Consider the following 56732-nt stretch of genomic DNA (forward strand, 5'->3'; position numbering starts at 1 on the left):
TCCAGCGAGACGCCCTTCGCATCCAGCTGCGCCTGCAGTTCGACAATAAACTTGTCGACCACCTGCTGGATCACCTCGGTAGACAGATGGTTGAACCAGATGATGTTGTCCAGACGGTTGCGGAACTCCGGCGTAAACACCTTCTTGATCTCTTCCATCGCGTCGGTGCTGTTGTCCTGCTGCACCAGGCCGATCGATTTGCGTTCGGTTTCCCGCACCCCGGCGTTGGTGGTCATCACCAGGATCACGTTGCGGAAGTCCGCCTTGCGGCCGTTGTTGTCGGTCAGCGTGCCGTTGTCCATCACCTGCAGCAGCAGGTTGAACACGTCCGGGTGCGCCTTCTCGATCTCATCGAGCAGCACCACCGCATGCGGATGCTTGATCACCGCATCGGTCAGCAGCCCGCCCTGATCGTAACCGACATAGCCCGGAGGCGCACCAATCAGACGGCTGACGGTATGCCGCTCCATGTACTCGGACATGTCGAAACGCAGCAGCTCGATATCCATCGCCTTGGCCAACTGTACGGTGACCTCGGTTTTCCCGACCCCGGTCGGCCCGGCGAACAGGAAGGAACCGACCGGCTTGCGCTCGTGGCCCAGGCCGGCGCGGCTCATCTTGATCGCTTCGGTCAGCGCTTCGATCGCCTGATCCTGGCCGAACACCAGCATCTTCAGGCGATCGCCCAGGTTTCTCAGCACGTCGCGATCGCTGGCCGACACGGTTTTCTCCGGGATACGAGCGATGCGCGCCACCACGGATTCGATATCGGCCACGTTGACGGTTTTCTTGCGCTTGCTGGCCGGCATCAACCGGCTGCGGGCGCCCGCCTCGTCGATCACGTCGATCGCCTTGTCCGGCAGATGACGATCGTTGATGTATTTCACCGACAGTTCCACCGCGGCGCGGATCGCCTTGGCGGTATAACGCACGTCGTGGTGCGCTTCATACTTGGTCTTCAGGCCGTTGATGATCTGAACGGTCTCTTCCGCCGTCGGCTCGGTGATGTCGATCTTCTGGAAACGGCGCGCCAGGGCGCGATCCTTTTCGAAGATGTTGCTGAACTCCTGGTAGGTGGTCGAGCCGATCACCCGGATCTTGCCGCTCGACAGCAGCGGTTTGATCAGGTTGGCGGCATCCACCTGCCCACCGGAAGCCGCGCCGGCGCCGATGATGGTGTGAATTTCATCGATGAACAGAATGCTGTTCTGATCCTGCTCCAGCTGCTTGAGCAGCGCCTTGAAGCGCTTCTCGAAGTCGCCGCGGTATTTGGTGCCGGCCAGCAGTGAACCGATATCCAGCGAATACAGCGTGCAGTCCGCCATCACTTCCGGCACGTCGCCCTGCACGATACGCCAGGCCAGCCCTTCGGCGATGGCGGTCTTGCCGACGCCGGATTCGCCGACCAGCAGCGGGTTGTTTTTACGACGGCGGCACAGCACCTGAATCGCGCGCTCCAGCTCACGATCGCGGCCGATCAACGGATCGATGCCGCCCACACGGGCCAACTGATTGAGGTTGGTGGTGAAGTTTTCCATACGGTCTTCCCCTCCGGACTGCTCTTCGTTCACCGGGTTTTCCGCATTCGGCGCTTGGCCCGGCTCGTCTTTACGCGTGCCATGTGAAATGAAGTTCACCACGTCGAGACGGCTGACGTCGTGTTTGCGCAACAGATAGGCCGCCTGCGACTCCTGCTCGCTGAAGATGGCCACCAACACGTTGGCGCCGGACACTTCGCTGCGGCCGGAAGATTGCACATGGAAGACCGCGCGCTGCAGCACGCGCTGGAAGCTGAGCGTCGGCTGAGTGTCGCGCTCTTCTTCGCCGGCGGGCAGCGTCGGTGTGGTTTGTTCGATGAAGGCTTCCAGCTCCTGGCGCAACGCGGCCAGATCCACCGTACATGCCTCAAGCGCTTCTCGCGCGGCAGGGTTGCTCAGCAACGCCAGCAACAGGTGCTCCACGGTCATAAACTCGTGTCTGTGCTCACGCGCCCTGGCGAAAGCCATGTTGAGACTGAGTTCCAGTTCTTGATTGAGCATAAGCACCTCCCCAATAGATTGCCTTATTCAGGCTTTTTCCAGCGTACAAAGCAACGGATGCTCGTTCTCCCTTGCGTACCGGTTCACATGGACGACTTTGGTTTCCGCCACCTCGGCGGTAAAAACACCACAGATCGCCTTGCCTTGATAGTGGACCGTGAGCATCAGTTGCGTTGCGCGTTCAATATCATAAGAAAAGAACTTTTGCAGAACGTCAATCACAAATTCCATCGGTGTGTAATCGTCGTTGTTAAGTATAACTTTATACATAGACGGCGGTTTTACCGCATCGATTTGTTTTTCTTCGGCCAAGTGTTCAAAGTTTAGCCAGTCGTTGTTATTGCCCATCGCTGCTCATCTTCTCTGCTCTGCCCTCAGATATGGGGGCAGGTTTCGGTTATTCAAAGTGGGGATAGTTACTATTTTATCATCTTCGGCTTCGTCCCGCCGCACTGTAACGTGCGCAAAAAAACGGGCCAATTGTGACTGAATCGTGGCAATAGCGTTACCTGCTTCAAACTTTGGTGAACTGCTCCCCGCCGACAAAAGCCGATCCCTTGACGCCCCGATCATTTGCTCTAGAGTGTAAATTCGTGGCTGGTGGTCTTTTAACCACCCCTTGTCCACCCTGCTACCCGCCCACGGCGGGTGCGAAATCAGTTATTCATCTCACTTAAAATAGCGTTGCGAGGGATGTAAAAGCATGGAGACGGGTACTGTTAAATGGTTTAACAACGCCAAAGGTTTTGGCTTCATCTGCCCAGCCGGCGGCGGCGAAGATATTTTCGCGCATTATTCCACCATCAAGATGGATGGTTACAGAACGTTGAAGGCGGGCCAGCAGGTCAGCTTCGACGTGCATCAAGGGCCGAAAGGGAACCATGCCAGTCTTATTGTGCCGGTGGAAAGCGAGGCGCTGTCCTAAACGCTTCCGGCAAAGTCGCGCTGCACTGAGCGTGACTGCGATAAAAATGCCAGCCGCCGTGTGACTGGCATTTTTTATGCCTGTTACCTACTCGCGCGCCAGCGCATCGATCGGATTCAGCCGCGCGGCATTGCGCGCCGGCAGATAGCCGAACACCACGCCGATGCCGGTGGAACAGAGGAACGCACTCAGCAACGCCGCCGGCGGGAAGCTGATCTGCCAGCCCGGCAATACCAGCTGCACCGCCAGGCCGATGGCGAACGACAGCGTAATCCCCAGCGCCCCCCCCACCAGGCAGACCAGAACCGCTTCGATCAGGAACTGCTGCAACACGTCGCCGGAACGGGCGCCCACCGCCATGCGGATGCCGATCTCGCGCGTGCGTTCGGTCACCGACACCAGCATGATATTCATCACGCCGATGCCGCCGACCACCAGCGAAATCACCGCCACCAGCGTCAGGAACAGCTGCAGCGTGCGGGTGGTTTTCTCGGCGGTTTGCACCAGGCTGTCCATGTTATAGGTGAAGAAGTCCTTCTTGCCGTGGCGCAGCGTCAACAAGCGCGACAGCTGCTGTTCCGCTTCCTTGCTGTCGTAGCCGTCGCGGATGCGCACGGTGATCGAGTCAAAATAATTGTTGCCCATCAATCGGTTGGCCATGGTGCTGTAAGGCACCCACACGTTCAGCGTCTTGCTGCTGCCGAACATCGACTGCTTCTCCCTGGCCACGCCGACCACCGTCGCCGGCATGTTGCCTACCAGGATCACCTCGCCCACCACGTTCTTCTGGTGCGGGAACAGCCGCCGCTGGGTATTGGCGTCGATCACCACCGTCTGCGCCTGCGACTGCACCTGCATCGAGTCGATGCCGACGCCCTGGGTAAAGCTCATGCCGTACACGCGGAAGAACTGCTCGCTGACGCCGTTGACGTTAGCCGCCGCGTCGACGTTGCCCAAGCGCAGCCGCATGCTGCTGCTGATGCTCGGCGACAGCGCGCTGATGTACGGCTGTTCGCGCAGCGCATCGAGATCGCCGTATTTCAACGATTGCCGGTAGGTCGGATCGTCATCGCCGAAGTCCTTGCCGGGATAGATATCGACGGTGTTGGTGCCGATAGATTTAATGTCCGCCAGCACCATCTGCTTGGCGGCGCCGCCGATCACCAGGATCGACACCACCGAGGCGATGCCGATAATGATGCCGAGCATGGTCAGCGCGGTGCGCATCTTGTTGGCCGCCATCGCGCGCCAGGCCATCACCAGCGCCTCGCGGAAACGGCCGCCCATCTGCCGCCAGGAAGGTGCCGCGGCGGCCAGCGCCAGCGGCTTGGCCTGCGCATTCTCCTGCGGTGCCGGGCGCGAATCGGCGATAATCTCGCCGTCGCGGATCTCGATGATCCGTTCCGCCTGGCGCGCCACCGCCGGATCGTGGGTCACCAGGATCACCGTGTGGCCCTGGGCGCACAGCTGTTTGAGGATCGCCATCACCTCTTCGCCGGAGTGGCTGTCGAGCGCGCCGGTCGGTTCATCCGCCAGGATCACCTGCCCGCCGTTCATCAGCGCGCGGGCAATGCTGACGCGCTGCTGCTGGCCGCCGGAAAGCTGGCTCGGCCGGTAGTTGACGCGCTCCCCCAGCCCCAGACGCCGCAACAGCGCCTCCGCCCGCTCGCGCCGCGCCGCTTTGCCCAGCCCCGCGTACACCGCCGGCACTTCGACGTTGTGCGCTGCGCTCAGGTGCGGCAGCAGATGATAGCGCTGAAAGATAAAGCCGAAATGCTCGCGCCGCAGCTGCGCCAGCGCATCGTCGCTCAGCGTCGCCACATCCTGCCCGGCCACCCGATACACGCCGGCGCTCGGCTTGTCCAGACAGCCGAGAATGTTCATCAGCGTCGATTTGCCGGAGCCGGAGGCCCCCATGATCGCCACCATTTCACCGGCGTCGATGCTCAGGCTGATCCCCTTCAGCACCTCCACCGTCTGCTCGCCGGAACGGTAGCTGCGGCGGATGCCGCTCAGCTGCAACAGCGCCGCCATCAGCCGGCCTCCACGCCGCCGCGGCTGACGATCACCTCATCGCCCGCCTCGAGGCCGCTGAGGATCTGCACGTCGATATTGTTGCGCAGGCCGATGGCCACCTCGCGCTTCTCTTCCTTGCCCTGCTTCAGCACCGAGACGTGGTAGCGATTGTCGGCGATCTGATCGCCCAGCGCCGCCAGCGGGATCACCAGCGCCTGCTCGACGCCTGCCAGCTGAATATGCACCTGCGCCGTCATTTGCAAGCGCAGCAGCCTTTCCGGGTTGGGCACTTCGAAACGCGCATAATAGAAGATGGCGTTGTTGACCTTTTCCGGCGTCGGCTGAATGTCTTTCAGCACGCCGTCGAAGCGCCGGGTAGGATCGCCCAGCACCGTGAACCAGGCCTTCTGACCCGGCTTGAGGTTGATGACGTCGGCCTCCGACACCTGCGCCTTCACCAGCATGGTGCCGAGATCCGCCAGCGTCAGAATGTTCGGCGCCTGCTGCGCCGCGATCACCGTCTGGCCCTGCAGCGTGGTGATCTGCACCACGTCGCCATCCATCGGCGCCTCGATGCGGGTATAGGCCAGGTTGATCTTGGCGGTATCCAGGCTGGCCTGGTTCCGCGCGATCTGCGCATTGATGGTGCCCACCTGCGCCTTCTTCACCGCCAGCTGCGTCGCCGCCTGATCCAGATCCTGGCGCGACACCGCCTGCAGCTTGGCCAGCGCCTGGTTGCGCTGCAGCGTGACCGCCGCCAGCTGCTGTTCGGCCTGCGCCTGCAGCAGTTGCGCATGCAGTTCACGCAGCGTCGCCTCGCCTTCGCGGATGCTGTTCTGCGCCTGTTGCGGATCGATAACGCCCAGCAACTGGCCTTTCTTCACCTTGTCGCCGATCTCGACATACAGCTTTTCCAACTGCCCGCTGACCTGCGCGCCGACGTCAACCTTGCGCACCGCGTCCAGCTGGCCGGTCGCCAACACGTTCTGCTGCAGATCGCGTTTGCTGGCTTTCACCGTTTTGAAATCGGTTGGCGCCGGATGGCGAAAGTGCCAAACGGCCGCCGCGGCAAGCGCCGCAATGACCGCCAGAACGAGTATCCAGCGGCGTTTATGTCCTGTAAACCCTGTCAAAATTGACCTGCCTGTGCTTGTGAATATCAACCGCCCATTGCGGCGGCGGAGCTAAATTAGCACGCACCGTAGGGAATAACTAAACCTTAGCTCAACACAATGTGGAGACACGCCTGGTTACAGTTCAGCATTGAACTCCCGTTTAGTGAAGCCTTGATGAAATAGCGCCATTCAATACAGCCAAGGATTTCATCATGTCACAGCTCAGCTACCCACTCGCCTCCGCCCGGCCGCTTAACGGCTGGCAACTGATGACGGCGCTGATCAATGGCGAAAAGGCGCCAAGCAACGCCTGGAAAAAGCCCGCGTTTCGCCTGAAGTTTCTCGGCCGTTCGCTGCTCAACTGGCGCACCACCAGCGGCCTGCTCAGCACCCTGGCCAGCAACCCGCTGCGGGAGGAGATCCTGAGCGCACAGCCGAACCTGCCGTGCAAACTGCATCGCCCCTACCTGGCGGCCAACATGAGCAAGATCGAATGCCTGTTCGCCCTGCGCGATCATTACGATCTTATCGCACAGCGCATGCCGCTGAAGATGCGCCTCGGCCACCTCGGCCCGCAGCCTTTCGTGCTGGCCCGCGCGATGGGCAAAAACGAAGCGCCGATCGCGCTGGAACTGGCGGCGATCGACAAGCTGAATAAGGAAGGGGAAGCCACGCTGCTGCTGCGCAACGCCAACGGCGTGATGCTGGCGGAGATCACCTTTGCGCTGATGCATTATCAGCAGCAGCCGACGCTGTTCATCGGCGGCCTGCAGGGCGCAAACCATGAGGTGCCGCACGCCGAGATCCAGCACACCACCAAAGAGTGCCACGGCCTGTTCCCCAAACGGCTGGTGCTGGAAGGCATCTGCACGCTGGCGCGGCACCTCGGCATCCGCCAGATCGTGGCGGTCGGCAACGCCACCCATATCTATCAAAACTGGCGTTACCAGAGTAAGAAGAAGGACCAACTGCACGCCGATTACGATCAGTTCTGGCTGTCGATGGGCGCCAAACCGCTCGACAGCGGCTATTTCCTGCTGCCCGCGCGCATCGCCCGCAAGCCGCTCGAAGAGGTTGCCAGCAAGAAGCGCGCCGAGTATCGCCGCCGCTATCAGCTGCTGGACGAGCTGGAACAGGGATTGGCGGCGCATTTCTGCGCCCGATAACGCCCAGCGGGCCGTCAGTCCGCCCGGCCGCGCGCCAGCCAGATCACCCGTGAGAACATTTTCTTCAGCAGCGGCGGCACCGAGTCCGTGCCCCATTCGCCGGCCTGCATCGCGACCTCGATCGCCAGATCCGGCTTCGACGAGTGGTGGACCGCTTTCAGGATCACCTTGCGCACCGGCATTTGCGCGTTGATCGGCACCGACGCCATCCGGTGATAGACCGGGCCGAACCCTTCGCGGAACATGAAGTGTTCCATGTCCGGCGCCGGCAGCGCGGTCAGCCGATCGCGTTCGTTGTCTTCATGATTGTCCAGCAGGCTGCGCACGGTATTGGCGTACTTTTTGCCCGCCTCGTCGCCGTCCACCAGCGCATGCCACTCGATGCCCATGCGGCGGGCGAAGCGCAGCAGCGGCTTCAGGCCGCACTGGGCGAACTCGATGACCCGCACCCCTTCCGCCTCGAAATGGTAGCCGCACTGCCGCGCCAGCTCGTTCAGCAGCCACACTTCGGTCTCGCCCTCCACCAGCAGCCAGCAGCGGGCGAACAGCGACGACGGCCGGTTGAAACGGATGTGAAACGCGATACGCCGCCCGTCTTCGGCGCTCAGCCCGCGCGGCCCGAGACGGTAGGTCGCGACCCGCCCCGACTCGCGCACCAGCCGGCAGACGTGCTCCACCGGCACCAGCGACACCAGTTCGCTGGAGTTGGTGGTGGTGATGCGCTGCAGCGGCAGCTGATTGAGCAGCCCCCAGGCCACCGACAGCATAATCGGGTGCAGGCGAGTTTCCGGGTCTTCCACCAGCAGCAGCGGCCGTGCATGCGCATCCAGCTTGACGTCGCCCTTGGCCTGCAGCAGGGTGGAAAACATCCCCAGCAGGATCAGGCGCATGCTGCGGCTGTTCGGCTCGGCCACCATACGGTTGATGCCGTCCAGCGCACGCCAGGCATCCTGCTCCGGTTCGCCGCCGCGGCGGCGCGGCCGCGTCACCTGCGAACTTTGCTCAGCGAAGTAGTGCTCCAGCAGTTGCTGCATGGCCGCCAGCCCCTGACGCAGTTCGCCGTTGGTCAGCTTCTGCGGATTGCGCACCAGCTCGCGCGTCAGCTGATCCAACTGCTGCGCCAGCGCCTGGGTATCGGGTTTGCGTTCATCGCCGAGGCTGCTGGGGCGCAGGCGACGAATAAAGCGCGCGTCGCGCAGGCGCAATACCGGATGAATGCGGATGATGGCGTGGGCCAGCTGTTCGATATGGTGCAGTTGAAAGGCGTTGCCGTCGGCGTCGAGAAAACCGCGCCAGGTGCACACCGTGCCGTCGTCGGCCAGCTCGCCTTCGCAGCGGTAATGAATGCGGCTCAGGCCATCCTCGCCCTTGACCCACAGTGGCGTCAGGTGGCGATAGCGCGGCAGGTGCGCATGGCCGATGTCTTTTTCGCAGAAGGTGAACACCACCTGCAGGTGGCGCTCTTTGGCCGCCTCTTCTCCGGGCGGGAAATGGAAGTCGTGCGCCTCAAACCGATACAGCTTCTGCTCCGGCGCCAGCAGCAGCGTCAGCGCATCCAGCAGGCTGGATTTACCCCAGGCGTTTTCGCCGAGCAACAGCGTGTTGTCGTCCAGCATCAGGGACAGCCGGTTAATGCCGCGAAAACCTACAATTTCGATACGCTCCAAGAACATCCGCCGCCTCCCGTGCGCGCCGTCGCCTCGTCAATGAGGCAACCTTCACAGAGCATGGTCAAAAAACCCCTTGCAGGTCAAGCGGCCAACGTCAAATCTGCCGCTTTACTCCGGCCGGGCTTTTGGTTAGCGTGTGCTCCTCGCCGCCGTTCGGCGCGCGCCAAAACTCAAGGACACAAGCTGCACCATGTACTCAGGACTGTTGATTATTCTGTTACCGCTGATTGTCGGTTACCTCATTCCCTTACGCCATCGCCCGCTGCTGGTGCTGATCAACCGGCTGCTGAGCTGGATGGTGTACGTGATCCTGTTTTTCATGGGTATCAGCCTGGCGTTCATGGAAGATCTCAGCAGCAACCTGGTGCTGATCTTCCAATACAGCGCGGTGTTCTTCTTCTGCATTCTCTGCGCCAATCTGCTGTTGCTGGCGCTGCTGGAGCGGCGCATGCCGTGGCGCAGCAGCCATAAACAGGAAAAGCTGCCTTCGCGCGTGCACATGGCGCTGGAGTCGCTCAAGCTGTGCGGCGTGGTGCTCGGCGGCTTCCTGCTCGGCCTGACGCAGTGGCAATGGCTGCAGTTCGCCCATAAAGGCAGCGAATATGCGCTGATCTTCCTGCTGTTGCTGGTCGGTATTCAGCTGCGCAACAGCGGCATGACGCTGCGCCAGATCGTGCTCAACCGCCGCGGCACGCTGGTGGCGTTGGTGGTGACCGTCGCGTCGCTGGCCGGCGGCGCGCTGGCGGCGCAGCTGCTGGGGCTGCCGGTCAAGGCCGGGCTGGCGATGGCCTCCGGCTTCGGCTGGTACTCGCTGTCGGGCATTCTGATCACCGACGCCTACGGCCCGGTGATGGGCAGCGCCGCGTTCTTCAACGATCTGGCGCGCGAGCTGGTGGCGATCATGCTGATCCCGACGCTGGTGCGCCGCAGCCGCTCCACCGCCCTCGGCCTGTGCGGCGCTACCTCGATGGACTTCACCCTGCCGGTGCTGCAGCGCAGCGGCGGGCTGGACATGGTGCCCCCCGCCATCGTGCACGGCTTCCTGCTGAGCCTGCTGGCGCCGGTGCTGATCGCCCTGTTCTCCTGATCCTCTCCCCTGGGGGCCCGCCGGCCCCCAAAGCGTAATAATTCCCATCCGCACGGCAAAATTGCGCTAAATCAAACTTGCCCGCAGTAGTCGCACAAAAGCCTTTTGCAACCCCGATCGCCGATCTATGCTTTTAAACAAGCATTACAAATGCAACTTTAAAAATAAAAGGAAGCGACTATGTTCTGTGTGCAATGTGAACAAACCATCCGTACCCCGGCAGGCAACGGCTGCGCGTATGCTCAGGGCATGTGCGGCAAGACGGCGGAAACCTCCGATCTGCAGGATCTGCTGGTGGCGGCGCTACAGGGCCTCTCCGCCTGGGCGCTGCAGGCGCGTTCGCTGGGCATCGTCGATCACGAGATCGACAGCTTCGCCCCGCGCGCCTTCTTCTCCACCCTGACCAACGTCAACTTCGACTCCCAGCGCATCATCGGCTACGCGCGCGAAACCCTGCTGCTGCGCGATTCGCTGGCTGCCCGTTGCCGGCTGCTGGATGCCGGCGTGCGCGTCGATCACCCGATGGCGGCGCTGCAGCTGGCCGGTGACGATATGCCTGCGCTGCTGCAACAGGCGGCGCAGTTTGCCCTCAACGGCGACAAGGCCGAGGTCGGCGACGACGTCCACGGTTTGCGCATGCTGTGCCTGTACGGCCTGAAAGGCGCCGCGGCCTATATGGAACACGCGCACGTGCTCGGCCAGTTCGACGAGCAGCTCTATGCCGACTACCACGCCTTTATGGCCTGGCTCGGCACCCGACCGCGCGACATCGACACCCTGCTGAACAACGCCATGGGCATCGGCAAGATGAACTTCAACGTGATGGCGATCCTCGATCGCGGCGAAACCCAGGCCTACGGCGATCCACAGCCCAGCGCGGTCAACGTGCGCCCGGTGGCCGGGAAAGCCATTCTGATCTCCGGCCACGATCTGAAAGATCTGCGCATGCTGCTCGAACAAACCGAAGGGCAAAACGTCAACGTCTACACTCACGGTGAAATGCTGCCGGCGCACGGCTATCCGGAACTGAAAAAATTCAAGCATCTGGTGGGCAACTACGGCAGCGGCTGGCAGAACCAGCAGACGGAGTTCGCCAAATTCCCCGGCCCGATCGTGATGACCTCCAACTGCATCATCGATCCGAACGTCGGCAACTACGGCGATCGCATCTGGACCCGCAGCATCGTCGGCTGGCCGGGCGTCAACCATCTGGAGGGCGACGACTTCGGCGCCGTGATCCGCCAGGCGCAGGACATGAACGGCTTCCCTTACACCGAGATCGAGCACCTGATCACCGTCGGCTTCGGCCGCCAGACGCTGCTGAACGCCGCCGACACGGTGATCGATCTGGTGTCGCAGAAAAAACTGCGCCACGTCTTCCTGGTCGGCGGCTGCGACGGCAGTCGCGACGAGCGCAGCTACTTCACCGACTTCGCCCGCAGCGTGCCGCAAGACTGCCTGATCATGACGCTGGCCTGCGGCAAGTACCGTTTCAACAAGCTGGACTTCGGCACGCTGGAAGGGCTGCCGCGCCTGCTGGACGTCGGCCAGTGCAACGACGCCTATTCCGCCATTATGCTGGCGGTCAAGCTGGCGGACACGCTCGGCTGCAGCGTCAACGAGCTGCCGCTCAGCCTGGTGCTGTCGTGGTTTGAACAGAAGGCTATCGTCATTTTGTTGACGCTGCTGTCGCTGGGGGTGAAAAACATCGTCACCGGCCCGACCGCGCCGGGCTTCCTGACCGACAACCTGATGGCGATCCTCAACGAGAAATTCGGCCTGCGTCCGATCACCACCGTCGAGCAGGATATCAACGCGCTGCTCGCCTGATGCCATTACGTTATGGGGCCGCCTGCGCCGGCCCCTTTGCTTTTTGAGGTGCCCCGATGACTCAACCCACTCCGCTTTGCCCGAACCGCATGCAGGTACATTCCATCCAGCGCGAAACCGCCGACGTCTGGACGCTGAACCTGATATGCGACGTTTTCTACCCTTATCAGGCGGGCCAGTTTGCGCTGGTCAGCATCCGCAACAGCGAGGAGACGCTGCGCGCCTATACGCTCTCCTCCTCGCCCGGCCAGAGCCGCTTTCTCAGCATCAGCGTGCGCTGCCTGCCGGACGGCGTCGGATCGCGCTGGCTGACGCAAGAGGTCAAGCCCGGCAACACGCTGTGGCTGTCCGACGCGCAGGGCGAGTTCAGCTGCGAGCGCCACCCGGCCGATCGCTATCTGATGCTGGCCGCCGGCTGCGGCGTGACGCCGATCGTCTCGATGTGCCGCTGGCTGACCGCCAACCGTCCGGCCTGCGATATCGCCGTGATCTTTAACGTGCGCACCCCCGCCGACACGATTTTCGCCGATCAATGGCGCGCGCTGTGCGCCGCCCATCCGCAGCTGCGCCTGACGCTGATGGCCGAGCGGGATCTGCAACCCGGTTACCTCAGCGGCCGCATCGATGAACAGACGCTGCGGCAGGCGGCGCCGGATATCGCCGAACGCACGGTGATGACCTGCGGCCCTGCGCCCTACATGGACCACGTGGAGCAGCTGTGCCGTCGGCTCGGCGTGCCGGCCGAGCGTTTCCATAAAGAGCAGTTCCACACGCCGGCGGCGCAGGCCGATGCCACTGAAGGGCTGACGCTGCGCGCCGCCCGCCCGCTGCGCGAATTCCGCGTGCCGGTCGGCAGCACGCTGCTGGCGGCGATGGAGACCAATGCCCTGCCGGTCAACGCCGCCTGCCGTGCCGGGGTGTGCGGCTCGTGCAAAACCCGCATCCTCGAGGGCGACTACATCACCACCAGCACCATGACGCTGAGCGCGGAAGAAATAGCGCAAGGCTACGTGCTGGCCTGCAGTTGCCAGCTGCGGGGCGACGTCACGCTGGCGTGATCCCTTGGCCCCATCTCCGCGATGGGGCATTTATCGGCAAGTTCCCCCCTCCCCGCCCGGTTACACTTTCCCCCGTCCTACGCTCTTTACCCTTCCTGACCGCATCTCGTCCACCGCCGGTAAGCTATGCTTGCAGTTGTTCTGCTGCCGCTCACCGGATCGAGTACACATCGTTTTTTAAACCATGTTTGGGGGAACCATGAAGCAAACCGTAGCCACACTGATCGCCAAAACGCTGGATCAAGCCGGCGTAAAACGCATTTGGGGCGTGACCGGCGATTCGCTCAACGGCCTGAGCGACAGCCTGCACCGCATGAGCACCATCGAATGGCTGGGCACCCGCCATGAAGAGGTGGCCGCCTTCGCCGCCGGCGCCGAAGCCCAGCTCACCGGCCAGTTGGCGGTGTGCGCCGGTTCCTGCGGCCCCGGCAACCTGCACCTGATCAACGGCCTGTTCGACTGCCACCGCAACCATGTGCCGGTGCTGGCGATCGCCGCGCACATTCCTTCCAGCGAAATCGGCAGCGGCTACTTCCAGGAAACGCATCCGCAGGAGCTGTTCCGCGAATGCAGCCACTATTGCGAGCTGGTTTCCAACCCGGAACAGCTGCCGCGCGTGCTGGAGATCGCCATGCGCAAGGCGATCCTCAACCGCGGCGTCTCGGTGGTGGTCCTGCCGGGCGATGTGGCGCTGCGCATGGCACCGGAAGACGCGACCCTGACCTGGCATACCCCGGCTCTGCCGCTGGTGCAGCCGCCGATGAGCGAGCTGAACAAGCTGGCAGAGACGCTGAATCAGGCGAAAAACATCACCCTGATGTGCGGCAGCGGCTGCGCCGGCGCGCACGATGAGGTGGTCAAGCTGGCCGAGCTGCTGCAGGCGCCGGTGGTGCACGCGCTGCGCGGCAAAGAGCATATCGAATGGGATAACCCTTACAGCGTCGGCATGACCGGGCTGATCGGCTTCTCCTCCGGCTACCACGCAATGATGAACGCCGACACGCTGGTGCTGCTCGGCACCCAGTTCCCCTACCGCGCGTTCTACCCCACCAACGCCAACATCATTCAGATCGACATCAACCCCGGCAGCATCGGCGCGCACTGCCCGGTCAATATGGCGCTGGTGGGCGATATCCACACCACCCTCACCGCCCTGCTGCCGCAGCTGGAGCCCAAGCGCGACCGGGCGTTCCTCGACAAGGCGCTGGAGCATTACCGCAACGCGCGCAAGGATCTCGACGGGCTGGCGACCGCCAACGACGACCAGCCGATCCACCCGCAGTATCTGGCGCAGCAGCTCAGCCGGTACGCCAGCGACGACGCCATCTTCACCTGCGACGTCGGCACGCCGACGGTGTGGGCCGCCCGCTACGTGAAAATGAACGGCAAGCGCCGCCTGCTCGGTTCGTTCAACCACGGTTCGATGGCCAACGCCATGCCGCAGGCGATAGGCGCCCAGGCCACCGCGCCGGATAAACAGGTGATCGCCATGTGCGGCGACGGCGGCTTCACCATGCTGATGGGGGATTTCCTGTCGCTGGCGCAGCTCAAGCTGCCGGTGAAAATCGTGGTGTTCAACAACAGCGTGCTGGGGTTCGTGGCGATGGAGATGAAGGCCGGCGGCTACCTGACCGACGGCACCGATCTGCATAACCCGGACTTCGCGGCGATCGCCAACGCCGCCGGCATCAAGGGCATCCGCGTGGAAAAAGCCTCGGATCTGGACGGCGCGCTGCAGGAGATGTTGGCGCACCCCGGCCCGGCGCTGCTGGACGTGGTCACCGCCAAGCAAGAGCTGGCGATGCCGCCGCAGATCAAGTTCGAACAGGCGAAAGGTTTCAGCCTGTACATGCTGCGCGCCATCATCAACGGCCGCGGCGACGAAGTGGTCGAGCTGGCGAAAACCAACTGGCTGCGCTAAGCAAGCTGCCCCCCGGTGAAATAAGGGTATATGATGCCATGTACCCTTTTCCTCTCCCTTACATTCCAGGAACCCTATGCTTATCGATCTACGCAGCGACACCGTCACCCGCCCCAGCGCCGCCATGCGCCAGGCGATGGCTCAGGCAGAGGTCGGCGACGACGTCTACGGCGATGACCCGACGGTCAACGTGCTGGAGGCCGAGGCGGTGCGCCTGTCGGGCAAAGAGACGGCGCTGTTTTTGCCCAGCGGCACCCAGGCCAACCTGGTGGCGCTGCTGAGCCACTGCCAGCGCGGCGACGAGTATCTGGTCGGCCAACAGGCGCACAACTATAAATACGAGGCCGGCGGCGCAGCGGTGCTGGGCAGCATCCAGCCGCAGCCGATCGAGGCCGACGCGGACGGCACGCTGCCGCTGGACAAGCTCGCCGCCGCCATCAAACCCGACGATATCCACTTCGCCCGCACCCGGCTGCTGAGCCTGGAAAACACCATCGGCGGCCGAGTCCTGCCGCAGGCCTACCTGCAGCAGGCGTGGCAGTTTACCCGCGAGCGGCAGCTGGCGCTGCATATCGACGGCGCGCGCATCTTCAACGCCGCCGTGGCGCTGAACCTGCCGCTGAAAGAGATCGTGCAATACTGCGACACCTTCACCATTTGCCTGTCGAAAGGGCTGGGCGCGCCGGTCGGATCGCTGCTGTGCGGCAGCGAGGCCTTCATTCAGCGCGCGCTGCGCTGGCGCAAGATGACCGGCGGCGGGCTGCGTCAGGCCGGCATCCTGGCGGCGGCCGGCCTCTACGCGCTGGAGCATAACGTCGCGCGGCTGCGCGAAGACCATGACAACGCGGTCTGGCTGGAGCAACAGCTGCGGCAGATCGGCGTGGAGGTCGTCGAACCCGGCGCACAGACCAACGTGCTGTACCTGCGCCAACCGCCGGCGCTGGCGGCCAAATTCGGCCCGTGGATGCGCGAACGCGACGTGCTGATCAGCAGCGGCCCGCTGACGCGCATTCTGACCCACCTCGACGTCAGCCGTCAGGATCTGCAGCGGGTGGTCGAGCTGTGGCGGGAGTTCCTCCAGCAGCACGCCTGATTTCCCCTCCCCGGCGCGCCGGGGAGCCCTTCACCGCCCGCCGATGGCCTCGACAAAGCGGCGGGTGATCTGCTGCGGGCGCGTAATGGCGCCGCCCACCACCACAGCATGCGCCCCCAGCGCCAGGCAGCGCGCGGCCATCGCCGGCGTTTCGACATTGCCCTCGGCGATGACCGGCACCGGCACCGCCGCCAGCACCGCACGCAGAAAGCCGAAATCGCCCTCCGCCAGTCGGGCGCCCCGGCTTTCGGCGGTATAGCCGTGCAGCGTGGTGCCCACGCAGTCGAACCCCAACCTGGCAGCCTCTTGCGCTTCTTCCACGGTGGCGATGTCTGCCATCAGCAGCAGCCGGGGATACCTGGCGCGGATCGCGGCAACCAGCGCCGCCAGCTGCAGCTCCCCTGGCCGCCGGTGGCCGGTAGCGTCCAATGCAATCATCTGCGGCGCCGCAGTCATCAGCTCATCGATTTCACGCAGGGTCGGCGTGATATAGACATCGCTACCGGCATAATCGCGCTTGATAATGCCGATCACCGGCAGCGCCACCGTGCGCAGGATGGCTTTAACGTCTTCGACGCCGTTGGCGCGGATCGCCGCCGCACCGCCTTGCTCGGCCGCCAGCGCCATGCGCGCCATGATAAAATCGCTGTGCAGCGGCTCGTCGTCCAGCGCCTGGCAAGACACCACCAGCCGGCCCTTAATCTGCTGCAAAATGGAAAGCGTCATAAATCCAACAACTCCTCGACTTCGTTTTTAATAATGGTCACGTGCGGGCCATAGATCACCTGAACGCCGTTGCCGCGAACGATCACCGCCCGCGCGCCGCTGGCCTTCAGCCCGCTTTCGTCCAGCAACCGGCTCTGTTTTACCGTCACGCGCAGCCGCGTGGCGCAACAATCCAGTTCGACGATATTCTCTTTGCCGCCCAGCGCCGCCAGCACCTGCTGCGAGCGTTCGGTGCCGGTCGTCACCGCTTCCGGCGTGGTTTCCACCTCGCGCCCCGGCGTTTTGAAATTGAAGCGCAGGATCAGGAAACGGAACGTGAAGTAGTACAGGAAGAACCAGGGCACCCCGACCAGCAGCACATACATCCAGTGGGTTTTCGCTTCGCCCTGCAGCACGCCGAACAGCATGAAATCGATAAAACCGCCGGAGAACGTCTGGCCGATGGTGATATGCAGAATGTGCGCGATCGCGAACGCCAGGCCGTCGAACAGCGCGTGCACCACGTACAGCGCCGGCGCGATGAACAGGAACGAGAATTCGATAGGTTCGGTGATGCCGGTCAGGAAAGAGGTCAGCGCCGCCGACAGCAGCAGCCCGCCGACGCGTTTGCGGTTCTCCGGGCGCGCGCTTTGGTACATCGCCAGGCAGGCGCCGACCAGGCCGAACATCATGGTGATAAAGCGGCCGGACATGAAGCGCGCCGTGCCGATGTAGAACTGCTGCGTATTCGGGTCGGCCAACTGGGCGAAGAAAATGCGCTGCGTGCCTTCCACCAGCTGTCCGTTGATCACTTCGCTGCCGCCGAGCGCGGTAGTCCAGAACGGCAGGTAGAAGATGTGATGCAGGCCGAACGGCCCGAGCATGCGCAGCACGAAGCCGTAGATAAAGGTGCCGAGATAGCCGCTGGCGTCCACCAGCCCGCCCATGCCGAAGATCAGCCGTTGGAAAGGCGGCCACACCACGGTCATCAGGGCGCCGACCGCCATCGCCGCCAGCGAGCTGACGATCGGCACAAAGCGCGATCCGCCGAAAAAGCCCAGGAACGGCGGCAGCGCTATCTTGTTGTAGCGGCCGTGCAGATACCAGGTCACCAGACCGATGACCACCCCGCCGAACACCCCGGTCTCCAGCGTCTGGATCCCGAGAATCGTTCCCTGCCCCACCGCGCCGGCGTTCTGCGCGGCCAGCGTGCCGTTGATTTTCAACAGCGCATTGATGGTGGCGTTCATCACCAGGTAGGCGATCAGCGAGGCCAGCCCCGCCGTTCCCTTGTCGCTTTTGGCCAACCCCACCGCCACGCCGACCGCGAACAGGACCGCCAGGTTGGCGAACACGATGGCGCCGGCGCTGGCCATCACCGTAAATACGCTTTGCAGCCAGCCAACGTCGAGGAAGGGATAAGCCTCGACGGTATTGGGATTGGACAGCGCACCGCCGATCCCCAACAGCAGGCCGGCCGCCGGCAGCACGGCGATCGGCAGCATGAACGATTTGCCGAACAGCTGGGCTTTTTCGAACCAGCCGCCGGAGCGCGACAATTCTGGTGTTGACATAAATTTTTCCCCGCTATCATTTTTATGATGAAAATTTTTACCACATTAAAATTAATTTAATGAAAATTTTATTCATAACGATGATCGGCTTCACAATCCGTCGATTTCGCTGGCGAGCGGCGGCGTCTTTCCGCCACAATAGAAACGGGAATACTCAGAAAGGTAACGTGATGAATACAGGCAACTTGTTATTGCGGCTGCGGCAGGATTTGGCGGGGTACAGCCCCACGTTGCAAAAGCTCGGCAACTATCTTCTTGCGCAGCCCTCCCGCGCCGTTTACCTGACCATCACCGAACTGGCGCGTGAAAGCGCCACCAGCGAAGCCAGCGTCACGCGGCTGTGCCGCCATCTGGGCTGCAAAGGCTATACCGAATTTAAAATGGCGCTGGCCCTCAGCCTGCAACAAAGCCAGCCGGAGGCGACGACGCGGCAAAGCGCGACGGAAAATTTGGTGGAAGAGAGCGTTCAGGCGCTGCGGGATACCGGCGCACTGTTGGATCCGCAGGCGCTGCAACAGGCGGCGGACAGCCTGCAGCGTTGCGCTTCGGTGCAGATTTACGGCGTCGCCGCCAGCGCCATCATCGGCGATTTCCTGCACTACAAGCTGTTGCGCCTCGGCAAACCGGCGCAGCTGTTCAGCGACATGCACCGGGCGGCGATGAACGCCGCCTCGCTGAGTGAGCGGGATCTGCTGATCGTCATCTCCAGCTCCGGCTCCACCAAGGACGTGCTGCATGCGGTGGCATTGGCCAAAGGGCGCGGCGCACGCGTGATCGCCGTCAGCAACACCCAACGCAGCCCGCTGGCCAAGCTGGCGGATACGCTGCTGGTGGCGGCCAAACCGGAAGGGCCGCTGACCGCCGGCGCCCTGCCGGCCAAGGTCGGCGCCATGCTGCTGGTGGAGTTGATGATCGCCGAACTGGCTCGGCGCGATCCCGCCTACGCTCAGGCGATGCAGGCCACCGCCAGCGCCACCCTGCCGCTGCTGCTGTAATCAGAAGATCCAGCGGCCATAAATCCAGTACCACAGCCCCAGCACCGCCACCAGGTTGAGCGCCACGCTGAGGATGAACCAGGTTTTAAACGGCTGCTTCTGGGTTTTGTGGCGAAACAGCTGCTGTGCCGCCAGTGCGCCCAACCACCCGCCCAGCGCGCCGAACAGCAACAGCGTCGCCTCCGGCACCCGCCGCCACCCCTTGCGCGCCGCCAGCTTATCGCCGCCGTAGATCAGAAACGTCAGCAGGTTGGCCAGCAGCAACCACATCCACACCGGATGCAGCGAGAACAGGCTGGCGACCAGCGCCAGGCCCAGCAGGGCGTAACAAATCACATTGAGCTTCATGGCATCCGGTTTTTCGTTCGATAAAGGGCGCGTAGTGTGAACCTGCGCCACGATGGATGCAACCGGCTTATACCCATACAAAAAGTGCATTTAAACCCTGAATTTGGCATCCTGTCGTTCTGCCAATCCTCTACCGCACAAGGCGGCCCGATGACACCCCAACGCGTACTGGTTCTTGGAGCCAGCGGCTATATAGGCCAGAACCTGATCCCGCACCTGATCGAACAGGGGCACCAGATTACCGCCGCCGCGCGGCGCATCGAGTGGCTGCAGGAGCGGAACTGGCCGCAGGTCAACTGCCTGTATGCCGATCTGTACCGCCCGGAGACCCTGAGCGCGGCGCTGTGGGAGACAGATACGCTTTACTATCTGGTGCACGCTATGGGCGACGGCGACGATTTTATCGAGAAGGAGCGCCAGGCAGCGGAAAACCTGCGCGACGCGCTGCGCAATGCCGGCGTCAAACAGGTGATCTTCCTCGGCGCGCTGCAGCCGAACGACGACAGTTCGCCGCACCTGGCGGCCCGCCGCCTGACCGGCGAGATTTTGCGCCAGAGCGGCGTGCCGGTGACCGAACTGCGCGCCGGCATCATCGTCGGCCCCGGCTCGGCGGCGTTCGAAGTGATGCGCGACATGGTCTATAACCTGCCGGTGCTGACGCCGCCGCGCTGGGTGCGCTCGAAGTCGTCGCCGGTGGCGCTGGAGAACCTGCTGGTTTATCTGGCCGATCTGCTGGCGCACCCGGCGCAGGAGCACCGCATCTTCGACGTTGCCGGGCCGGAGTACCTCAGCTATCAGGATATGTTCCAACGCTTTATCGCCATCAGCGGCAAACGGCGCTGGCTGATCCCGATCCCTTTGCCGACGCGGCTGATTTCGGTGTGGTTCATCAGCCTGATCACCTCGGTGCCGACGCCGATCGCCCGCGCGCTGATCCAGGGGCTGAAGCACGATCTGCCCGCCGACGGCCGGCCGCTGCAGGCCCTGATCCCGCAGCGGCTGCACACCTTTGATCAGGCGGTCGCCACCACGCTGCAGCGCGAACAGGAGGTGGTCGATTCCGCCGACTGGGGCTACGATCCGGCGGCGCGGGCCCGCTGGCGCCCCGGCTACGGTTACTATCCAAAACAGGCCGGTTGTTCGCTGGACACCGCCGCCACCCGCGAGTCCCTGTGGCAAACGGTGCAGCAGCTGGGGGGCGAAGAAGGCTATTTCTACGCCAATATTCTGTGGCGGATCCGCGCCCGCATGGACGACATGATCGGCAACGGCGTGGTCTATGGCCGCCCGGCGCGCGCGAGCCTGGCGCTGGGCGACGAGATCGACGGCTGGAAAGTCATCACGCTGAAACCGCTGCGGCAACTGGCGCTGCTGTTCGGCATGAAGGCGCCGGGGCTGGGGCGGCTGAGCTTCACCATTACCGATCACGGCGATCGCCGCACGCTGGACGTGCGCGCCTGGTGGCATCCGGCCGGCTTTAGCGGGCTGCTGTATTGGTTCGCCATGATGCCCGCGCATCTGTTCATTTTCCGCGGCATGGCGAAGCGCATCGCCGAACTTGCCGAGGGCCTGGACCGCCAACGGCGCTGAACGCCGTTCATTTGTCGATCAACCGCACAGTTTGCCGCTGTGCTTCGGGGCTTTCCGATTGCATAGCGCACGAAATCACGGAAGAATGGCATCTTATTTGCTGGGAGCGCCGCAAGCGCCCGCCGGTATTCCGATTTTGGGTGAGAATAGAGTCCGTTATGAAGGTATTGGTCACCGGTGCCACCAGTGGGTTAGGCCGTAACGCCGTCGAATATCTGCGCCGTCAGGGCATCAAAGTGCGCGCCACCGGCCGCAACCAGGCGATGGGCGGCCTGCTGGAAAAAATGGGCGCGGAGTTCATTCATGCCGATCTCACCAATCTGATCTCTTCGCAGGCCAAGGCGATGCTGACGGACGTCGACGTGCTGTGGCACTGCTCCAGCTTCACCTCGCCCTGGGGCACCGAAGAGGCCTTCGAACTGGCCAACGTCCGCGCCACCCGCCGCCTCGGCGAATGGGCGGCGGCCTACGGCGTGGCGCAGTTCATTCACATCTCTTCCCCGGCGATCTATTTCGATTACCACCATCACCGCAACGTGACCGAAGACTTTCGCCCGCAGCGCTACGCCAACGAGTTCGCGCGCAGCAAGGCCGCCGGCGAGCAGGTGATCCAGCAGCTGGCGCTGTCCAATCCGCAGACCCATTTCACCATTCTGCGCCCGCAGGGATTGTTCGGGCCGCACGACAAGGTGATGCTGCCGCGGCTGCTGCAGATGATCAAACGCTACGGCAACCTGCTGCTGCCGCGCGGCGGCGCGGCGATGGTGGACATGACCTACCTGGAGAATGCGGTGCACGCCATGTGGCTGGCGACGCTAAAAGAAGATACGCCGTCCGGCCGCGCCTACAACATCACCAACCAGCAGCCGCGCCCGCTTCGCACCGTGGTGCAGCAGTTGATCGACGATTTGGGCATGAAGTGCCATATCCGCTCCGTCCCCTATCCGATGCTCGACATGATGGCACGCGGCATGGAGCGCCTCGGCAGCAAAAGCGAAAAGGAGCCGGTGCTGACCCACTACGGCGTCGCCAAACTCAATTTCGACCTCACGCTCGATACCACCCGCGCACAGCAAGAGCTGGGCTATCAGCCGATCGTCTCGCTGGAAGAAGGCATCGCGCGCACCGCCCGCTGGCTGAAAGATCACGGCAAGCTGCACGGCCTGTAATCAACGCGCCGCGCCGTACTTCACCAGCAGCGCATCGACAATCGCTTCACTCTCCGCATCCGGTTCGCCGCGCACATCGTCGGGCCGGAAGTGCATCTGAAACGCCGCCAGCACATTGCGCTGCTGCCGCGCATTCCACGACGGGTCGATCGCGTAGCCGTAACGCGCCAGCTTTTCGAGCAGCGGCGCCATCGGTACCGGCGCATGGCGATCGCGCCCCGCCAGCAAACGCTGCACGTCGCGTTCGTCCGGCCAGGCGCCGATGCCGGCCTGGGCCAGCTGCCGCCAGGGGAACAGCGGGCCGGGATCCTGTTTACGCTGCGGCGCGATGTCGCTGTGCCCCACCACGTCCTGCGGCTGGATGCCATAGCGTTGGATGATGTCGCGGCTCAGCGGGATCAGCACGGCGATCTGCTCCGCCGTATAGGGCTGCCAGTGGGTGAACAGCATGCTGCGGGTGAAGCCCTTGTTGACGATTTCGATGCCGATCGAGGTGTCATTGAGGTTGCTGCGGCCGCGCCAGGCGCTGGCGCCGGCATGCCAGGCGCGCATCGCTTCCGGCACCAGGCGGAACACCGTCGGTTTACCGTGTTCGCGCTGCGGATGCGCCGGCAGCAGATAATGCGCGCTGACGTGTTCGTCGGTCAGCGTTTTCAGCGATGAGTGGAAGTCTTCCGCCGTGTAGTGCATCACCAGAAAGCGGATGCGTTGATCCGCGCCCTGCGCCTGATGCAGGGTTTCGAGCTGGTAAGCGCCGCGATCGACGAGCGTGTCCTGCTGCGGATTTTGGCATCCCGCCAGCAGCGCGGCGGCGATGATCCCTGGCCAAATTTTCACTTATCCTCCCTGTGATGTGATGACCTGATATAGCGTTAACGTTAATCAATAATCGCCACGGAAGCCACCGTCGGACAAAGTAAAACGCCCCGGACGCGCCAGGGCGTTGGGGAGTGGGATTAGCGGCTGGCTTTCACCGCGGTGCCGCTGACGGTCACCATCAGCATGCTGCCGTCTTTGCCAACGGTTTCATAATCGATATCGATGCCGACCACCGCGTTGGCGCCCAGCTCTTTCGCCTGATCTTCCAGCTCTTCGAACGCGATCAAGCGCGCCTTGCGCAGCTCTTTCTCATAAGCGCCCGAGCGGCCGCCGACGATATCGCGCACGCCGGCGAAGAAATCACGAAAAATGTTGGCGCCGAGGATCGCTTCGCCGGTCACGACGCCGCAGTATTCAGTGATGGTGAACCCTTCCAGGGTCGGGGTAGTTGAAAGCTGCATCAGAATTCCTTGTTTGATTAATTCAACGTATCTATGACCAGAGGATTGGCATTATGTTCGCTTAATCAATGGCACGCAGTACGAATGCAAGGCCAAAAAACGCATTTATACTGTAAGCTATCGGTCTTCATGGTAGAGACTTTCACATAAGGTAATAAGATGAAAACAAAAACGATTGCGGCTGTTTTACCCTTAGCGCTGTTGCTGAGTGCCTGTACCACGGTGGAGCCGGCATACAAGGATATCGGCACCCGCAGCGGCAGCTGTGTGGAAGGCGGCCCGGATACGGTCGCGCAAAAGTTCTATGACCTGCGCATCCAGCAGGGCGCCGGCCTGCCGGACAGCAACCGACTGGCGCAGCTGCAGCCTTACCTGAGCAAAGTGCTGTATCAGGATCTGGTCAGCGCCGCCCAGAACCCGGGCAAGCATCGGATCACCGGCGACTTGTTCTCCGGCAATGCGCAGGGACCAAGCAGCGCGTCCGTCGCCAGCGCCTCGACCATTCCTAACACCGATGCGAAAAACATCCCGCTGCGCGTCGACTTGAGCTACCAAAAAGACGCCAACAGCACCGTGAACTGGCAGGACGAAGTGCTGATGGTGCGCGAAGGCACCTGCTGGGTGGTTGATGATATTCGCTACCTGAATGTTCCAACGCATGCCACCAACGGCAGCGTGCGCCAGGTGTTGGAAAACCAGTAACCCGCGATCCCCAGGCCGACGCGGGTTTGCCGCGTCGGCCATCCCCGCCTGCCGCCTGCCGCTCAGATTTCGTCCAATAGAAAAAATTTCGCTACCGATCTCACAGCCTGCACCACAAATCCCCTCCCTCGGCTTGAGTCGCGGTATCTTGTGCTAATCTTTTACTGTCCCGCCGCACACTCATAAATTTTAACGCACAAAGATTGCATAAGTATTCTGTGGAAGTTAACATTTGCGGCATCAATGTCTATTCAATTCTGGCGCATGAGTATTCAACTTAACGGTATCAATTGCTATTACGGCGCTCACCAGGCGCTGTTTGACATCACGCTGGATTGTCCAGCCGGGGAAACCTTGGTGCTGCTTGGCCCAAGCGGCGCCGGGAAAAGTTCATTGCTGCGGGTGCTGAACCTGCTGGAAATGCCGCGTTCGGGCCAACTGCAGATCGCCGGCAACCAATTCGACTTCAAGCAGGCGCCTGGCGAGAAAGCCATTCGCGAACTGCGTCAAAATGTCGGCATGGTGTTCCAGCAATACAACCTGTGGCCTCACCTCACCGTGGTTCAGAACCTGATCGAAGCGCCTTGCCGCGTGCTGGGTCTGACCAAGGCTCAGGCGATGGAGCGCGCCGACAAGCTGCTCAAGCGCCTGCGCCTGACCGACTTCGCCGATCGCTTCCCGCTGCACCTTTCCGGCGGCCAGCAGCAGCGCGTGGCAATCGCCCGCGCCCTGATGATGGAACCGCAGGTGCTGCTGTTCGATGAACCGACCGCGGCGCTGGATCCGGAAATCACCGCTCAGATCGTCAGCATCATTCGCGAACTGGCCGGCACCGGCATCACGCAGGTGATCGTCACCCACGAAGTGGAAGTGGCGCGCAAGACCGCCAGCCGCGTGGTGTACATGGAAAACGGCCACGTGGTGGAGCAAGGCGACAGCAGCCACTTCACGCAGCCGCGGACCACCGAGTTTGCCAACTACTTATCACACTAACAATTAACTTGCTGTAATTTGGGGAGTTTGCGATGAAAAAACTAATAATCGCCGCCGTTCTGGCCGGCATCAGCGTTTCCGCCTCCGCAGCCGAAACCATCCGTTTCGCTACCGAAGCCTCCTATCCTCCATTTGAATTTATTGACGCCGGCAACAAGATTCAGGGTTTTGATGTCGATCTGGCCAACGCGCTGTGCAAAGAGATGCAGGCCGAGTGCACCTTCACCAACCAGGCGTTCGACAGCCTGATCCCAAGCCTTAAATTCAAGCGTTTCGATGCGGTGATGGCCGGCATGGACATTACGCCGGAACGTGAAAAGCAGGTGCTGTTCACCAAGCCGTACTACGATAATTCGGCGCTGTTCATCGTGCAGAAAGGCAAAATCGCCGACGTGGCGGCGCTGAAAGGCAAGAAAGTGGGTGTGCAAAACGGCACCACTCACCAGAAATACCTGACCGACAAGCACCCGGAAATCACCACCGTGCCTTACGACAGCTACCAGAACGCCATTTTGGATCTGAAGAACGGCCGCGTTGATGCGGTGTTCGGCGATACCGCGGTGGTTAACGAGTGGCTGAAGCAGAATGACGCGCTGGCGGCAGTGGGCGCCAAAGTCACGGATAAAGACTACTTCGGCACCGGCCTCGGCATCGCGGTACGCCAGAAGAACACCGAGCTGCAGGGCAAGTTCAACGCCGCTCTGGACAAGATCAAGCAGGATGGGACCTATGAAACCATCTACAAAAAATGGTTCCAGCAGTAATACGCCCCGATGAATGAATTTCAACCTTTAGCAAGCGCCGCCGGCATGACCGTCGGCCTTGCCGTTTGCGCCCTGATCCTCGGGCTGATTCTGGCGATGCTGTTCGCCGTATGGGAATCGTCCCGCTGGAAAGCGGTCAGCTGGCTCGGCACCGCCTGGGTGACCGTGCTGCGCGGCCTGCCGGAAATCCTGGTGGTGCTGTTTATCTATTTCGGTTCGTCGCAGCTGCTGCTGATGCTCTCCGACGGCTTTACCCTCAACCTCGGTCTGTTCCAGCTGCCGATTCAGCTGGCGATCGACAATTTCGAAGTCAGCCCGTTCCTGTGCGGGGTGATCGCTCTGGCCCTGCTCTATTCCGCCTACGCTTCGCAGACGCTGCGCGGCGCGCTGAAAGCGGTGCCACAGGGGCAGTGGGAGTCCGGCCAGGCGCTGGGGCTCGGCAAGGCGGCGATCTTCTTTCGCCTGATCATGCCGCAGATGTGGCGCCACGCCCTGCCCGGCCTCGGCAACCAGTGGCTGGTGCTGCTGAAAGACACCGCGCTGGTGTCGCTGATCAGCGTGAACGATCTGATGCTGCAAACCAAAAGCATCGCCACCCGCACCCAGGAGCCTTTTACCTGGTATGTGATCGCGGCGGCCATCTACCTGCTGGTGACGCTGTTCAGCCAATACGTCATCAAACGCATTGAGCTGCGCGCCACGCGCTTTGAGCGGGGGCCGGTCTGATGATTGAGTATTTGCCGGAAATCCTCAAAGGGTTGCACACCAGCCTGACGCTGACCGTCGCCGCGCTGATCGTCGCGCTGGTGCTGTCGCTGCTGCTGACGGTGATCCTGACGCTGAAAACGCCTATCCTGACGCCGCTGGTCAAGATCTACGTGACGCTGTTCACCGGCACGCCGTTGCTGGTGCAGATCTTCCTGATCTACTACGGCCCCGGCCAGTTCCCGGCGATCCGCGACTACCCGTGGCTGTGGAATCTGCTGTCGCAGCCCTGGCTGTGCGCGATGATAGCGCTGGCGCTGAACAGCGCGGCCTACACCACGCAACTGTTCTACGGCGCGGTGCGCGCCATTCCCGCCGGGCAATGGCAGTCGTGCGAAGCGCTGGGCATGTCGCGCCGGCAGACGCTGCGCATCCTGCTGCCGTTCGCCTTCAAGCGCGCGCTGTCGTCTTACTCCAACGAAGTGGTGCTGGTGTTCAAAAGCACCTCGCTGGCTTACACCATCACGCTGATGGAAGTGATGGGCTACAGCCAGCTGATGTACGGCCGCACTTACGACGTCATGGTGTTTGGCGCCGCAGGCCTGGTGTACCTGTGCGTCAACGGCCTGCTGACGCTGCTGATGCGGCTGGTGGAGCGCCGCGCGCTGGCGTTTGAGCGCCGCAACTGAGGCCGCCTCCCCTCATGAGCCCCGCCGTCGTGCGGGGCTTTTTTTATTCTCGAGGCAATATTTAATCATTTTCATTGCATTTTAATTCACTCGATGGCAGGGTTATCAGCAGGTGTCCTCGCAAAAACCTCTGGCGATTACCAGTAAAAACAAACGATAGCGAAAAATCACTTTCAGGATCCAGACAGGAGCTCTACGCATGAAAAAACTGCTGCTTGCCGCGACGATGTTGGCCGGAATCACCTTTAACGCCACCGCGGCCGAGACCATCCGCTTCGCCGCCTCCGCCACCTACCCGCCGTTCGAATCGCTCGACGCCAATAACCAGATCGTCGGCTTCGATATCGATCTGGCCAACGCGCTGTGCAAGCAGATGCAGGCGCAGTGCACCTTCACCAACCAGGCGTTCGACAGCCTGATCGCCGCGCTGAAATTCAAGAAATACGATGCGGTGATTTCCGGTATGGATATCACGCCGGAGCGCAGCAAACAGGTCGCCTTCACCCAGCCTTACTACGCCAACTCGGCGATCGTGATTGCGCAAAAAGGCAAGTTCAGCTCGCTGGCGGATCTGAAAGGCAAAAAGCTCGGCATGGAAAACGGCACCACCCACCAGAAATACATGCAGGACAAGCACCCGGAGATTAACACCGTCTCTTACGACAGCTACCAAAACGCCATTCTGGAGCTGAAAAACGGCCGTATCGACGGCGTGTTCGGCGACACCGCCGTGGTGAACGAGTGGCTGAAAACCAACCCGCAGCTGGCGCCGGTCGGCGAGCACATCACCGATGCGCAATACTTCGGCACCGGTCTCGGCATCGCGGTGCGCCCGGACAACCAGGCGCTGCTGGCCAAGCTGAACGCCGCGCTGGACGCCATCAAGGCCGACGGCACCTACAAGGCCATCAACGACAAGTGGTTCCCGCAGTAAGCAATAAGGCCCGGTTATCCGGGCCTTATGCTTTATAAAATCCGCACCAACAGCGTCAGCACTTCGTAGTGCGCGGTATGCGGGAACATGTCGAACAGCTGCACCCGTTCGATGCGGTACCCCGACAACATTTCGATATCTTTCGCCATGCTCTCGGCGTTGCAGCTGGAATAGAGAATATAGCCCGGCGCCATCCGGCTCAGGTAGTCGCACAGCGCCTGGCCGATGCCGCGCCGCGGCGGGTTGACCAGCACCAGCTGCGGCACCTGGCCTTCGGCGGTGGCGAAACGGGTGGAATCGAGCGCCTGAAAATCTACGTGCAACAACCCTAACCGCTGCGCCGACTGGCGCGCGCAGGCGATCGCTTCTGCGCTGATCTCGATGCCGGTCAGCCGCGTTTGCGGCTGCGCGCAGTGCAGGCCGAAACCGCCGACGCCGCAGAACAGATCCCACATGCTGTCGATACCCAGCGCGCGCACCCAGTCGCGGGCGGTGGCATACAGATCGGCGGCGACCTGCGGGTTGGTCTGGAAGAAGCTTTGCGGGCGGATGAACAGCGGCACCTGATTGAACCGTTCCTCGAGCGCCTGCTGTTCGGTCAGCGCAATCTCGCGCTCCCCTTCCATGATCGCCATGTGCACCGGCTGAATATTGGCGGAGATCACCTTGAGCTGCGGCAACTGCTGCTGCAGCCACGGCAGCGCGGCGCGCAGCTGCGCCAGCTTGGTTTCCGAGCGCAGCACGAAGCGCAGCATCACGCCGCCGTCGAGCGTGCTTTCGGTCAGCAGCAGGTACTTCAGCTCGCCGCGTTTGCGCGCCACGTTGTACGGCGTCAGGCCCGCGCGGGCGATAAAGCTTTTCAGCACCGCGAACATCGGCGCAAAACCGGCAGGGTACAGCGGGCAGTCGCTCAGATCGGCCGGCGTGCCGTCGCGGTGCAGCATGCCGAGCAGCGGGCGCTCCACGCTGCCGCTGACCACCATCTTGGCTTTATTGCGAAATGCGCTCAGTTCCCCCGCCACCGGCAGCAGCCACTGCGCGACGTCGCGCCCGGCCAGCAGCGAGTGCAGGTGGTGCTGTTTGTCGGCCAGTTGCTGCGGATAGGGCTTTTCCAGCCACTGACAGGAACGGCAGGTGCCCGCCGTATACAAAGCGCAATGCATGAAGATTACCGTGAAGTTCAGGATGACGAATTAAGGGCGCAGAGTTTACCACTCCGCGCGCCTAAAATCTCACTTGCGCGCGGTGAAGAAGCGGCGGCTGGCGGTGGGAACGAACAGCAACGCCAGGATCACCGCGTCGGGGATCTTTTGCAGGATCAGAACGTGCAGGATTTGGCCGCTGGTTTCGCCTTCCACGGTGAACACCTCGGGAAAGACGCTGCCGATGGTGGCCAACAGCAGGTAAAGCACCACGATGCACTGGCAGGCCACATACCCCCAGCGCCCCCAGTTGCGGCCGCGCATCACGGCAAAACCGCAGCTGATTTGCAGGCACAGCAGCAGCAGGCCGGCCAGAAAGATAAAGGTAGAATCCCACGCCTGCGCGCTGGTGTTGACGAACTCCTGCGCGCCGTCGACGCCCAGCTCGCCCAGCAGCAGCACCACGCTGATACACTTGATCGCGACCATGGCGGTACCCGCCACCATCACCGGCACCGGCGCATCCGAAGTCGATCCCATTCCCTGCCCGCTTTTCAGCATGTCTGACATATCCGTATTCCGCTACGACGCGCCACCTATACAGGTGGCGCATGTAAAGTCAGGTAGTTAGTTGCAATACTTATTGATTGCAAAAATAGCAGGTTTGTTACGATTCAGCTACGGGCCGCCCGCTGCAATTCGCGCGATCGTTGTTTTTCCGAGCGCGCCATAAACCACCAGGCGATCAGGCCGAGAATGCCCACCACCAGCAGGATCAGGCTGGCCAACGCGTTAATTTCCGGATTCACCCCCATGCGCACGCTGGAGAACACCAGCATCGGCAGCGTGGTGGCGCCCGGGCCGGAGACGAAGCTGGCGATCACCAGGTCGTCCAGCGACAGGGTGAACGCCAGCATCCAGCCGGAGATCAGCGCCGGCGCGATCATCGGCAAGGTAATGACGAAGAACACCTTCAGCGGCGGCGCCCCCAGATCCATCGCCGCCTCTTCAATTGAGCGATCCACCTCGCGCAGGCGCGAGCTGATCACCACCGCCACGTAAGCGGTACAGAAGGTGACATGCGCCAGCCAGATGGTGAACATGCCGCGCTCCGACGGCCAGCCGAAGGCGTGCCCCATCGCCACGAACAGCAACAGCAGCGACAGGCCGGTGATCACGTCCGGCATCACCAGCGGCGCAGTCAGCATAAACGCGAAGCCGGTCGAACCGCGAAAGCGGCCGAAGCGCACCATCACCACGGCGGCGATGGCCCCCAGTACCACCGCGGCGGTGGCGGAAGCGGCGGCGATGGTCAGGCTGAGCCCCACCGCGCTGATCATCGCCGAGTCGTGGAACAGTTCGGTATACCAGCGCGTGGACCAGCCGGCCCACACCGTCACCAGCTTGGAGCTGTTGAAGGAGTAGATCACCAGCATCAGCATCGGCGCATACAGGAAGGTAAAGCCGATCGTCAGGATGGCGATGCGCCACGGTGAACGCACTACCGGCAAGTTGTTCATGCCTGCCCCCCCATTTCCTTGTTCTGGTGTTTGTGGAACCACAAAATTGGCACGATCAACAGCAGCAGCATGATGGTGGCGACCGCCGAGGCCACCGGCCAGTCGCGGTTATTGAAGAACTCCTGCCACAGCACGCGGCCGATCATGATGCTGTCCGGCCCACCGAGCAGTTCCGGGATCACGAACTCCCCCACCGCCGGAATGAACACCAGCATCGAACCGGCGATGATGCCGCCGCGCGTCAGCGGCACGATCACGCTGAAGAAGGTTTTCAGCGGCCGGGCGCCCAGATCCAGCGACGCCTCCACCAGCGAGTAATCCAGCCGGATCAGCGCCGTGTAGATCGGCAGCACCATAAACGGCAGATAGGAATAAACGATGCCGATATACACCGCCAGGTTGGTGTGCAGGATCACCAGCGGCTGATCGATGACACCCAGCCACATCAGGAAGTTATTCAGCATGCCATTGTTTTTCAGAATGCCCATCCAGGCATAGACGCGGATCAGGAACGAGGTCCAGGAAGGCAGGATCACCAGCAGCAGCAGAATGTTGCGGGTTGACGCCTTGCTGTGAGCCACCGCCCAGGCCAGCGGATAACCGATGATCAGGCAGCACAGCGTCGAGACCGCCGCCACGCGCAGCGACTGCAGGTAGGCGTCGATATACAGCGGATCGTCGGTCAGCTGCAGGTAGTTGGCAAAGTTGAGCGCGATGTTCAGCTTGCCGTCCACCCAGCTCATCAGCTCGGTGTAAGGCGGCACCGCCAGCGCCAGCTCCGCCAGGCTGATCTTGAACACGATCAGGAACGGCAGCATGAACAGCAGCGTCAGCCATAAATACGGCAGCACGATCACCAGCTTGCGGCCGTGAGCCATCAGCAGGCGGTGGAACAGCGCCTTGAGGGTGCCGGGCGTTTTGGCCGGCGGTTCCGGCGTGCGTTCAGAAAGCAGGGTCATACGGGTTACTCCTCACCGGCTCCACTACACCGTCAACACTACGCAGCTGTCGGTTTCCCAGCACAGACGCACTTCATCGCCCCAGGTCGGCATCCCCTTGCGGAAACGGTGGCCGTTTTGCAGCTGGGCGCTGATAATCTGCCCGCTGTGCAGCTTCACGTGATAAATGGACAGATCGCCCAGGTAGGAAATATGCGCCACTTCTCCCACCGCGAAGTTGCAGCCGTCTTCCGGCACCTGTTCGCACAGCAGGATCTTTTCCGGCCGCAGCGCCACCTGGATCGGCACGCCGTCCACCACCGAGGCGTCCGGATCGACTTTGATCGCATGGCGCAACCCTGGGCTTTGCAGGATCAGCGCATCGTCGTGGCGCTCTTGCAATACGCAGTCGAAGACGTTGACCGAGCCGATAAATTCGGCGCTGAAGCGGCTGTTCGGATGCTCGTAGATCTCTTCCGGCTCGCCGATCTGCACGAACTTGCCGCGGTTCATGATGGCGATGCGCCCCGCCATGGTCATCGCCTCTTCCTGATCGTGCGTCACCATCACGCAGGTGACGCCGACGCGCTCGAGAATGTCGGTCACTTCCAACTGCATGCGATCGCGCAGTTTCTTGTCCAGCGCGCCCATCGGCTCATCCAGCAGCAGCAGCTTCGGCCGCTTGGCCAGGCTGCGTGCCAGCGCCACCCGCTGCCGCTGGCCGCCGGAAAGCTGGTGCGGCTTGCGTTTGGCGTACTCTTGCATGTGCACCAGCGCCAGCATTTCCGCCACCCGCTCGGCGATCGCCGCCCGTGGCATTTTGTCCTGTTTCAGGCCGAAGGCGATGTTCTGCTCCACCGTCATGTGCGGGAACAGCGCGTAGGACTGAAACATCATGTTGATCGGCCGCTGGTACGGCGGCACGTGCGACATATCCTGCCCATCGAGCACGATCTGCCCTTCCGAGGGCTGCTCGAAACCGGCCAGCATGCGCAGCAAGGTAGACTTACCGCAGCCGGACGGGCCGAGCAGCGCAAAGATCTCGCCCTTGTAGATGGTAAGGCTAACGTCTTCGACCGCGTTCTGCCCGTCGAAGGTTTTGGTGAGGTTACGGATTTCCAGCAGAGGGGTGAAAACCTTCTGCGACTTGGCTTGAGGACGAGGGATGGCGTCGTTCAATCGGGGTGCTCTCCGGCGTAAAGCGGCACAAAACCACGGCGAGCGCCGTGGCCCAAAACGGCAATGCAGGCGGGGAGCGCCCGCCTGCCGGTTTACCGACGATCGGGGGATATCCCCCCATCATCACTTCCCGCTTTTAACTTTAGTCCATGCGCGGGTAATGACACGGTCCAGCTTCGGCGACTGTACGTTAAGCGTGAACAGCTTGGCGCGCAGATCGGCCGGCGGATAGACGTTCGGGTTATTGCGCACCTCAGCGTTCACCAGCGGCGTGGAGTCCTTCACCGCATTGGCGTAATAGACATAGTTGCTGATGCCGGCCATCACGTCAGGTTTCATCAGGAAGTTCAGGAACTGGTAGGCGGCGTCTTTGTTCTTGGCGTCCGCCGGCATGGCGAACATGTCAAAGTAGGTCAGCGCCCCTTCTTTCGGGATCGCGTAGGCCACGTTCACGCCGTTCTTCGCCTCTTTGGCGCGATTGGCCGCCTGCATCACGTCGCCGGACCAGCCGATCGCCACGCAGATATCACCGTTCGCCAGATCGTTGATGTATTGAGACGAGTGGAAGTAACGGATGTTCGGCCGCAGCTTCAGCAGCAGATCGTTAGCTGCGCCGGTATAGTCCGCCGCGTTGGTGCTGTTGGGATCTTTGCCCAGATAGTGCAGCACGGTGGCGTAGACCTCGCTCGGCGCATCGAGGAAGGAGACGCCGCAGCTTTTCAGCTTCTCGAGGTTTTCCGGCTTGAGGATCAGATCCCAGCTGTCGACCGGCGCGTCTTTGCCCAATGCCGCCTTCACCTTGTCGACATTGTAGCCGATGCCGGTGGTCACCATCAGGTAAGGGATGCCGTATTTGTTGTCCTTGTCATTGTGCGCCACCAGCTTCAGCATCTCGGGATCGAGATTCTTGTAGTTGGGCATTTTGCTCTTGTCGAGCGGCTCGAAGATGCCGGCCTGCGACTGGCGCTCGAGGAAGTTGGATGAAGGAACCACCAGATCATAACCGGTGCTGCCCGCCATCAATTTGCCTTCCAACACTTCGTTGGAGTCAAAGACGTCGTACACCACCTTGATGCCGGTTTCTTTCTGGAATTTGGCCAGGGTATCCGGCGCGATATAGTCGGACCAGTTATACACGTGCAGCGTTTTCTCTTCGGCTGACGCCGTGACGGACGCGGCCATCAACAGGCCGGCAACCACACCCGATAACCACTTTTTACGTTGGGTGACCATCCGTAACTTCCTCCAAAACAGGGTGAATCATAGAATTGAACTTGTATCTGCAGCGATACAAAACCTTTCCTGATCGAGCGCAATCGTTGCAACCGCGAACTGAATGGCTATGCATATGATTGCATGCGCCTTTTTTCACTGCCCTGCTCGCGTGGCCACAAGGGAAATCGCAAGCCCTTTGCAGAATCAGCAGCATAGCCGCTGCCATCGCAACCCGCCAGCCCCCAGGGTAAAAAACGCCTTTTATCGATTTTTTATGCAGTTTTTCTCTATGTGATACGCCATTAACGGCACAAAAGGCGAGAAAGATCGGGCGGCAAAGGCCAAAGTGCAGAATATTTTATTGCGGAGGGGAATAACGGCAGCATGCCGCCGGAGCGACGGCATGCTTAAGGTACGGTGAGGATCAGTGCAGCATCGGCTGACGCACGGCGCCAGCGGGGATCTCTTCTTCATCACCCATAAACAGCAGATCGTTCGCCCGCGCCTCGAGGATCACCATCGAGACCTGCTCTTCGCCCTGCTGCATGAAGTGGGTAAACTGCTCGTAGGTGATGCCGACCGCCACGCTCAACGACTGGCAGACGATCAGCTTCGGCAGGTTGTCGTCCTGAATGTCGACGAACGCCTTGATGGTCAGCGAACTGGCGTTGATCTGGCTCAGGTCCGCCACCAACGGGATCAGCGCGGTCGGCTTCACCTCGGCCAACGCGGAAAACAGAATGACGTTGTCCACCAGATCTATCTTGGCGTCGAACACGCCGTCGAAGTTCTGCATGTGCGGCAGGTGCAGCGCCTGGCAGGAATCGCACTCAAAGAAAGAGATGCCCGACTGATCCAGCCAGCGCCGCAACAGCGCCAAATCGGGGACAATGAGTGAATCCATAATAACCAGCCTCACAATATTCAATACGCGAAAAGGCGCATAGCTTACGGAATATTCACCCGATACGCCACGATCAATGCGGCTTAATTCACTAATTCAGATATTGCACGGCGGGAAAAGCGCGCCGCCCACCCGTCAACCGCCGGATTTCAGGCGAAAGCCCGGCCGGCCGCGCTGCTCAATGTATTCGATCATCATGCCGGCGATGTCCAGCCCGGTGGTGGTTTCCACGCCTTCGAGCCCCGGCGACGCGTTGACCTCCATCACCAGCGGGCCGCGCTCGGCGCGCAGGATATCCACCCCGGCGACGTCCAGCCCCAGCGTACTGGCCGCTTTCACCGCGATCGCCCGCTCCCTGGCGGTGATGGTCACCTTGCGGGCGGTGCCGCCGCGGTGCAGGTTGGAGCGAAACTCGCCGGGCTTGGCCTGCCGTTCGATGGCGGCCACCACCCGGCCGCCGACCACCAAACAGCGCACGTCGCGCCCCTGCGCTTCACGCACGTACTCCTGCACCAGGATATGGGCGTTCAGCCCGCGAAAGGCGTCGATCACGCTTTCCGCCGCCTGGCGGGTTTCCGCCAGCACCACGCCGATGCCCTGCGTGCCTTCCACCAGCTTGACCACCAACGGCGCGCCGCCGACCAGCTCGATCAGATCGCCGGTATCGTCCGGCGAATGGGCAAAGCCGGTAATCGGCAGATCGATGCCCTGCCGTGCCAGCAGCTGCAGCGAACGCAGCTTGTCGCGGGCGCGGGTAATGGCCACGGATTCGTTTAGCGGGTAGCTGCCGAGCAGCTCGAACTGGCGCAGCACCGCCGTGCCATAAAAGGTGATGGCGGAGCCGATGCGCGGGATCACCGCATCGTAACGCTCCAGTTGGCGGCCGCGATAATGAATGGTCGGCGCCGCCGGATTGATGTTCATGTAGCAGGAGAGCGGATCGATGATATCGATGCTGTGCCCGCGATCTTCCGCCGCTTCACGCAGCCGCTTGCATGAGTAGAGCGTTCCGTCGCGAGAAAGAATGGCAATTTTCACTCGTCACCCCAAAGGCCAACGCCTGCCCGGCAGGCGGGTTAGCGGCCGCGGCGCTCAGGCGCGCGGATCGCTGTCCTGATTATCTTTCGATTGCGGTTTGCGGCGATCGTTTTCCGGCGGCAACCCGCCGCGCATCAGCGGCCCGAAGCCCTGCACCACGCGCCACACCAGAAACGCCGCCGCCGGCACCATCAGCGCCACGCCGAGGAAAATCATGCCGACCGCCGCCTGCTGCGAAGCCAGCCAGCCCGGCAGCTGCAGGTGCCCGTGAATGCTGAGGTAGGCCAGCACCAGCATCACGATGCCCAGCCCTTCCAACACCAGCACCGGGCGCGGTAAGTCACCGAATGAACGCATATTTTTCTTCTCCAGAAGGTCTGTCTCCAGTGTAGTGAATTCCCGTCGGCGGCGACAGCCCCGGCCGACTAATTGGTTACATGAATCAAACTAACAGGTAATTCCTGCTTTTTTTTCGCCGTCTCAACGGGCATAGTAGGCGCCATCTGACGCAGGTAATGACTTTTTCGGTGACGGGATGTCGTTGCGGTAGCGAACAATTTATTGAAAATCCAATTAAGGAGCGTTGCATGTTTGCAGTAATCTTCGGGCGTCCTGGCTGTCCTTATTGTGTCCGCGCTAAAGAACTGGCGGAAAAACTGACTGAAGAACGCGACGATTTCAACTTCCGTTACGTTGACATCCACGCGGAAGGCATCACCAAGGCCGATCTGGAAAAAACCGTCGGCAAACCGGTTGAAACCGTGCCGCAGATCTTCCTGGATGAGAAGCACATCGGCGGTTGCACCGATTTCGAAGCTTACGCCAAAGAACACCTGAACCTGTTCCAGTAATTTTTTGAACGACAAAGACAAAAAAGGCGCTTAACGCGCCTTTTTTTATTGCCGCTGCCGCCGGTGCAGCTGCTGCAGCGTCTGCAACAGGCCGAGGGCGAACAGCATCAGCATCGCGCCGAACACGCACCAGAACACCGCGCTGGTGGCGTACGCCAGCTCCTGCCAGAACGAAGAGGACGGCGTCAGCCAGAAGTGGCGGATCAACAGGCACAGCGGCAGCGCATACAGCGCGCCGAGCAGCGGGCAAAGCAGCCGCTTGCGGCTCGACAGATAGCTGGCGATCGCACCGGGGATCACAAACAGCAGCAGACCGGTTTCGCCGTGGTGCTCATGATCCGTGCTGCCGAACAGGCCGGTTTGCTGGCCGAGAAACACCAGGCTGAACAACAGAAAACAGCTGAGAATGCCCAGCCAATATCTATAACTCGTCATGCGAATTCTCCCCCGCCCAATTACTGCATCAATAGAAATCGGCCCGGCCCCCGCGCGGAGACGCTGAACCGAATTTTTTCCTTGGTCAAAAGAGAGTTAAATGCGCACGGCGGCGCAGGAAATCAGCTTTCTGTGCTGGCTGTCATCGGTCATAGCGTCTAGAATGAACGCCGCCGAACGATGGTTCGCTTTGCCTTCCGCTGGTGGTGATTTATGACGTCGTTTTAAGGCTGAATTTATCTCTTATAGTTATCTATATCAAGCACTTACTGGTAAACAATAAGTTATCCTCCGTGAACATAAACGTCGCTAGTTTGTTAAACGGTAACTACATTCTGTTACTGTTCGTGGTACTCGCACTGGGGCTGTGCCTCGGTAAACTCCGTCTGGGCTCCGTCCAACTCGGTAATTCCATTGGCGTTTTGGTGGTTTCGCTGCTGCTCGGCCAGCAACACTTCGCCATTAACACCGAGGCGCTGAATCTCGGCTTCATGCTGTTTATTTTCTGCGTCGGCGTGGAAGCCGGACCCAACTTTTTCTCGATTTTCTTCCGCGACGGCAAAAACTACCTGATGCTGGCGCTGGTGATGGTCGGCTCGGCGATGGTGATCGCCATCGGTCTCGGCAAACTGTTCCACTGGGACATCGGCCTGACCGCCGGCATGCTGGCCGGCTCGATGACCTCGACGCCGGTGCTGGTGGGCGCCGGCGACACGCTGCGCAACACCATCGTCAACGGCCCGGCGCTGCTGGCGGCGCAGGATCATCTGAGCCTTGGCTACGCCCTCACCTACCTGATCGGTCTGGTCAGCCTGATCTTCGGCGCGCGCTACCTGCCGAAGCTGCAGCACCAGGACCTGTCCACCTCTGCCCAGCAGATCGCCCGCGAACGCGGCCTGGACACCGACAGCCAGCGCAAGGTCTACCTGCCGGTGATCCGCGCCTACCGCGTCGGCCCCGAACTGGTGGCCTGGGCCGACGGCAAGAACCTGCGCGAACTGGGCATCTACCGCCAGACCGGCTGTTACATCGAACGCATCCGCCGCAACGGCATTCTGGCCAACCCGGACGGTGACGCGGTGCTGCAGGTGGGCGACGAGATCTCGCTGGTCGGCTACCCGGACGCCCACGCGCGGCTGGACCCGAGCTTCCGCAACGGCAAGGAAGTGTTCGATCGCGATCTGCTCGACATGCGCATCGTGACCGAAGAGATCGTGGTGAAGAACAGCAACGCGGTGAACAAGCGCCTGAGCCAGCTGAAGCTGACCGACCACGGCTGCTTCCTCAACCGCGTGATCCGCAGCCAGATCGAAATGCCGATCGACGACAGCATCGTGCTCAACAAAGGCGACGTGCTGCAGGTGAGCGGCGACGCGCGCCGGGTGAAGAGCGTGGCGGAGAAGATTGGCTTTATCTCCATCCACAGCCAGGTGACCGACCTGCTGGCATTCTGCGCCTTCTTCATCATCGGCCTGCTGATCGGCCAGATCACCATTCAGTTCAGTAACTTCTCGTTCGGCATCGGCAACGCCGCCGGCCTGCTGATGTCCGGCATCATGCTCGGCTTCCTGCGCGCCAACCACCCGACCTTCGGCTACATTCCGCAGGGCGCACTGAACATGGTGAAAGAGTTCGGCCTGATGGTGTTTATGGCGGGCGTGGGCCTGAGCGCCGGCGCCGGCATCGGCCACAGCCTGGGCGCGGTCGGCGGCCAGATGCTGATCGCCGGGCTGATCGTCAGCCTGGTGCCGGTGGTAATCTGCTTCCTGTTCGGCGCCTACGTGCTGCGCATGAACCGCGCCCTGCTGTTCGGCGCCATCATGGGCGCCCGCACCTGCGCGCCGGCGATGGAGATCATCAGTGACACCGCGCGCAGCAATATCCCGGCGCTGGGCTATGCCGGCACCTACGCCATCGCTAACGTGCTGTTAACGCTGGCGGGTTCACTCATCGTGGTGCTATGGCCGGGGATACTCGGCTGATCGATTAGCGGGAGAGATGGATCGGCGATAAAAATATTTTGATTTTTTTGTCGCCGACCAGAACTTTCGTTGGGGGCCGCAGTCTGAATTAGTGCCACTGCTTTTCTTTGATGTCCCCATTTTGTGGAGCCCGATAATCCCGCCTTTTAGGTTCAAGATTATCGGGTTTTTTGTTGCCTGAAAAACGTATTACATCAACGGCCCACGGCCCCAAAATGCACATTTTTGCAGTGGTTCGGTCACACATCCCTCTTCTCATTCGTCATCTATATGTGTCAACCCGATAAATGAGGAGTTCTTATGACTACGTTAGTGAATACCGACCCTGTCAATCATGCGCAAACCATTGCCAACGTTTTTTCCGCGCTGCTGAAAGTGCATGGCGCTATCGACGCGCACAATCTGGAGCGCAAGATCTACCATCTCGTCCTCCTGCGCGCTTCGCAAATCAATGGCTGCGGTTACTGTGTCGAGATGCATACCAAAGAAGCGCGTGAGGACGGTGAAACCAACGCACGTCTGGACAGGCTGGTGGTATGGGAACACGTTGATGATTTCACGCCTCGCGAGCGCGCCGCATTTGCCTGGACAGAAGCGTTAACGCGGCTTGAACGCCATACCGAGTATGGCCCACTGCGCGCGGCATTGCGCGCGTACTATTCCGAGGAAGAAATCAGCGCGCTAACCGCAAATATCACTATGATAAATCTGTGGAATAGAATTCATATTTCCGGCCACTAATATGAAAAACGACAAGTATGCAGCACTGTTCGAATCGAGAAGACCGTTTCTGATCGGCCTCGCCTATCGTATTTTAGGTTCTCTGGCCGACGCGGAAGATGCCGTGCAAGATACCTATATCAAATGGTTAAATGCGGATCGCCACAGCATTCTGAATCCTGCTGCCTGGCTGACCACCGTCTGCACTCGTCGTTGTCTTGACCTGCTGCGCGCCGCGCAGCAGGCTCGCGTCGATTATGTCGGTATTTGGCTACCAGAACCCATTCAAACCGCCGTAGCCAAAACGCCCGAGCAGACGTTGGAACTCGCATCGTCGCTGTCGACGGCCTTTATGCTGTTGCTCGAAAGACTCACTCCCCGCGAGCGCGCCGCCTATTTGCTGCATGACATCTTTGACTTGCCCTACGCGGATCTCGCCATGACATTAGGTGGGGAAGAAACGGCGTGTCGTAAACTGGTGTCACGCGCGCGCGAAAAAGTTGGCCGCCCAGAGGAGCGTAAAACCCAGCCCACAGAGCGGCAGGAGGCGTTGCTTATCGCTTTCAAAACGGCGGTGGAAACGGCAGATATCGAACCCCTTTCGACCCTGTTGTCCGAAGACGTTAAGCTCAGTGCGGACGGCGGCGGTAAAGTGCCCGCCAACCTGGCTGAACTCATCGGCAAACGTGACGTGCTCGAGTTTATCGGCGGTAAATTGCCAATGTTTTGGCAAACCTATGTCTGGCAACACGCGCTCATCAATGGCGTGCCGGGCGCCTTGCTATCCGAACAAGGCCGTATTACGGCGTCTGTCAGTCTCAGCTTGAATGCCGAAGGCCGACTGGCTCAGGTATTTATCGTGCGCAACCCAAGCAAACTTTCGCAACTCGACCGTCTGTGGACAATGCCTCTGCGGTAAGAACACCTTTACAACATGTGCCCATTTTCTGGTAATACAGCGAGACGGTTTATTGACTGACCGGGGCAGGCGGCCATTTCCCACCACGCTTAATTAGCTCGTCTCTGATGCGCTCAAGAGACGCTTTCGCCTCACTGCCGTCCTGACTCCTATTAATCAGCCGTTGCAGTTGATTGCCCATCGTCCAACCCGAGTTGCCTCTTATATCGCTATCGGCGCCTTTTTCTAATAGAAGAATGACGTGGTCATAGGAGTGATAGTCTAAAGCATCGATGAGCAGCGTATCACCCAGTGAATTTCTTATATTTATATCAGCACCATGCTCCAACATGACCTCTAATGTTTCTGTGTTTTTTGCAAAGATGCTATTAAATATAATGGGTTGATTATGAACCTTATCCCTAGCATTTGGAGAAAGTCCGCCCTCTAACATAGCCTGTATCCAGATGCCTTTATCCGCCTTCATAACAAACTCAGCGGGGCTACCTGGCGTGTTAGGTTGAGGTTGTAATGGATCCGCCCCTGCCTTAACCAAATCCGTAATGATCTTGTGCCGCTCTGGCGTATTCTTGTCAAAGATAGCGTTATTGATCACCCAGAATAGCATCGTCATCTCCGCCTTGGCCGGTCGATTTAACGTTTCTTTGCTTACCGTCGGAAAAACCATATCCAGCTTTTGCCTGTCACCCTCGTATATGATGTTGGCGATGTCCAGCTGCTTTCCTTCAAAGTAATCTTGTGGTTGTAGATCCCTACCTTGCTTGCATCCCTGCATCACAAACATCGACAGCACCACGGTAATAATCAGAGTAATGTGCTTCATGCCGTACCCGTCCACGTCAAACGCCCGTTATTTCACCCACCTGAAAGCTAACTAATTCACAATGTTTATCTTCTCTTTAATTTTAATTAATTTTTTTATATAAGAATTATTTTTGTCTCCTTTGGCTATTTCCGCAGAAATCAGAGAAAGGAAGCTGTCATTAAAATCATCTTTGGCTAAGGGGTTAGCGCCATGAGCCAAAAGAACCTCAATGTGCTCAGGGCAACTGTTATACAGCGCATTAATTAATGGAGTTCTGTTCATAGCCCCTTTGATATTAACATCAGCTTTGTAATCTATTAGGGCACTCAATGTCTCTGTATTAACCGCTTGAAAGCTCTTGAAAATTATTGGCTGATTGTTTATTTCATCCCTTGCATTAGGCGATAATCCGCCTTCAAGCATAGCCTGTATCCAGACGCCTTTATCCGCTTTCATAACATATTCAGCCGGGCTACTTCGCCCTTCCGGTCTTGGCTGCAGTGGATCTGCCCCTGCCTTGACCAAATCCGTAATGATCTTGAGCCGCTCTGGCGTGTTCTTGTCAAAGATGGCGTTATTTATCGCCCAGAATAGCAACGTCATCTCCGCCTTGGCCGGCCGATTTAACGTTTCTTTGCTTACCGTCGGTAAAACCTTATCCAGCTTTTGCCTGTCACCCTCGTAGATGATGTTGGCGATGTCCAGCTGCTTTCCTTCAAAGTAATCCTGTGGTTGTAGATCCATACCTTGTTTGCACCCCTGCATGATGAGCGTAGACACTACCATCGTGATAATGAGTATGATTTTTTTCATATTCTTCCCTTGATTGTGGCAATGTCATCGTCTTTTTCATTTTCAATGCATTGTATCGCCTGGTCTATACCGTGCTTATCCAGCAGTGAGCCTGTTCCACCGGAAAGCGTGTGTTTTACTCCCACTGCATCAGGCGCCAACATGGACAAGCGTTCTTTCGCCATCACCGCCGGGGGATAAAATTGGAGGTCTTTGGCATCCTCCCACAAATCAACCTCCTGCAGCTTGGTCAATAGCTCCCCCTTCACGCGATACGCCTGAATATTATCGGCGCTGCCTATAATCGAACCGCCATATTTTTCTACAGTTCCTGCATTCAGGCCTGCTGCATTAAACGTCCAAGCCGGTTTGCCGCTGGCCATGGAGGCCGCAGACGCCATGCCCCCGCCCAGCGAATGGCCAGATATCCCGGCACCGCCTTTAATTGCTTTACCTATATTGACCGCTTTCTTGTAATATTCGGAGTTAAACCCCAACCCCTGAGCGCCGTTATTTGACCAGTCACTCAGGTTTTTAATGCCTGACAAATCGCCATTCAGTAACGCTTTCTGGGCAGCCTTACTTATTCCCTCCGGGAACTCGGGCGCACGCGATCCACGGAACACCACCGTCGGATTCATCGCTTTACCAAAGACCGTTTCATCTGGCTGATAAACCCGAGCCAGAAAGCCCGGCGTATCCTCATCGTCATAGAGCATATCTTTGCTTAAACCGAGTTTACCCAGCGCCCCATCATTGTTACTGATGTCCTTCCAGCCCTCAGGGATGTCTATCGTGTCCTTGAGTGGGTTAGTGGTCTTGTAAACATTCTCAGCCAGCTTCGCTTTTTCGACCGCGACGTTGTTCTCCGCCAATCGCTGTGCCGCCATGCGCGCATCAGGGTAAATGCTGCGGTTGCCTCGCCCTATCAGGTACTGGCGTTCTTGCCAGCGTTCAGCCTTAGTCATCGGACGAATGGCCTGTACCGTGGCGGCAACGGTTGCCACTGCGGTAGCGATGGCTTGCTGCAGAGGGGGATTCCGGGTCGTATTCTGCCTCGCCGGCAGCACCGTCGGTTTTGCCCGCCGGCCATAGCGGCTGACCATTTCTTCATAGCGGGCGATCACGCGCCCAGTTGGATAAAAGGCAGGAAGAGAGCTGCCGGGATAGCGCTGTAATCGGCCTTCCGCGTCGACGTAAAACGCGTATTTCGTCGGCGTCCAGGCGCCCATTCCCTCATCAATCGCCAGCAAGCCGCCCCGATTGAGATCATCGAACACGCTGCGCTTCACAATCGCGTCCTCACGATAACCGGTGACGCCAATACCGGATTGAGTATTGCGGGTTATGGAGTACCGGCTGCTTATCGATATGCCGGCTGCGCCGCCGAACAGATAATGCCGTTCCAGCTCATGGTGCGCTTGTGTCGGGGTGAGTATCCGGGAGAAACTTTCCGGCGCCGTGTGTTCAGAAAAGAGAGAGAGCAGCTTCATACGGCACCAGCCCGTACGTCGGTTCCCTGGGGCGGCGTTCCAGCCCCTTTCCTTGTCACCTCGCCGAGATTTAGCGAACGATAACGCATTGGATATCCTTATCTTGCAAGTCACTGTATGCCCGTGAATGTTCGAAAAACTAGCATAATTCAGCAAAGATTGCTTTGTTGTCTTGCTGTTCACACCGTAAGACCCGGTGGAGAGAATTCATGTAATGGTGTTTTTCGGCAGCGGCGTCTGGCAAACGCCATAGGAAAATAAATCTCAGATAAAAGTCTGGCGGAAAATCAGAAGGGATATAGAGAAAAAAAAATGGCACACCCAACGTTGCTGGGCTGCTTTTGCTGCGCCGGCCACAGGCCGGCGCAGCAATGCCCGTTTAGAACCGCTGTTTGATAGGTTCATCACTGTTCAGATTGCCGTTGGCCTGCGCTTCCCCGCAGGTGGTGGGGCCAAAGGCCACCACTTTGCCGTCGCTGTTTCTGAAGCCGACGTAGAACGGCGTCACGGTGCCGTTCGGCAAGCGGTGGTGGTAGTCGTGGCATACGCCCTGGCCGTTCAGCGTCGGCAGGGTGGCGATCGGCTCGCCGAAATCCCGGCTTATCGAACGCTTGTCGGCGCCGACGTGAAAAGCGTCGGCGATCTTTTGATCGCGCAGCAGGCTGAAGGTATCGCAGCCGGTTAACAACAGGCTCACCGCCACAACGGCACTCCCTAACCCTTTAATCATTTTTCACTCCCTCTATATATATTGAGCCTGGCGGCAATTACGCTGTGTTGCCGGGTAAACGTCGGCGAGCGCCCAAGGGCGTGCCTGCTCGCAAGAGCATTAAAAAAGAGAAGCCATGCAAATTAATGATTCAACGAATGAGATAACTGCCCCATCGCCCTGGAAAGAACCGAATGGAGACGCGTTACAGTTTGCGGATCACATTGCCAATCAGGCATTTCACGGCGTTGATTTGCGCCGTCAGCCCCGGCTTATCGGCGGGAAACACGCCGTCAAGCGCCGCGGTACCGACGGTGAAACCAACCGCATTGCCCGTCACCACGGCGGCGATGCGATCTTCCCGGTCGATAGACCCGGCGATATAAACCGGTTTGTCGACCGCATCGCACACCCGCCGAATCAACGTCGGCACGTCACCGGCAAAGCGGTAGGCCAGCAAATCCAGCCCTGTCACGCCCGGTAAAGCGGCGCGCTGGCGGGCGCTGGCGACAATATCGTCAATGTCACCTTCCAGCACGCTGGGGTGGCCGCTGATGCGGCCGGCGAACGGATAGTAGCGCAGGCCAGACTGACGAATGATCGGCAGCACGCTTTCCGGGCGCGTTCCCCCCATCAATACATCAACGCCCAATTCCAGTGCCGCGCGCGCCGAATTCATCTCGCTTTCCTCATCCAGGCTGACCACTTCCAGGTACGCGGTGGCGCCGCCGGCGTGGATCGCCTGCGCCAACTGTTTGAGTTGATCCAGCGGCAGGCCGATATCCTTAAAGCCGATATGCTTCACGCCGGCAGCCAGCACTTCTGGCAGCCGCGCTTGCGCATCGGGCACCGTGCTGTCGTTGCGCGTCAGCATGAAAATAAACTCGGGTGTGTGCATGGTGTTTCCTTATTGTCTTCAGGTGATATGAGTTATTGGGCGCGCAGCATTTTTTCCGCCTGCCGGAAGGCGTACAGCAGGCTGGCGTGTTCCGCCCGTCCGCTGCCCGCGATATCAAACGCCGTACCGTGGTCGACCGAGGTGCGGATAAACGGCAGGCCGACGGTGACGTTAACGCCGTGATCCACCCCGAGATATTTCACCGGGATCAGGCCCTGGTCGTGATATTGGGCGACCACAATGTCGAACTCCCCGCGCCGGGCTCGCATGAAAACGGTATCGCCGGGCCAGGGGCCGCTGACGTCCAACCCCTGTTCCCGCGCCAGGGCGATGGCGGGCACGATGACGTCAAGATCTTCGCGGCCGAACAGGCCGTTCTCCCCGGCGTGCGGATTCAGGCCGGCCACCGCAATGCGCGGTTTCGCTATGCCTAACGCCCGACAGGCCGTTTGCGCCAGATGAAACGCGCGCAGCTCGTTTTCCACGGTCGCCGCGTCGATGGCGTCCCGCAGCGAAACGTGAATGGAAACCAGGATCACCCGCAGCTCGTCATTGGCCAGCATCATGGCGAAGTCCTGGGTGCCCGATCGCGCCGCCAGGATCTCGGTGTGCCCCGGATAATCGATCCCCGCCAGGCGCATCGCTTCCTTGTTCAGCGGCGCAGTGACGATGCCGGCGATGCGCCCCGCCAGCGCCAGATCGATGGCGGCAACCACCCAGGCATAAGACGCCGCGCCCGCGCGCTGATCGAGCCTGCCGAGGGGCAAGTCCGCCGGCAGCGCAACGCCGGCGGAATAGACGGCGGTCTCCCCCCGCCGCCAGGCTTCGTCCCATCCCGCCAGCGAGGCGGGCAGTTCGCGGATAGGCAGCGTCAGCCCCAGACTGGCCGCCGCGCGCGCCAGTGCGCCGGCATCGCCAATCACCACATAAGGCATGCTCAACCGCTCTGTGACCGCCAGTTTGGCGATGATCTCCGGCCCGATGCCGGCGGGATCGCCCATGGTTATCGCCAGCGGCAAGGTGGAAAGGGTCATTGTTCTTCTCCTTCTCGGTCAGCGCGCAACCGGGTTACGCAGTTCAACAACGTACCGGCCCGGCCAAAGCCGCCCGCCTTGGTGGCGAACGGCAGCCTGCGGCCCGGCAGATTTAACAACCCGAAAGGCACGCCGGGTTCCACCTCACCGAACAGCGTCAATGAGCCGGCCGCCATGGCGTCGACAATACGCCGCGCGGTATCGCCGCCGGTCGCCACCAGCCCGTCGAAGGCTGGCGTGCAACGGCTGACGACCGCGCCCAGCGCAGCGGCATGATCCGCCGTGGCCGCTCGCGACCGGGGCGACATCAGGCAAACCACATCGGCGCGCGCAAACGCCGTTCGCACCTCTTGCGCTACCGCCTCGGGATCGGCCGCTTCAGGCAGCGTGACCAGCACCGCGCCCGCCTGCCGCAGGCTTGCCAGCTGGGCGTCATTCGCCGGATGCAGGCTGCCAATCGCCACCAGCACTTTGCTGGCTCTCAGCGGCGGTTGAGCGGGCACCGCGTTCTCCTTAGGGGACAACGCACGCGACAGCGCCGCCGCCAGGCCCGGCGATCCCACCCACACCACCGGTTCGGCAATGCCGATCCGCCTCACGACCTCATCCAACTCGCCGTTGTCTGCGGCGTCGAATACCTGAAAACGCGTCGGCTCCAGCCCCGCCATGCGCTCCATGACGTAGCCGGTGACGATCGGGTTCTTCGGATCGCATGCAAAGGCGGTCTGCTCCAGCGCGACGCCGTCGACGTATTGTCGGCCGCCCACCGTGGTGCGGCCGGCATCCGGGAAGGCCGGCGCAACGATGGCGAGACGGCGCCCGCTGCCCGTCAGCGCCCCGCGCGTTTCCGGCCCCAGATTGCCGCGCAGCGTGGAATCGATCGTTTTGTAGATGAGGCGCGCCGGTTTCACACTGGCGGCGGCATGGCGAAAACGCCGCTCCGCCTGCTCCGGCGAAACGAAGCGGGAATCTAAATCGAAGGCGACAATCTCAGCGCCCTGCAACGCGGCATCGGGCAGGCGCAGCATGACGCAGGCGTTCAGTCCGCGTGCGGCGAACGGAGCCGCGCCGTCGAGCGCGCTGGTAAGATCATCGGCGAGAATGGCAATCATCGCAGTTACCCGTAAGTGGAAAGTGATGCACACTTTGGCGGATTTGGCTGGCAATAAAAAACGATTTGCGTAGTATCGATGATTGACAAAAACTCAATCAAAAGGGGGCACAGTGCGTCAACGAAGGTTGCCTAACCTGGCGGTATTACGGGCTTTCGAAGCTACGGTGCGGTACGGCAGCGTGTCGAAAGCCGCCAAATCACTCAACGTCACCGACGGCGCCGTCAGCCGTGCGGTGCGCGAATTCGAGCAGACCCTGGGATTCGCGCTGTTTCAGCGCACCAGCCGCATGGTGCACCCGACGCCGCAGGCGCAAGAGCTGGCGAGCGAGATCGGCCGGGGGCTGGACAACCTGCAGTCGGCGATCGACCGCGCCTGTCGGCATCATCAGAATCGCCCGTTGGTGATCTCCTGCGAGCCGACCTTTCTGATCCGCTGGCTGATCCCGCGCCTGGCCGGTTTGCAGCAGGCGGTGGGGAAAGAGCGCGATCTGCAGCTGGTCTCCGCCGGCGGCGCCGTCGCCTTCTCGCGCGAAGGCATCGATCTGGCGATTCGCCGCAACGATTTCCCGATCGCCGACGACGTGGTCGCCCGCCCGTTCCTCAAAGAACGGGTCGGCCCGGTTTGCCGCCGGGAGCATGCCGCGGCGGGGCGTGAACTGCGCGGCACCCTGCTCCACACCGAGACGCGACCGTTCGCCTGGCGCGACTGGTGCGCCCACAGCGGCTTCGAGATCCAGCCGGGCAACGAGCTACGTTTCGAACATTTCTATCTCAGCCTGCAGGCGGCGGTCGCCGGCGCCGGTATCGGCATCGGCCCTTTGGCGCTGGTGGCGGATGACATCGTCAACGGCGCGCTGGTGGCGCCATATGGCTTTGCGCCTGACGGGACGGATTACGTGCTGATGACCCAGGCCGACGGCCAGGAGGATGCGATATTCTCAACGGTGTTGGATTGGCTGATCGCCATGGGGGAAGAAACCGAACGGGCGGTATTGGCGGGCGGAAAGAAAGCGTAACGGGGAAAAGTCTCCGCCTGCCGCGCAGGGCAAGCGGAGCGGCGTCAGGCGGCGATTACTTCTGCTCGGCCTGGCTTACGGTATCTTCGGCTTTCCAGATGCGGTATTTCACTTCCGCGTCTTTCGGCGCATACACCACGATCGGCAGGCGGCTGTTGTAGCGCTGCATCGCGGCGTCGCCCAGGTTGGCGGCGATGAATTGCTTGGTCTTGGTGTTGTCCGGGCAGCCCATCATGGTCGAGGCCGGTTCAGAGAGCTTCTCCAGCACCAGATAATCGTAGCCCCAGCCGGACAGGGTTTTGGTTTCCAGCGTGCCGCCGATCATGTGGCGGTTGCAGTCCACCTCCAGCGTCTTGCCGATCAGCAGCTCCACCTTGTAGTTCTCTTCGTGCTCTTGCTTCGGCAGGTAGATCACCTGGCGGTTCATGCCCTTCTCGGCTTTCGGGTAAGGCGCGACCTTTTCCAGCGGCTGTTTGCTGATATCCGCGTCATCGCCAGAGGTAGCCGCCATAGCGCCGGCGGAAACGGCCATCAGCAGGCCGGAAAATACAACGGATGCCTTGTTCATGTTTTATCCCTACACTTTTTGTCAAATAATCCGCCTATAAACTAATACACTACCGCCAAGCCCGCCACAGGTTTAATCTTCTTTACAATAGGCGATAAATAGTGACAATCGCCTGATATCGTCGATTAACCGAAGCAATGGCTCAGTGTTTCTTCAGGTTGGCGATATAGGCCTTCACCACCTGATAAACATAATCCTGGCATGCCAGCCCGGTTTGCGGATCGTATTTGCCCTGATTGGTGATGTTGTTGGACAACACGCGAATGCCGACGAACGGCACCTTGAATTCGGCGGCGATCTGCGCGGCGGAGGCGGTCTCCATCTCTTCGACCGAAGTTTGATAGCGGTCGTGGAAATAGCGAATGCGGTCTAGCTCGCTGTTCCACACATCGGCCGAGCCGATCACCCCTTCCACGACCTTGCCCTGTCGGTAATCGCTCTTAACGCTTTGCGCAATCGCCAGCAGGTTGGGGTCGGCGGGAAACTGGCGCAGGCTGTGCGCCTTTTTGTCCTCGCCGGCGCTGCCTTTGGAAGCCAACAGATCCATCGGCTGCCACTGCCGCGAGTCGCTGCCTGCCCCCAACGCCTTGGCCGGCGTTTTGAACGCCCCGAGATTGACCGAATATTTGCCCAGCACGATGTCATATACTTTCAGTGCCGGATCATGGCCGCCGGCGGTGCCCTGGTTGATGATCGCCACCGGGTGAAACTGCGTGGCGGCGATCGCCGTGGCCGCCGCGGCGTTGGACATGCCCTTCAGCGTCTCCGACACCACCACCGGGTAGCCGTCTACTGTGCCGTGCCAAAAGCGCCAGCCGCCAATCTGCTTCTCGCGCGGGTTTTCCAACCGCTGGGCGAAACGTTCCGCCTCCACCGGCATGGCGCCCTGCACCACGATCGGCCCGGCCGCCGCAGGCTGGCCAAAGCTCAGCGGAGAAAAGGCCGCACCGGCAGCCGCCAACAGTAAGACACGCGCGTTATTCTGCATCACCACACTCTCATCCCGAAAAAGCAAACGATTACCTTAGCCGAAGGCGGTGGCCTCGGATAGGGTTTTCTTACCGGCGGACTAAGGTTTTCTTAAGACGGAATGATTACAGTGGCGCTATTCAATCCTGCCACCGAGCCTGCGCGTGAATCCAGAATCGTCATTAAATCAATCCTCAACGGCACCGCAAATTAAGACAACCGCCCTTTACTCCCTGCCGGCATCCTTTTACCGTTGGCAGGTTTTTGGCCTGCTGATCAGCGGCCTGCTGTTCCTGTGGCTTTCCCGCAGCGAACAGCTGGACTGGGCGATCGGCAACTTTTGGTACGATGCCGCCAGCGGGCATTTCCCGTGGCAAAACAATTATTGGCTGGATCTGATCAACCACCGCCTGCTGAAGCAAATTGTGATCGTCGGGGCGGTACTGGCGCTGTTTTGGGGCATCTATCGCCGCAGCGCACGCCTGATCGTCAGCATGTTGCTTCTCGGCATCGGCCCGCTGGTGGTGGGCATTCTCAAGGCCACCAGCGCGCACTCCTGTCCGTGGGATCTGATCGAGTACGGCGGCAAGGCGATGTCCTTCCCGTTGTTCGGTGCGGTGCCGGCGCTTCCGGGCCCCGGCCGCTGTTTCCCCGGCGGGCACGCCTCGAGCGGTTTCGCGGTCATGGCGTTGTTTTTCCTGTTTTATCCGCAGCGCCCGCGCCTGGCCTGGTGGTGCTGGTGCGGCGGCATTGCGCTCGGCATGCTGATGGGCTTTGGTCAGATCATGCGCGGCGCACATTTTCTTACCCATAACCTGTGGGCGGGTTGGTGGGTTTGGTTAAGCCAGTTGGTTATTTATTGGATGGTTAGCGGCTATTGGTGCCGCAAGATGAGGTAACGGTTATGGAGCAGTTAAACCATGTTCTTTTCGCCTGGATCAATGCGACCCCGGCGTCTCCCGAGTGGATGATTGATTTCGCCACCTTTTTGGCGCGCGATCTGATCATTATCGTGCCGCTGCTGATCGTCGGCCTGTGGCTGTGGGGGCCGCAAAGCCAGCTGGTTTCACAGCGCGAAGTGGTGGCGAAAACCACGATCGCGCTGCTGTTCGCCATGCTTGCCGCCTCCACTATCGGCGCGCTGCTGCCGCATGAGCGTCCATTCGTCGCCGGCGTGGGGTATACCTTCCTGGCGCACGCGCCGGACAGCTCGTTCCCGAGCGATCACGGCACCGCCATCTTTACCTTTGCGCTGGCGTTCCTGTTCTGGCACCGAGTCTGGTCCGGTGCGCTGCTGATGATTGTCGCCGTCGGCATCGCCTGGTCACGCGTTTACCTCGGCGTGCACTGGCCGCTGGATATGGTCGGCGGTTTCCTGCTCGGCCTGGTCGGCTGCCTGTTCGCCCAGCTGGTGTGGAATCTGTTCGGCGATCCCCTCGCCGACAAGCTGTCGCGCCTGTATCGTTTCCTGTTCGCCTTCGCCATTCGCCGCGGCTGGGTGAAAGAGTAACCGCACAACATGACCGGGGCATTACCGCCCCGTGATTTCACACCACGCCGGTGGTCACGCAGAACGCCCGCGTTTTTCCCGCTCCCAGCATCACCCCCGCCTCACCCTCTGACGCATTCGGGCGGCAGTTCGCCGGCTGAACAAAGGCCAGCAGCCGCCGGTTGCCCTGAACGGCGATGCGCCGCAGGCCATAGTTGAACTGCCCGGTGGCGAAACGCGTGACATAACGCCGGCCTTGCGGCGTCAGCATAAAGAACTCGGCCTGATCCACATAGCGCGTCAGATCGTCGGAGCACAGCAGTTCTTGCCCGATCGCATCCCCTAACAAAGCCGGCGTCGGCAGATTCTGGCGGAATACCGCGTCGGGAATGCAATCATAGTTGAGGCGACACACATAGCGCAGCGGCTGCGGCCGCTCGGCCAGGTTAGTAACCTTCATCTCTATGGCGAACTGCGCGCTCTGGGCTGCCAAACGCAGCGCCGGGCCGATGCGCCAACGCCCGCCCAACCGCTCGCCTTCGCCATGCAACGTCAGCTCATCGCCCGTCAGCTGCAGCCACACGCGCTGCATCTGCAGCGGCGCGCCGTCGTGGCTCGGCCAGGCGGGACAGAACGCCGCGTCGTCAGCGCGCTTTCTCCCGAGACCGCGGGTGCTGCGGCGGCCCGATTTCAATGAATAACCGTCAAACTCGGCGTCCCAAATCGCCAGGCCCTCATACGGCAAGACCGTCAGCGCGCCGCGGCAGTTCGCCAGCGTCAGCATCGGCCCGCGTTCTGCGCAGCGATGCGCGCTCACCGCGAAATCCGCATTGCGGAACAGTTCCTGCCGATGCGCCCCGAAAGCTTCAGGATCCAGTTCGATGTTGATCTTCATCTTTTTTCCCTCGACGTTTCGCCCGCGCAGGCCGCGAGCCGTTAAATGTTATTTAAATAACAAAACTCCGCCTTTAAGTTATACGTATAACGGCCTGTTCGCGACGATCTCGTCGACATTTTTTAAACATCGCTAGGTTTATCGGCATCTGAATGTTATTATTTTCACATTACCCATCCGGCTTACTGTCTTAACTTCACTAAGGAATCGCGATGACCACCGAAAACATCGATTACGCCAGCTACGTTGACCACACCCTGCTGGCGATGGACGCCACCGAACTGCAGATCGCCAAACTGTGCGAAGAAGCGCAGCAGCACAACTTCTATGCGGTATGCGTCAACTCCGGCTACGTGCCGCTGGCGGCCCAGCTGCTGCAGGAAAGCACCGTGAAAGTCTGCTCGGTGATCGGCTTCCCGCTGGGCGCCGGCCTGACCGTCACCAAAGCCTTTGAAGCCAAAGCGGCGATCGCCGCCGGCGCGCAAGAGATCGATATGGTGATCAACGTCGGCTGGCTGAAAAGCGGCCTGCTGGACGAAGTGAAAGCCGACATCGCCGCCGTGCGCGAGGTTTGCGCGGCGATCCCGTTGAAGGTAATATTGGAAACCTGCCTGCTCAGCGATGCGCAGATCGTCCAGGTTTGTGAAATGTGTCGCGAACTCGATGTCGCCTTCGTGAAAACCTCTACCGGCTTCAGCACCGGCGGCGCTCGGGAAGAGCACGTCAAACTGATGCGCGAGACCGTGGGCAGCGAAATGGGCGTGAAAGCTTCCGGCGCCGTGCGCGATCGCGCCACCGCCGAGAAGATGATCAACGCCGGCGCCACGCGTATCGGCACCAGCTCCGGCGTCGCCATCGTATCCGGCGCCCAGCCGGCGGCGGGCAGCTACTGATCGTCGGCATGCCCTGACGGGCATAGCCAATACACAACGATGCGGGACAATACGGGCGGCCAATGCGGCCCGATATTGCCCCGCATCGTTGTGTTTAACGCCGGAAACGCCGGCACGCCCTTTACCTCTACTACCTGTGGGAAGACGGATCTATGGAAACGCGGCGCGAAGAACGTATCAACCGGTTAGTTCAGGCGTTAAAACGCGCTGACAAGATCCACCTGAAAGAAGCCGCCGTGCTGCTGGGGGTCTCGGAGATGACCATTCGCCGCGATCTGAGCGCCGAACCGGCGGCGGTGGTGCTGCTCGGCGGCTACGTGGTGACCGATCCGCGCAGCAACGGCGTCACCAACTACTTCGTTTCCGATCAAAAAGCCAAGCAGGTGACGGAGAAACGGCGCATCGGCCTGCTGGCGGCGCCGTTGATCAATGAAAACGACACGGTGTTTTTCGACTGCGGCACCACCACCCCGGCGATCATCGACGCCATCGCCGACGAGCTGATCTTCACCGCCGTGTGTCATTCGCTGAACACCTTCCTGGCGCTGCAGGACAAACCGAACTGCAAAGTGGTCCTGTGCGGCGGTGAGTTCAAGCCGAACAACTACATCTTTTCCAGCGTCGGCGGCCGCAACGAGCTCGATCACATCTGCCCGAACATCGCCTTTATCTCCGCCGCCGGCCTCAGCCTGCAGCATGGCGCCACCTGCTTCAACTTCGACGAGCTGGAGATGAAGCATCGCGCCATGGCGATGGCGCAGCAAAAGATCCTGGTGGCGGATCACAGCAAGTTCGGCAAAACCAAACCGGCCTGCATCGGCCCGCTGACGCAGTTCGATCGGGTGATCAGCGACCGCCAACCGGACGCCGACTTCATGGCGTTCTTCAACGACAACGCCATCGCTACCCGCTATTAATTCGCCTTCTGCGCCGTCGAAACCGACGGCGCACCGCTGCAATCCCCTTCTTTCCCCGCCCGAAAATGAACAAATAATGCGCAATCGATTCGCGTTTTTCGCTTATCCGCACGCAACATCAGGTTAATAAAATGCAACAGGTCACCCGGGTGATTATTTTCTCGCAGGCTAAACCCGCTGCCAGCTGGGTGAATTAACGACTATTTATGGCTTTTATATGATAAATCGCGCCAAAGGCCGCGATGTTTAAATAAACGGCGGTTTAAGCGGTTGCAGCAAATATCGCCAATACCTGTTAGGCATCTGTTATTTATATGATGAATGGTTACGCATTTCTATCCGCTAACCACGTAAGTAATTTCCCTTCGTTATTAACGGCGATTTTCATTAAAAACCATTTAAAAACAAATCGATGAATGAAATTTTACTTAAAAATACAATGTGATCCACATCACTAAAACTGCTTAATCCGGGTTTTTCGCTAGATCCAAAACCACGCATAAAATATATTGCTCGGCTTGCTGCTGAGCACAGCGCTTTATCCGGCTAATTATTGTACAAACCGCATAATCGCAGAAATTATTATGAGAGCGTTCTCAGCACAAAATCTTACACAAATGTGCAACAAATGCGCGAAAAATCGATAAAAAAGCAGATAACTGCACATATTGCGCATTTGAGAGCAGGATCACGGTTGTTTCTACTGTAAATCGTTATCTTGCCGCCAACAAAAATCGACAGGCAAAGACCTGTCGGCAGCGGTAACGACTTTTATCGCCCGTGACGGTGAAAAGTCTTTAGTGAATTACCCGGCGCTGTGCCTTGGTAATGAACACAATAAACAACCAGGGGGACGCCAAAACATCCCCGCAAGCAACACCTGATTCTTACCGCAAGCGTTGCCTGAATAGGACGTTTGACGGTTTAACCTTAAGTTTTGCCTTTTAATTTTAAATTCGTGTTCACTTCGGAGATATTTATGGACACTACACAGACCGGCACAATTGCCTCTGCGGCCTCGGGCTCCAGCAGTACCTGGCGTAAAACGGATACCATGTGGATGTTGGGCCTGTACGGCACCGCCATCGGCGCAGGCGTCCTGTTCTTGCCAATCAACGCCGGCATCGGCGGTTTGATTCCTCTGATCATCATGGCCATCATCGCTTTTCCGATGACCTTCTTTGCCCACCGCGGCCTGTGCCGTTTCGTTCTGTCCGGCAAGAATCCCGGTGAAGACATCACCGCCGTGGTAGAAGAGCACTTCGGCATCACCGCCGGTAAACTGATCACCCTGCTGTACTTCTTCGCCATCTACCCGATTCTGCTGGTTTACAGCGTGGCGATCACCAACACCGTCGACAGCTTCATCACCCACCAGTTGGGTATGACGTCGCCACCGCGCGCCATCCTGTCGCTGATCCTGATCGTCGGCCTGATGACCATCGTGCGCTTCGGTGAGCAGGCCATCGTGAAAACCATGAGCATCCTGGTCTTCCCGTTCGTCGCGGTGCTGATGCTGCTGGCGGTGTATCTGATCCCTAACTGGACCGGCGCCATCTTCGAAAACGTGTCGCTGTCCGGCAGCGGTACCGGCATGGGCCACGGCCTGATCATGACCCTGTGGCTGGCGATCCCGGTAATGGTGTTCTCCTTCAACCACTCGCCGATCATCTCCGCCTTCGCCGTCGCCAAACGCGAAGAGTACGGCGCAGACGCCGAGAAGAAATGCTCCCGCATTCTGGCCTACGCACACATCATGATGGTGCTGACCGTAATGTTCTTCGTGTTCAGCTGCGTGCTGAGCCTGACGCCGGAAAACCTGGCGGAAGCCAAGGCGCAGAACATCTCGATTCTGTCTTACCTGGCTAACCACTTTAATAACCCGATGATCGAGTACATCGCGCCGGTTATCGCCTTCGTCGCCATCAC

At 60.4% G+C, this 56732-nt stretch carries 56 protein-coding genes (2 of these 56 cut by a window edge); 26 read left to right on the top strand and 30 right to left on the bottom strand.

Features of this window, described 5'->3' with window-relative positions:
* Together clpA and clpS are read right to left on the bottom strand one after the other, a co-directional pair.
* A protein-coding gene (gene clpA / locus REA38_RS03420) for an ATP-dependent Clp protease ATP-binding subunit ClpA (RefSeq protein ID WP_025302261.1) crosses the window boundary here: on the bottom strand, window positions 1-2039 show its 5' portion. 241 nt of this gene lie to the left of the window's left edge; only the first 2039 of its 2280 coding nucleotides appear in the window; its start codon is at window positions 2037-2039; its stop codon lies beyond the left edge, outside the window.
* A gap of 27 nt (window positions 2040-2066) precedes the next feature.
* Window positions 2067-2387 carry an ATP-dependent Clp protease adapter ClpS gene (gene clpS / locus REA38_RS03425; RefSeq protein WP_004928347.1) on the bottom strand — a complete coding sequence of 107 codons (321 nt, stop codon included), beginning with the start codon at window positions 2385-2387 and terminating at the stop codon, window positions 2067-2069.
* Between the two features lie 355 nt (window positions 2388-2742).
* Here clpS and cspD point away from each other — a divergent pair, with 355 nt between their 5' ends.
* Entirely contained in the window at window positions 2743-2964 is a 222-nt protein-coding gene (gene cspD / locus REA38_RS03430; protein WP_004928349.1) for a cold shock-like protein CspD, read from the top strand.
* An 87-nt stretch (window positions 2965-3051) separates the two neighbouring features.
* On the opposite strand, the gene macB is transcribed toward cspD, so the two are convergent.
* Together macB and macA are read right to left on the bottom strand one after the other, a co-directional pair.
* Complete coding sequence (macB, locus tag REA38_RS03435) at window positions 3052-4998, bottom strand: macrolide ABC transporter ATP-binding protein/permease MacB (protein WP_308884995.1); 1947 nt, start codon at window positions 4996-4998, stop codon at window positions 3052-3054.
* Window positions 4998-6113, bottom strand: a complete 1116-nt coding sequence (gene macA / locus REA38_RS03440; protein WP_033637836.1) for a macrolide transporter subunit MacA — start codon at window positions 6111-6113, stop codon at window positions 4998-5000. The genes macB and macA overlap by 1 nt, the downstream gene beginning before the upstream one ends.
* 194 nt (window positions 6114-6307) lie before the next feature.
* On the opposite strand from macA, the gene REA38_RS03445 reads away from it, so the two are divergent.
* Window positions 6308-7261 carry a VirK/YbjX family protein gene (locus REA38_RS03445; RefSeq protein WP_060428369.1) on the top strand — a complete coding sequence of 318 codons (954 nt, stop codon included), beginning with the start codon at window positions 6308-6310 and terminating at the stop codon, window positions 7259-7261.
* A gap of 14 nt (window positions 7262-7275) precedes the next feature.
* On the opposite strand, the gene REA38_RS03450 is transcribed toward REA38_RS03445, so the two are convergent.
* Window positions 7276-8934 (bottom strand): ATP-dependent endonuclease, encoded by a 1659-nt coding sequence (locus REA38_RS03450; RefSeq protein ID WP_033637834.1) that lies wholly within the window; start codon window positions 8932-8934, stop codon window positions 7276-7278.
* A 187-nt stretch (window positions 8935-9121) separates the two neighbouring features.
* Between REA38_RS03450 and REA38_RS03455 the strand changes: the two genes are divergently transcribed.
* The 5 genes from REA38_RS03455 to ltaE all read left to right on the top strand — a co-directional run bounded on the left by REA38_RS03455 (window position 9122) and on the right by ltaE (window position 15920).
* Window positions 9122-10018 carry a lysine exporter LysO family protein gene (locus tag REA38_RS03455; protein ID WP_004928363.1) on the top strand — a complete coding sequence of 299 codons (897 nt, stop codon included), beginning with the start codon at window positions 9122-9124 and terminating at the stop codon, window positions 10016-10018.
* Window positions 10019-10198: 180 nt separating this feature from the next.
* Window positions 10199-11848, top strand: a complete 1650-nt coding sequence (hcp, locus tag REA38_RS03460) for a hydroxylamine reductase (RefSeq protein WP_308884999.1) — start codon at window positions 10199-10201, stop codon at window positions 11846-11848.
* Between the two features lie 56 nt (window positions 11849-11904).
* Window positions 11905-12906, top strand: coding sequence for an NADH oxidoreductase (gene hcr / locus REA38_RS03465; RefSeq protein WP_079656395.1), 1002 nt, complete (start codon window positions 11905-11907; stop codon window positions 12904-12906).
* A 199-nt stretch (window positions 12907-13105) separates the two neighbouring features.
* Window positions 13106-14827 carry a ubiquinone-dependent pyruvate dehydrogenase gene (poxB, locus tag REA38_RS03470; RefSeq protein WP_308885001.1) on the top strand — a complete coding sequence of 574 codons (1722 nt, stop codon included), beginning with the start codon at window positions 13106-13108 and terminating at the stop codon, window positions 14825-14827.
* 76 nt (window positions 14828-14903) lie between these two features.
* Window positions 14904-15920 carry a low-specificity L-threonine aldolase gene (gene ltaE, locus REA38_RS03475; protein WP_308885003.1) on the top strand — a complete coding sequence of 339 codons (1017 nt, stop codon included), beginning with the start codon at window positions 14904-14906 and terminating at the stop codon, window positions 15918-15920.
* A gap of 30 nt (window positions 15921-15950) precedes the next feature.
* Here ltaE and REA38_RS03480 read toward each other — a convergent pair whose 3' ends face one another.
* Both REA38_RS03480 and REA38_RS03485 read right to left on the bottom strand, forming a co-directional pair.
* Window positions 15951-16646, bottom strand: coding sequence for an N-acetylmannosamine-6-phosphate 2-epimerase (locus tag REA38_RS03480; RefSeq protein WP_308885005.1), 696 nt, complete (start codon window positions 16644-16646; stop codon window positions 15951-15953).
* Window positions 16643-18199 carry a PTS transporter subunit EIIC gene (locus REA38_RS03485; RefSeq protein WP_308885006.1) on the bottom strand — a complete coding sequence of 519 codons (1557 nt, stop codon included), beginning with the start codon at window positions 18197-18199 and terminating at the stop codon, window positions 16643-16645. Before REA38_RS03485 ends, REA38_RS03480 begins: the two co-directional genes overlap by 4 nt.
* A 167-nt stretch (window positions 18200-18366) precedes the next feature.
* Between REA38_RS03485 and REA38_RS03490 the strand changes: the two genes are divergently transcribed.
* Entirely contained in the window at window positions 18367-19194 is an 828-nt protein-coding gene (locus tag REA38_RS03490; RefSeq protein ID WP_043147107.1) for a MurR/RpiR family transcriptional regulator, read from the top strand.
* Here the strand turns inward: REA38_RS03490 and REA38_RS03495 are convergent, their stop codons facing one another.
* A complete protein-coding gene (locus REA38_RS03495) occupies window positions 19195-19542 on the bottom strand; it encodes a DUF1294 domain-containing protein (protein WP_103830128.1) in 348 nt (115 codons plus the stop codon).
* A gap of 150 nt (window positions 19543-19692) precedes the next feature.
* Here REA38_RS03495 and REA38_RS03500 point away from each other — a divergent pair, with 150 nt between their 5' ends.
* Together REA38_RS03500 and REA38_RS03505 are read left to right on the top strand one after the other, a co-directional pair.
* Window positions 19693-21132 carry a DUF2867 domain-containing protein gene (locus tag REA38_RS03500; protein ID WP_308885008.1) on the top strand — a complete coding sequence of 480 codons (1440 nt, stop codon included), beginning with the start codon at window positions 19693-19695 and terminating at the stop codon, window positions 21130-21132.
* A 158-nt stretch (window positions 21133-21290) separates the two neighbouring features.
* On the top strand, window positions 21291-22301 hold the full coding sequence (locus REA38_RS03505) for an NAD(P)-dependent oxidoreductase (RefSeq protein ID WP_033646660.1): 1011 nt from the start codon (window positions 21291-21293) through the stop codon (window positions 22299-22301).
* On the opposite strand, the gene REA38_RS03510 is transcribed toward REA38_RS03505, so the two are convergent.
* Window positions 22302-23138: an N-acetylmuramoyl-L-alanine amidase gene (locus tag REA38_RS03510; RefSeq protein WP_049197174.1), complete on the bottom strand. Its 837-nt coding sequence runs from the start codon at window positions 23136-23138 to the stop codon at window positions 22302-22304. It abuts the gene before it with no gap.
* A gap of 119 nt (window positions 23139-23257) precedes the next feature.
* Window positions 23258-23581, bottom strand: coding sequence for a heavy metal-binding domain-containing protein (locus tag REA38_RS03515; RefSeq protein ID WP_033637822.1), 324 nt, complete (start codon window positions 23579-23581; stop codon window positions 23258-23260).
* A gap of 159 nt (window positions 23582-23740) precedes the next feature.
* On the opposite strand from REA38_RS03515, the gene REA38_RS03520 reads away from it, so the two are divergent.
* The 6 genes from REA38_RS03520 to artJ (REA38_RS03545) all read left to right on the top strand — a co-directional run bounded on the left by REA38_RS03520 (window position 23741) and on the right by artJ (REA38_RS03545) (window position 28368).
* Window positions 23741-24283: a lipoprotein gene (locus REA38_RS03520; protein ID WP_308885009.1), complete on the top strand. Its 543-nt coding sequence runs from the start codon at window positions 23741-23743 to the stop codon at window positions 24281-24283.
* Window positions 24284-24547: 264 nt separating this feature from the next.
* Entirely contained in the window at window positions 24548-25276 is a 729-nt protein-coding gene (artP, locus tag REA38_RS03525; protein ID WP_038884338.1) for an arginine ABC transporter ATP-binding protein ArtP, read from the top strand.
* 32 nt (window positions 25277-25308) lie between these two features.
* A complete protein-coding gene (gene artJ / locus REA38_RS03530; protein WP_308885011.1) occupies window positions 25309-26040 on the top strand; it encodes an arginine ABC transporter substrate-binding protein in 732 nt (243 codons plus the stop codon).
* Window positions 26041-26049: 9 nt separating this feature from the next.
* Window positions 26050-26766: an arginine ABC transporter permease ArtQ gene (artQ, locus tag REA38_RS03535; RefSeq protein WP_033637818.1), complete on the top strand. Its 717-nt coding sequence runs from the start codon at window positions 26050-26052 to the stop codon at window positions 26764-26766.
* Window positions 26766-27434 (top strand): arginine ABC transporter permease ArtM, encoded by a 669-nt coding sequence (artM, locus tag REA38_RS03540; protein ID WP_033637817.1) that lies wholly within the window; start codon window positions 26766-26768, stop codon window positions 27432-27434. The genes artQ and artM overlap by 1 nt, the downstream gene beginning before the upstream one ends.
* Before the next feature lie 199 nt (window positions 27435-27633).
* Complete coding sequence (artJ, locus tag REA38_RS03545; RefSeq protein WP_033637816.1) at window positions 27634-28368, top strand: arginine ABC transporter substrate-binding protein; 735 nt, start codon at window positions 27634-27636, stop codon at window positions 28366-28368.
* 32 nt (window positions 28369-28400) lie between these two features.
* Here the strand turns inward: artJ (REA38_RS03545) and rlmC are convergent, their stop codons facing one another.
* From rlmC to REA38_RS03590, 9 genes are all read right to left on the bottom strand, one after another.
* A complete protein-coding gene (rlmC, locus tag REA38_RS03550; protein WP_308885014.1) occupies window positions 28401-29531 on the bottom strand; it encodes a 23S rRNA (uracil(747)-C(5))-methyltransferase RlmC in 1131 nt (376 codons plus the stop codon).
* A gap of 69 nt (window positions 29532-29600) precedes the next feature.
* A complete protein-coding gene (locus REA38_RS03555) occupies window positions 29601-30080 on the bottom strand; it encodes a YbjO family protein (RefSeq protein WP_049197168.1) in 480 nt (159 codons plus the stop codon).
* Window positions 30081-30184: 104 nt separating this feature from the next.
* Window positions 30185-31030, bottom strand: a complete 846-nt coding sequence (potI, locus tag REA38_RS03560; protein ID WP_016928360.1) for a putrescine ABC transporter permease PotI — start codon at window positions 31028-31030, stop codon at window positions 30185-30187.
* On the bottom strand, window positions 31027-31989 hold the full coding sequence (gene potH, locus REA38_RS03565) for a putrescine ABC transporter permease PotH (protein WP_308885017.1): 963 nt from the start codon (window positions 31987-31989) through the stop codon (window positions 31027-31029). The genes potI and potH overlap by 4 nt, the downstream gene beginning before the upstream one ends.
* A 24-nt stretch (window positions 31990-32013) precedes the next feature.
* The gene (gene potG / locus REA38_RS03570) at window positions 32014-33147 is read right to left on the bottom strand and encodes a putrescine ABC transporter ATP-binding subunit PotG (protein WP_033637812.1); all 1134 of its coding nucleotides are present in this window, start codon (window positions 33145-33147) and stop codon (window positions 32014-32016) included.
* 123 nt (window positions 33148-33270) lie between these two features.
* Window positions 33271-34380 carry a spermidine/putrescine ABC transporter substrate-binding protein PotF gene (gene potF, locus REA38_RS03575; protein ID WP_033637811.1) on the bottom strand — a complete coding sequence of 370 codons (1110 nt, stop codon included), beginning with the start codon at window positions 34378-34380 and terminating at the stop codon, window positions 33271-33273.
* Window positions 34381-34786: 406 nt separating this feature from the next.
* Window positions 34787-35266, bottom strand: a complete 480-nt coding sequence (locus REA38_RS03580; protein WP_004938666.1) for a YbjN domain-containing protein — start codon at window positions 35264-35266, stop codon at window positions 34787-34789.
* A gap of 135 nt (window positions 35267-35401) precedes the next feature.
* On the bottom strand, window positions 35402-36304 hold the full coding sequence (gene rimK, locus REA38_RS03585; RefSeq protein ID WP_033637810.1) for a 30S ribosomal protein S6--L-glutamate ligase: 903 nt from the start codon (window positions 36302-36304) through the stop codon (window positions 35402-35404).
* 54 nt (window positions 36305-36358) lie between these two features.
* Complete coding sequence (locus REA38_RS03590; RefSeq protein WP_033646672.1) at window positions 36359-36661, bottom strand: YbjC family protein; 303 nt, start codon at window positions 36659-36661, stop codon at window positions 36359-36361.
* A gap of 230 nt (window positions 36662-36891) precedes the next feature.
* On the opposite strand from REA38_RS03590, the gene REA38_RS03595 reads away from it, so the two are divergent.
* Window positions 36892-37155, top strand: a complete 264-nt coding sequence (locus tag REA38_RS03595; RefSeq protein ID WP_004938676.1) for a GrxA family glutaredoxin — start codon at window positions 36892-36894, stop codon at window positions 37153-37155.
* Between the two features lie 45 nt (window positions 37156-37200).
* Here REA38_RS03595 and REA38_RS03600 read toward each other — a convergent pair whose 3' ends face one another.
* Window positions 37201-37590, bottom strand: coding sequence for an inner membrane protein YbjM (locus tag REA38_RS03600; protein WP_033637808.1), 390 nt, complete (start codon window positions 37588-37590; stop codon window positions 37201-37203).
* Window positions 37591-37883: 293 nt separating this feature from the next.
* On the opposite strand from REA38_RS03600, the gene REA38_RS03605 reads away from it, so the two are divergent.
* From REA38_RS03605 to sigJ, 3 genes are all read left to right on the top strand, one after another.
* Entirely contained in the window at window positions 37884-39572 is a 1689-nt protein-coding gene (locus REA38_RS03605; protein WP_072008430.1) for an aspartate:alanine antiporter, read from the top strand.
* A 300-nt stretch (window positions 39573-39872) separates the two neighbouring features.
* Complete coding sequence (locus REA38_RS03610) at window positions 39873-40313, top strand: carboxymuconolactone decarboxylase family protein (RefSeq protein WP_060432778.1); 441 nt, start codon at window positions 39873-39875, stop codon at window positions 40311-40313.
* Window position 40314: 1 nt separating this feature from the next.
* Complete coding sequence (gene sigJ, locus REA38_RS03615; RefSeq protein WP_308885019.1) at window positions 40315-41211, top strand: RNA polymerase sigma factor SigJ; 897 nt, start codon at window positions 40315-40317, stop codon at window positions 41209-41211.
* Between the two features lie 49 nt (window positions 41212-41260).
* Here the strand turns inward: sigJ and REA38_RS03620 are convergent, their stop codons facing one another.
* From REA38_RS03620 to REA38_RS03650, 7 genes are all read right to left on the bottom strand, one after another.
* Complete coding sequence (locus REA38_RS03620) at window positions 41261-42034, bottom strand: ankyrin repeat domain-containing protein (protein WP_308885021.1); 774 nt, start codon at window positions 42032-42034, stop codon at window positions 41261-41263.
* Window positions 42035-42085: 51 nt separating this feature from the next.
* Window positions 42086-42829 carry an ankyrin repeat domain-containing protein gene (locus tag REA38_RS03625; RefSeq protein ID WP_060419791.1) on the bottom strand — a complete coding sequence of 248 codons (744 nt, stop codon included), beginning with the start codon at window positions 42827-42829 and terminating at the stop codon, window positions 42086-42088.
* Window positions 42826-44301, bottom strand: coding sequence for a phospholipase (locus REA38_RS03630; RefSeq protein ID WP_060438902.1), 1476 nt, complete (start codon window positions 44299-44301; stop codon window positions 42826-42828). The genes REA38_RS03625 and REA38_RS03630 overlap by 4 nt, the downstream gene beginning before the upstream one ends.
* A gap of 379 nt (window positions 44302-44680) precedes the next feature.
* A complete protein-coding gene (locus tag REA38_RS03635; RefSeq protein WP_154232802.1) occupies window positions 44681-45031 on the bottom strand; it encodes a hypothetical protein in 351 nt (116 codons plus the stop codon).
* A gap of 184 nt (window positions 45032-45215) precedes the next feature.
* Entirely contained in the window at window positions 45216-45908 is a 693-nt protein-coding gene (locus REA38_RS03640; protein ID WP_033654641.1) for a 4-hydroxythreonine-4-phosphate dehydrogenase, read from the bottom strand.
* Window positions 45909-45940: 32 nt separating this feature from the next.
* Window positions 45941-46942 carry a 4-hydroxythreonine-4-phosphate dehydrogenase PdxA gene (pdxA, locus tag REA38_RS03645; RefSeq protein WP_308885023.1) on the bottom strand — a complete coding sequence of 334 codons (1002 nt, stop codon included), beginning with the start codon at window positions 46940-46942 and terminating at the stop codon, window positions 45941-45943.
* Window positions 46939-48054, bottom strand: a complete 1116-nt coding sequence (locus REA38_RS03650; RefSeq protein ID WP_308885024.1) for a four-carbon acid sugar kinase family protein — start codon at window positions 48052-48054, stop codon at window positions 46939-46941. Before REA38_RS03650 ends, pdxA begins: the two co-directional genes overlap by 4 nt.
* 112 nt (window positions 48055-48166) lie before the next feature.
* Here REA38_RS03650 and REA38_RS03655 point away from each other — a divergent pair, with 112 nt between their 5' ends.
* On the top strand, window positions 48167-49072 hold the full coding sequence (locus REA38_RS03655; protein WP_053091702.1) for a LysR family transcriptional regulator: 906 nt from the start codon (window positions 48167-48169) through the stop codon (window positions 49070-49072).
* Window positions 49073-49127: 55 nt separating this feature from the next.
* Here the strand turns inward: REA38_RS03655 and eco are convergent, their stop codons facing one another.
* Window positions 49128-49640: a serine protease inhibitor ecotin gene (gene eco / locus REA38_RS03660; protein ID WP_033637803.1), complete on the bottom strand. Its 513-nt coding sequence runs from the start codon at window positions 49638-49640 to the stop codon at window positions 49128-49130.
* Between the two features lie 142 nt (window positions 49641-49782).
* The gene (locus tag REA38_RS03665) at window positions 49783-50628 is read right to left on the bottom strand and encodes a 5'-methylthioadenosine/S-adenosylhomocysteine nucleosidase (protein WP_308885269.1); all 846 of its coding nucleotides are present in this window, start codon (window positions 50626-50628) and stop codon (window positions 49783-49785) included.
* A gap of 145 nt (window positions 50629-50773) precedes the next feature.
* Here REA38_RS03665 and REA38_RS03670 point away from each other — a divergent pair, with 145 nt between their 5' ends.
* Together REA38_RS03670 and ybjG are read left to right on the top strand one after the other, a co-directional pair.
* Window positions 50774-51508 carry a phosphatase PAP2 family protein gene (locus REA38_RS03670; protein ID WP_103773841.1) on the top strand — a complete coding sequence of 245 codons (735 nt, stop codon included), beginning with the start codon at window positions 50774-50776 and terminating at the stop codon, window positions 51506-51508.
* A 5-nt stretch (window positions 51509-51513) separates the two neighbouring features.
* Window positions 51514-52119, top strand: a complete 606-nt coding sequence (gene ybjG / locus REA38_RS03675; RefSeq protein WP_033654636.1) for an undecaprenyl-diphosphate phosphatase — start codon at window positions 51514-51516, stop codon at window positions 52117-52119.
* Between the two features lie 37 nt (window positions 52120-52156).
* Here the strand turns inward: ybjG and REA38_RS03680 are convergent, their stop codons facing one another.
* Complete coding sequence (locus tag REA38_RS03680) at window positions 52157-52993, bottom strand: hypothetical protein (RefSeq protein WP_103773840.1); 837 nt, start codon at window positions 52991-52993, stop codon at window positions 52157-52159.
* A gap of 212 nt (window positions 52994-53205) precedes the next feature.
* On the opposite strand from REA38_RS03680, the gene deoC reads away from it, so the two are divergent.
* The 3 genes from deoC to REA38_RS03695 form a co-directional block, all read left to right on the top strand.
* Window positions 53206-53886 (top strand): deoxyribose-phosphate aldolase, encoded by a 681-nt coding sequence (gene deoC, locus REA38_RS03685; RefSeq protein ID WP_049213137.1) that lies wholly within the window; start codon window positions 53206-53208, stop codon window positions 53884-53886.
* A 152-nt stretch (window positions 53887-54038) separates the two neighbouring features.
* Entirely contained in the window at window positions 54039-54803 is a 765-nt protein-coding gene (gene deoR, locus REA38_RS03690; protein ID WP_033637797.1) for a DNA-binding transcriptional repressor DeoR, read from the top strand.
* Between the two features lie 979 nt (window positions 54804-55782).
* Window positions 55783-56732, top strand: the 5' portion of a protein-coding gene (locus REA38_RS03695) for an HAAAP family serine/threonine permease (RefSeq protein ID WP_004938697.1). Its footprint extends 349 nt past the window's final position; only the first 950 of its 1299 coding nucleotides appear in the window; its start codon is at window positions 55783-55785; its stop codon lies beyond the right edge, outside the window.

The sequence above is a fragment of the Serratia sp. MF1(2023) genome (assembly GCF_030954545.1).
Classification (GTDB): Bacteria; Pseudomonadota; Gammaproteobacteria; order Enterobacterales; family Enterobacteriaceae; genus Serratia; species Serratia sarumanii.

Bases quoted from the DNA above. Each gene is read 5' to 3' on its own strand.
- REA38_RS03625 (WP_060419791.1), bottom strand. From the start codon at position 42,829: ATGAAAAAAATCATACTCATTATCACGATGGTAGTGTCTACGCTCATC.
- REA38_RS03620 (WP_308885021.1), bottom strand. From the start codon at position 42,034: ATGAAGCACATTACTCTGATTATTACCGTGGTGCTGTCGATGTTTGTG.
- clpS (WP_004928347.1), bottom strand. From the start codon at position 2,387: ATGGGCAATAACAACGACTGGCTAAACTTTGAACACTTGGCCGAAGAA.
- REA38_RS03590 (WP_033646672.1), bottom strand. From the start codon at position 36,661: ATGCGTTCATTCGGTGACTTACCGCGCCCGGTGCTGGTGTTGGAAGGG.
- hcr (WP_079656395.1), top strand. From the start codon at position 11,905: ATGACTCAACCCACTCCGCTTTGCCCGAACCGCATGCAGGTACATTCC.
- artQ (WP_033637818.1), top strand. From the start codon at position 26,050: ATGAATGAATTTCAACCTTTAGCAAGCGCCGCCGGCATGACCGTCGGC.
- REA38_RS03495 (WP_103830128.1), bottom strand. From the start codon at position 19,542: ATGAAGCTCAATGTGATTTGTTACGCCCTGCTGGGCCTGGCGCTGGTC.
- rlmC (WP_308885014.1), bottom strand. From the start codon at position 29,531: ATGCATTGCGCTTTGTATACGGCGGGCACCTGCCGTTCCTGTCAGTGG.
- REA38_RS03630 (WP_060438902.1), bottom strand. From the start codon at position 44,301: ATGAAGCTGCTCTCTCTCTTTTCTGAACACACGGCGCCGGAAAGTTTC.
- artP (WP_038884338.1), top strand. From the start codon at position 24,548: ATGAGTATTCAACTTAACGGTATCAATTGCTATTACGGCGCTCACCAG.
- potF (WP_033637811.1), bottom strand. From the start codon at position 34,380: ATGGTCACCCAACGTAAAAAGTGGTTATCGGGTGTGGTTGCCGGCCTG.
- cspD (WP_004928349.1), top strand. From the start codon at position 2,743: ATGGAGACGGGTACTGTTAAATGGTTTAACAACGCCAAAGGTTTTGGC.
- REA38_RS03600 (WP_033637808.1), bottom strand. From the start codon at position 37,590: ATGACGAGTTATAGATATTGGCTGGGCATTCTCAGCTGTTTTCTGTTG.
- potH (WP_308885017.1), bottom strand. From the start codon at position 31,989: ATGACCCTGCTTTCTGAACGCACGCCGGAACCGCCGGCCAAAACGCCC.
- potI (WP_016928360.1), bottom strand. From the start codon at position 31,030: ATGAACAACTTGCCGGTAGTGCGTTCACCGTGGCGCATCGCCATCCTG.
- REA38_RS03610 (WP_060432778.1), top strand. From the start codon at position 39,873: ATGACTACGTTAGTGAATACCGACCCTGTCAATCATGCGCAAACCATT.
- REA38_RS03500 (WP_308885008.1), top strand. From the start codon at position 19,693: ATGACACCCCAACGCGTACTGGTTCTTGGAGCCAGCGGCTATATAGGC.
- REA38_RS03450 (WP_033637834.1), bottom strand. From the start codon at position 8,934: ATGTTCTTGGAGCGTATCGAAATTGTAGGTTTTCGCGGCATTAACCGG.
- artM (WP_033637817.1), top strand. From the start codon at position 26,766: ATGATTGAGTATTTGCCGGAAATCCTCAAAGGGTTGCACACCAGCCTG.
- REA38_RS03595 (WP_004938676.1), top strand. From the start codon at position 36,892: ATGTTTGCAGTAATCTTCGGGCGTCCTGGCTGTCCTTATTGTGTCCGC.
- ybjG (WP_033654636.1), top strand. From the start codon at position 51,514: ATGGAGCAGTTAAACCATGTTCTTTTCGCCTGGATCAATGCGACCCCG.
- deoC (WP_049213137.1), top strand. From the start codon at position 53,206: ATGACCACCGAAAACATCGATTACGCCAGCTACGTTGACCACACCCTG.
- REA38_RS03640 (WP_033654641.1), bottom strand. From the start codon at position 45,908: ATGCACACACCCGAGTTTATTTTCATGCTGACGCGCAACGACAGCACG.
- REA38_RS03505 (WP_033646660.1), top strand. From the start codon at position 21,291: ATGAAGGTATTGGTCACCGGTGCCACCAGTGGGTTAGGCCGTAACGCC.
- hcp (WP_308884999.1), top strand. From the start codon at position 10,199: ATGTTCTGTGTGCAATGTGAACAAACCATCCGTACCCCGGCAGGCAAC.
- REA38_RS03680 (WP_103773840.1), bottom strand. From the start codon at position 52,993: ATGAAGATCAACATCGAACTGGATCCTGAAGCTTTCGGGGCGCATCGG.
- poxB (WP_308885001.1), top strand. From the start codon at position 13,106: ATGAAGCAAACCGTAGCCACACTGATCGCCAAAACGCTGGATCAAGCC.
- REA38_RS03455 (WP_004928363.1), top strand. From the start codon at position 9,122: ATGTACTCAGGACTGTTGATTATTCTGTTACCGCTGATTGTCGGTTAC.
- REA38_RS03515 (WP_033637822.1), bottom strand. From the start codon at position 23,581: ATGCAGCTTTCAACTACCCCGACCCTGGAAGGGTTCACCATCACTGAA.
- REA38_RS03520 (WP_308885009.1), top strand. From the start codon at position 23,741: ATGAAAACAAAAACGATTGCGGCTGTTTTACCCTTAGCGCTGTTGCTG.
- pdxA (WP_308885023.1), bottom strand. From the start codon at position 46,942: ATGACCCTTTCCACCTTGCCGCTGGCGATAACCATGGGCGATCCCGCC.
- deoR (WP_033637797.1), top strand. From the start codon at position 54,039: ATGGAAACGCGGCGCGAAGAACGTATCAACCGGTTAGTTCAGGCGTTA.
- artJ (WP_308885011.1), top strand. From the start codon at position 25,309: ATGAAAAAACTAATAATCGCCGCCGTTCTGGCCGGCATCAGCGTTTCC.
- artJ (WP_033637816.1), top strand. From the start codon at position 27,634: ATGAAAAAACTGCTGCTTGCCGCGACGATGTTGGCCGGAATCACCTTT.
- REA38_RS03665 (WP_308885269.1), bottom strand. From the start codon at position 50,628: ATGCAGAATAACGCGCGTGTCTTACTGTTGGCGGCTGCCGGTGCGGCC.
- REA38_RS03580 (WP_004938666.1), bottom strand. From the start codon at position 35,266: ATGGATTCACTCATTGTCCCCGATTTGGCGCTGTTGCGGCGCTGGCTG.
- REA38_RS03445 (WP_060428369.1), top strand. From the start codon at position 6,308: ATGTCACAGCTCAGCTACCCACTCGCCTCCGCCCGGCCGCTTAACGGC.
- sigJ (WP_308885019.1), top strand. From the start codon at position 40,315: ATGAAAAACGACAAGTATGCAGCACTGTTCGAATCGAGAAGACCGTTT.
- ltaE (WP_308885003.1), top strand. From the start codon at position 14,904: ATGCTTATCGATCTACGCAGCGACACCGTCACCCGCCCCAGCGCCGCC.
- REA38_RS03635 (WP_154232802.1), bottom strand. From the start codon at position 45,031: ATGATTAAAGGGTTAGGGAGTGCCGTTGTGGCGGTGAGCCTGTTGTTA.
- REA38_RS03650 (WP_308885024.1), bottom strand. From the start codon at position 48,054: ATGATTGCCATTCTCGCCGATGATCTTACCAGCGCGCTCGACGGCGCG.
- macB (WP_308884995.1), bottom strand. From the start codon at position 4,998: ATGGCGGCGCTGTTGCAGCTGAGCGGCATCCGCCGCAGCTACCGTTCC.
- eco (WP_033637803.1), bottom strand. From the start codon at position 49,640: ATGAACAAGGCATCCGTTGTATTTTCCGGCCTGCTGATGGCCGTTTCC.
- REA38_RS03485 (WP_308885006.1), bottom strand. From the start codon at position 18,199: ATGTCAACACCAGAATTGTCGCGCTCCGGCGGCTGGTTCGAAAAAGCC.
- REA38_RS03555 (WP_049197168.1), bottom strand. From the start codon at position 30,080: ATGTCAGACATGCTGAAAAGCGGGCAGGGAATGGGATCGACTTCGGAT.
- REA38_RS03480 (WP_308885005.1), bottom strand. From the start codon at position 16,646: ATGACGCTTTCCATTTTGCAGCAGATTAAGGGCCGGCTGGTGGTGTCT.